The sequence below is a fragment of the Salmonella sp. NW177 genome (assembly GCF_051811585.1).
In the GTDB taxonomy this organism is placed as follows: domain Bacteria; phylum Pseudomonadota; class Gammaproteobacteria; order Enterobacterales; family Enterobacteriaceae; genus Salmonella; species Salmonella enterica.
Window position 1 is genome coordinate 57672 of sequence record NZ_JAMMZV010000008.1, and the last position, 57671, is coordinate 115342.

At 53.0% G+C, this 57671-nt stretch carries 52 protein-coding genes and 1 pseudogene (2 of these 53 cut by a window edge); 28 read left to right on the top strand and 25 right to left on the bottom strand.

Features of this window, described 5'->3' with window-relative positions; translation table 11 throughout:
• The 10 genes from NA986_RS20100 to hrpB form a co-directional block, all read right to left on the bottom strand.
• Positions 1-107, bottom strand: partial view of a fimbrial protein gene (locus NA986_RS20100; RefSeq protein ID WP_001250312.1) — the start only. 406 nt of this gene lie to the left of the window's left edge; 107 of the gene's 513 nt are visible here — the first part of the coding sequence; the start codon lies at positions 105-107; the stop codon falls past the left edge of the window.
• 18 nt (positions 108-125) lie between these two features.
• Positions 126-878 carry a fimbrial chaperone StfD gene (gene stfD / locus NA986_RS20105; RefSeq protein WP_000982726.1) on the bottom strand — a complete coding sequence of 251 codons (753 nt, stop codon included), beginning with the start codon at positions 876-878 and terminating at the stop codon, positions 126-128.
• A 17-nt stretch (positions 879-895) separates the two neighbouring features.
• Positions 896-3553, bottom strand: coding sequence for a fimbrial biogenesis outer membrane usher protein (locus tag NA986_RS20110; RefSeq protein ID WP_023215873.1), 2658 nt, complete (start codon positions 3551-3553; stop codon positions 896-898).
• A gap of 85 nt (positions 3554-3638) precedes the next feature.
• Positions 3639-4199 carry a fimbrial major subunit StfA gene (gene stfA, locus NA986_RS20115; protein ID WP_001090554.1) on the bottom strand — a complete coding sequence of 187 codons (561 nt, stop codon included), beginning with the start codon at positions 4197-4199 and terminating at the stop codon, positions 3639-3641.
• 940 nt (positions 4200-5139) lie between these two features.
• Positions 5140-7179: a Fe(3+)-hydroxamate ABC transporter permease FhuB gene (gene fhuB / locus NA986_RS20120; protein ID WP_198910094.1), complete on the bottom strand. Its 2040-nt coding sequence runs from the start codon at positions 7177-7179 to the stop codon at positions 5140-5142.
• A gap of 14 nt (positions 7180-7193) precedes the next feature.
• Positions 7194-8084 carry a Fe(3+)-hydroxamate ABC transporter substrate-binding protein FhuD gene (gene fhuD, locus NA986_RS20125; RefSeq protein WP_023215871.1) on the bottom strand — a complete coding sequence of 297 codons (891 nt, stop codon included), beginning with the start codon at positions 8082-8084 and terminating at the stop codon, positions 7194-7196.
• Complete coding sequence (gene fhuC, locus NA986_RS20130; RefSeq protein WP_001157203.1) at positions 8084-8881, bottom strand: Fe3+-hydroxamate ABC transporter ATP-binding protein FhuC; 798 nt, start codon at positions 8879-8881, stop codon at positions 8084-8086. Before fhuC ends, fhuD begins: the two co-directional genes overlap by 1 nt.
• 48 nt (positions 8882-8929) lie before the next feature.
• The gene (gene fhuA, locus NA986_RS20135; RefSeq protein WP_010835134.1) at positions 8930-11173 is read right to left on the bottom strand and encodes a ferrichrome porin FhuA; all 2244 of its coding nucleotides are present in this window, start codon (positions 11171-11173) and stop codon (positions 8930-8932) included.
• A 292-nt stretch (positions 11174-11465) separates the two neighbouring features.
• Positions 11466-13988, bottom strand: coding sequence for a bifunctional glycosyl transferase/transpeptidase (gene mrcB, locus NA986_RS20140; RefSeq protein WP_000918127.1), 2523 nt, complete (start codon positions 13986-13988; stop codon positions 11466-11468).
• 140 nt (positions 13989-14128) lie between these two features.
• Entirely contained in the window at positions 14129-16558 is a 2430-nt protein-coding gene (gene hrpB / locus NA986_RS20145) for an ATP-dependent helicase HrpB (RefSeq protein ID WP_024147145.1), read from the bottom strand.
• Positions 16559-16630: 72 nt separating this feature from the next.
• Here hrpB and thpR point away from each other — a divergent pair, with 72 nt between their 5' ends.
• The 16 genes from thpR (at position 16631) to NA986_RS20225 (ending at position 31150) form a co-directional block, all read left to right on the top strand.
• Positions 16631-17161: an RNA 2',3'-cyclic phosphodiesterase gene (thpR, locus tag NA986_RS20150; protein ID WP_023215869.1), complete on the top strand. Its 531-nt coding sequence runs from the start codon at positions 16631-16633 to the stop codon at positions 17159-17161.
• A 16-nt stretch (positions 17162-17177) separates the two neighbouring features.
• Positions 17178-17882, top strand: a complete 705-nt coding sequence (sfsA, locus tag NA986_RS20155) for a DNA/RNA nuclease SfsA (protein WP_023215868.1) — start codon at positions 17178-17180, stop codon at positions 17880-17882.
• 176 nt (positions 17883-18058) lie between these two features.
• Complete coding sequence (gene dksA, locus NA986_RS20160; RefSeq protein WP_001155232.1) at positions 18059-18514, top strand: RNA polymerase-binding protein DksA; 456 nt, start codon at positions 18059-18061, stop codon at positions 18512-18514.
• A 68-nt stretch (positions 18515-18582) separates the two neighbouring features.
• A complete protein-coding gene (gene gluQRS / locus NA986_RS20165; protein WP_023215867.1) occupies positions 18583-19479 on the top strand; it encodes a tRNA glutamyl-Q(34) synthetase GluQRS in 897 nt (298 codons plus the stop codon).
• Between the two features lie 161 nt (positions 19480-19640).
• On the top strand, positions 19641-21038 hold the full coding sequence (pcnB, locus tag NA986_RS20170; RefSeq protein WP_204367155.1) for a polynucleotide adenylyltransferase PcnB: 1398 nt from the start codon (positions 19641-19643) through the stop codon (positions 21036-21038).
• A complete protein-coding gene (folK, locus tag NA986_RS20175; protein ID WP_000150777.1) occupies positions 21035-21514 on the top strand; it encodes a 2-amino-4-hydroxy-6-hydroxymethyldihydropteridine diphosphokinase in 480 nt (159 codons plus the stop codon). Before pcnB ends, folK begins: the two co-directional genes overlap by 4 nt.
• Before the next feature lie 120 nt (positions 21515-21634).
• On the top strand, positions 21635-22426 hold the full coding sequence (gene panB, locus NA986_RS20180) for a 3-methyl-2-oxobutanoate hydroxymethyltransferase (RefSeq protein ID WP_000805488.1): 792 nt from the start codon (positions 21635-21637) through the stop codon (positions 22424-22426).
• A gap of 125 nt (positions 22427-22551) precedes the next feature.
• Positions 22552-23406, top strand: coding sequence for a pantoate--beta-alanine ligase (gene panC / locus NA986_RS20185; RefSeq protein WP_000905350.1), 855 nt, complete (start codon positions 22552-22554; stop codon positions 23404-23406).
• Between the two features lie 94 nt (positions 23407-23500).
• The gene (gene panD, locus NA986_RS20190) at positions 23501-23881 is read left to right on the top strand and encodes an aspartate 1-decarboxylase (protein ID WP_000621526.1); all 381 of its coding nucleotides are present in this window, start codon (positions 23501-23503) and stop codon (positions 23879-23881) included.
• 277 nt (positions 23882-24158) lie between these two features.
• Positions 24159-24764, top strand: coding sequence for a Stk fimbria major subunit StkA (gene stkA, locus NA986_RS20195; protein ID WP_000466114.1), 606 nt, complete (start codon positions 24159-24161; stop codon positions 24762-24764).
• An 86-nt stretch (positions 24765-24850) separates the two neighbouring features.
• Entirely contained in the window at positions 24851-25603 is a 753-nt protein-coding gene (locus tag NA986_RS20200) for a fimbrial chaperone (protein WP_000248430.1), read from the top strand.
• A gap of 67 nt (positions 25604-25670) precedes the next feature.
• Entirely contained in the window at positions 25671-28268 is a 2598-nt protein-coding gene (locus tag NA986_RS20205; protein ID WP_070794031.1) for an outer membrane usher protein, read from the top strand.
• 22 nt (positions 28269-28290) lie between these two features.
• A complete protein-coding gene (locus NA986_RS20210; protein WP_001267119.1) occupies positions 28291-28875 on the top strand; it encodes a fimbrial protein in 585 nt (194 codons plus the stop codon).
• 26 nt (positions 28876-28901) lie between these two features.
• On the top strand, positions 28902-29459 hold the full coding sequence (locus NA986_RS20215) for a fimbrial protein (protein WP_000673424.1): 558 nt from the start codon (positions 28902-28904) through the stop codon (positions 29457-29459).
• Positions 29460-29477: 18 nt separating this feature from the next.
• Complete coding sequence (locus NA986_RS20220; RefSeq protein WP_001186616.1) at positions 29478-30077, top strand: fimbrial-like protein; 600 nt, start codon at positions 29478-29480, stop codon at positions 30075-30077.
• Positions 30078-30088: 11 nt separating this feature from the next.
• A complete protein-coding gene (locus NA986_RS20225; RefSeq protein WP_000777846.1) occupies positions 30089-31150 on the top strand; it encodes a fimbrial protein StkG in 1062 nt (353 codons plus the stop codon).
• A gap of 1 nt (position 31151) precedes the next feature.
• On the opposite strand, the gene NA986_RS20230 is transcribed toward NA986_RS20225, so the two are convergent.
• On the bottom strand, positions 31152-32381 hold the full coding sequence (locus NA986_RS20230; RefSeq protein WP_000245316.1) for a polysaccharide deacetylase family protein: 1230 nt from the start codon (positions 32379-32381) through the stop codon (positions 31152-31154).
• 61 nt (positions 32382-32442) lie between these two features.
• Positions 32443-32883: a PTS sugar transporter subunit IIA gene (locus NA986_RS20235; RefSeq protein WP_000901958.1), complete on the bottom strand. Its 441-nt coding sequence runs from the start codon at positions 32881-32883 to the stop codon at positions 32443-32445.
• Positions 32884-33252: 369 nt separating this feature from the next.
• On the opposite strand from NA986_RS20235, the gene stiA reads away from it, so the two are divergent.
• The 4 genes from stiA to NA986_RS20255 are packed head-to-tail and all read left to right on the top strand — an operon-like array spanning position 33253 to position 38175.
• Positions 33253-33786: a Sti fimbria major subunit StiA gene (stiA, locus tag NA986_RS20240; RefSeq protein ID WP_000779122.1), complete on the top strand. Its 534-nt coding sequence runs from the start codon at positions 33253-33255 to the stop codon at positions 33784-33786.
• 47 nt (positions 33787-33833) lie between these two features.
• A complete protein-coding gene (stiB, locus tag NA986_RS20245; RefSeq protein ID WP_023216309.1) occupies positions 33834-34517 on the top strand; it encodes a fimbrial biogenesis chaperone StiB in 684 nt (227 codons plus the stop codon).
• Between the two features lie 26 nt (positions 34518-34543).
• Positions 34544-37090, top strand: a complete 2547-nt coding sequence (locus NA986_RS20250; protein ID WP_198910093.1) for a fimbrial outer membrane usher protein — start codon at positions 34544-34546, stop codon at positions 37088-37090.
• A gap of 8 nt (positions 37091-37098) precedes the next feature.
• On the top strand, positions 37099-38175 hold the full coding sequence (locus NA986_RS20255) for a fimbrial protein (protein ID WP_000794031.1): 1077 nt from the start codon (positions 37099-37101) through the stop codon (positions 38173-38175).
• 108 nt (positions 38176-38283) lie between these two features.
• On the opposite strand, the gene NA986_RS20260 is transcribed toward NA986_RS20255, so the two are convergent.
• Both NA986_RS20260 and NA986_RS20265 read right to left on the bottom strand, forming a co-directional pair.
• On the bottom strand, positions 38284-39054 hold the full coding sequence (locus NA986_RS20260; protein ID WP_000983418.1) for an ABC transporter permease: 771 nt from the start codon (positions 39052-39054) through the stop codon (positions 38284-38286).
• Positions 39051-39977 (bottom strand): ABC transporter ATP-binding protein, encoded by a 927-nt coding sequence (locus tag NA986_RS20265; RefSeq protein WP_000150628.1) that lies wholly within the window; start codon positions 39975-39977, stop codon positions 39051-39053. The genes NA986_RS20260 and NA986_RS20265 overlap by 4 nt, the downstream gene beginning before the upstream one ends.
• A 108-nt stretch (positions 39978-40085) precedes the next feature.
• On the opposite strand from NA986_RS20265, the gene can reads away from it, so the two are divergent.
• The gene (gene can, locus NA986_RS20270; protein ID WP_000651590.1) at positions 40086-40748 is read left to right on the top strand and encodes a carbonate dehydratase; all 663 of its coding nucleotides are present in this window, start codon (positions 40086-40088) and stop codon (positions 40746-40748) included.
• Positions 40749-40805: 57 nt separating this feature from the next.
• On the opposite strand, the gene hpt is transcribed toward can, so the two are convergent.
• Positions 40806-41342, bottom strand: a complete 537-nt coding sequence (gene hpt, locus NA986_RS20275) for a hypoxanthine phosphoribosyltransferase (protein ID WP_000683342.1) — start codon at positions 41340-41342, stop codon at positions 40806-40808.
• A gap of 205 nt (positions 41343-41547) precedes the next feature.
• Here hpt and NA986_RS20280 point away from each other — a divergent pair, with 205 nt between their 5' ends.
• Positions 41548-43938, top strand: coding sequence for a glucose/quinate/shikimate family membrane-bound PQQ-dependent dehydrogenase (locus NA986_RS20280; RefSeq protein WP_023216310.1), 2391 nt, complete (start codon positions 41548-41550; stop codon positions 43936-43938).
• Positions 43939-44015: 77 nt separating this feature from the next.
• Here the strand turns inward: NA986_RS20280 and cueO are convergent, their stop codons facing one another.
• On the bottom strand, positions 44016-45626 hold the full coding sequence (gene cueO / locus NA986_RS20285; protein ID WP_023216311.1) for a multicopper oxidase CueO: 1611 nt from the start codon (positions 45624-45626) through the stop codon (positions 44016-44018).
• Positions 45627-45827: 201 nt separating this feature from the next.
• Between cueO and NA986_RS20290 the strand changes: the two genes are divergently transcribed.
• The 3 genes from NA986_RS20290 to speD all read left to right on the top strand — a co-directional run bounded on the left by NA986_RS20290 (position 45828) and on the right by speD (position 47957).
• A complete protein-coding gene (locus NA986_RS20290; protein ID WP_000846613.1) occupies positions 45828-46175 on the top strand; it encodes a YacC family pilotin-like protein in 348 nt (115 codons plus the stop codon).
• A 106-nt stretch (positions 46176-46281) separates the two neighbouring features.
• Positions 46282-47142 (top strand): polyamine aminopropyltransferase, encoded by an 861-nt coding sequence (gene speE, locus NA986_RS20295; protein WP_000829973.1) that lies wholly within the window; start codon positions 46282-46284, stop codon positions 47140-47142.
• A gap of 20 nt (positions 47143-47162) precedes the next feature.
• Positions 47163-47957 (top strand): adenosylmethionine decarboxylase, encoded by a 795-nt coding sequence (speD, locus tag NA986_RS20300; RefSeq protein ID WP_000734276.1) that lies wholly within the window; start codon positions 47163-47165, stop codon positions 47955-47957.
• A 29-nt stretch (positions 47958-47986) separates the two neighbouring features.
• On the opposite strand, the gene NA986_RS20305 is transcribed toward speD, so the two are convergent.
• The 5 genes from NA986_RS20305 to yacL form a co-directional block, all read right to left on the bottom strand.
• Entirely contained in the window at positions 47987-48754 is a 768-nt protein-coding gene (locus tag NA986_RS20305; protein ID WP_000678254.1) for a DeoR/GlpR family DNA-binding transcription regulator, read from the bottom strand.
• Positions 48755-48763: 9 nt separating this feature from the next.
• Positions 48764-49747 (bottom strand): D-threonate 4-phosphate dehydrogenase, encoded by a 984-nt coding sequence (locus tag NA986_RS20310; protein WP_000448749.1) that lies wholly within the window; start codon positions 49745-49747, stop codon positions 48764-48766.
• A complete protein-coding gene (gene dtnK, locus NA986_RS20315; protein WP_000783300.1) occupies positions 49737-51008 on the bottom strand; it encodes a D-threonate kinase in 1272 nt (423 codons plus the stop codon). Before dtnK ends, NA986_RS20310 begins: the two co-directional genes overlap by 11 nt.
• Positions 51005-51958, bottom strand: a complete 954-nt coding sequence (locus NA986_RS20320; protein ID WP_001022089.1) for a 2-keto-3-deoxygluconate permease 1 — start codon at positions 51956-51958, stop codon at positions 51005-51007. Before NA986_RS20320 ends, dtnK begins: the two co-directional genes overlap by 4 nt.
• 234 nt (positions 51959-52192) lie before the next feature.
• A complete protein-coding gene (yacL, locus tag NA986_RS20325; protein ID WP_000384308.1) occupies positions 52193-52555 on the bottom strand; it encodes a protein YacL in 363 nt (120 codons plus the stop codon).
• Between the two features lie 270 nt (positions 52556-52825).
• Between yacL and NA986_RS20330 the strand changes: the two genes are divergently transcribed.
• Both NA986_RS20330 and NA986_RS20335 read left to right on the top strand, forming a co-directional pair.
• Positions 52826-53149, top strand: coding sequence for a low molecular weight protein tyrosine phosphatase family protein (locus NA986_RS20330; protein WP_001101536.1), 324 nt, complete (start codon positions 52826-52828; stop codon positions 53147-53149).
• Between the two features lie 409 nt (positions 53150-53558).
• Positions 53559-54023 (top strand): hypothetical protein, encoded by a 465-nt coding sequence (locus tag NA986_RS20335; RefSeq protein ID WP_023216314.1) that lies wholly within the window; start codon positions 53559-53561, stop codon positions 54021-54023.
• A gap of 39 nt (positions 54024-54062) precedes the next feature.
• Here NA986_RS20335 and NA986_RS20340 read toward each other — a convergent pair.
• Together NA986_RS20340 and NA986_RS20345 are read right to left on the bottom strand one after the other, a co-directional pair.
• Positions 54063-54155: pseudogene (locus tag NA986_RS20340) on the bottom strand (hypothetical protein); the annotation flags it as partial.
• An 88-nt stretch (positions 54156-54243) separates the two neighbouring features.
• Entirely contained in the window at positions 54244-55377 is a 1134-nt protein-coding gene (locus NA986_RS20345; protein WP_023216315.1) for a DUF4431 domain-containing protein, read from the bottom strand.
• Positions 55378-55451: 74 nt separating this feature from the next.
• Here NA986_RS20345 and NA986_RS20350 point away from each other — a divergent pair, with 74 nt between their 5' ends.
• A complete protein-coding gene (locus NA986_RS20350) occupies positions 55452-56384 on the top strand; it encodes a DUF4424 family protein (protein WP_023216316.1) in 933 nt (310 codons plus the stop codon).
• Positions 56385-56398: 14 nt separating this feature from the next.
• On the opposite strand, the gene NA986_RS20355 is transcribed toward NA986_RS20350, so the two are convergent.
• Both NA986_RS20355 and NA986_RS20360 read right to left on the bottom strand, forming a co-directional pair.
• The gene (locus NA986_RS20355) at positions 56399-56740 is read right to left on the bottom strand and encodes a hypothetical protein (protein WP_001230267.1); all 342 of its coding nucleotides are present in this window, start codon (positions 56738-56740) and stop codon (positions 56399-56401) included.
• On the bottom strand, positions 56741-57671 hold the 3' portion of the coding sequence (locus NA986_RS20360) for a DUF4431 domain-containing protein (RefSeq protein ID WP_240890606.1). 92 nt of this gene lie beyond the right edge of the window; the window shows 931 of its 1023 coding nt (coding positions 93-1023); its start codon lies beyond the right edge, outside the window; the stop codon is at positions 56741-56743.

Genomic DNA, 57671 nt, shown 5'->3' on the forward strand with positions numbered 1-57671 from the left:
GTCAGCGTCATGTTGACCGTCTTACTTCCTGCTGCCAGCGGCATACTGACCGCACTCAGCATGGCCGCACACGTTACCGTGCCCAGCCGTAACCGCCATTGCCTCATCTTGCGTCTCCTTGTCGGTTACGACTTTCTGCTTTTTGCTTCATCTACCGCACAACTGTTGTCAGTACAGTTAAAAATCAGCGGTAACCGCGCGCCATAATCGTTGACGTAAGTCAGCACAGGCGAGTGACCTAATTCACTGGCGTCCCCTCCCAGCGTCACGTTGCTTTTTGGTGCAATCACTAATGGGCTAAAGCCTCTGGCCGGTGTGCCGTCCATGCGGTTGCTGGCGTTGCTTAACACCACGTAGTAACCGGTCGGATTGCTCACCTGATAGCCATTGCCCTGACGCTGAAGGGTGATCTTGTATTGCCAGGGATGCTGCATATCGATTTTCGATAGCGCCTGCGGACGGTAAAAAACTTTGATGCGCGTTTGCAGGGCGATTTGCAGCGTATTGGGCTTGTCGCTTTGCGGCGGAATTTCGCGCACGTTGTAATAAAAAAGGGTTTCCCGATCCTGGGGGAGCGACGCCAGCGCCGGCATCCCCTGAATTTTGACCTGTCCGATTGCCGACGGCTCAATGCGCTGGACCGGTGGGACGACGATTAAAGGTGAGGTGATTTTGACGCCCTTCTCATCTTCCACCCAGGACTGCGCCAGATAGGGCAGTTTGCTGTTGGCGTTTTTCAGATCGACGCTTATCGATTTATCTTCGCCGCGAAACACCAGGCGGGTGCGATCGGGCGCGATGGCGGCCTGGGCGCTACCGTAGCCGCCCAGCAAAAGCAGCAAAACAGCGGCCAGGTTATAACGTTTTAATGGCATCATGAATGCGATTTCCTGAATCAATGTGTTGGATAACGAGAAGAGAGCGCTTCGGGTTGCGTTGAAGACGTCCGCCGCTGCGTATGAAGCTGGAGTAATGGTTTCTCTGCGGGCTGCGTTGCCTCAGGTGATGAAGCGTCGCCGATGCACGGCAGCAACAGGCCGCTAAACAGATCGCCCGGCAGCGGGTCGGGCAACGCCGCTTCACACTGCGTTTTACCTTCCCATGTCACCTGCAACCGCTCGCCGGGGTTAATGCCTATCAGATAAACGCTGCCGTCTTCACCTACGATCCCTAACTGTTGCTGGCGACTGTTGTAAACCTCCGCGCCGAAGGGCGGCGTGCCGCCATCGCGCAGGCGGATACTGGCCATGGCTTTTTTACCGCTGAGCACCTCCATGCGGCGATAACCGATCGCCCCTTCCGTCAGGGTCGCCTGAGCAATGGAGAGGGTTGCTTCCGCGTCTTCCGGCAACTGGGTAATGTCGATTTTCACCTGGTTGCGGTAGTAGTCGTTGACGTCGACAATGACGGCTTTACCAAACGCGTTGGTATATACCGGCGTGCTGTAGCCGGAGATGGGTACGTTCGCTTCATCGCCGACATCCACCATCAGCCGCGAGCCGCCGTTGACGCTGGTACGGTGCAGCGCCCCGCCTTTAGCAGTCAGCGTCGCGCCGCCCTGGATGTTCAGCCCGCCGGAGGTATAGTCGCCTTCCTGATAGTTCGCACTGACGTCAATGTCGGCATAGCTCGCTTGATGACGGTAATAGCCGTCGAGAGTCGCGCCGTTATCCGCGCGGCCAGCGTTGATCTGGTAGTTATTGCGATCGTCAATGCGCTCGTAATAGCCGACCTGATTGCTGTTGTTGTCATCGCTAAAGGAGCCGTTGTAGCTCAGCGTGCGGTTGTTGCCCCACGGAATACTCAGCGAGACGTACACGCCGTCATCACGTTCATTGTCATATTCGTTGCGAAAACCGTTCACCGACAGACTGATCCCGCGCACCTCGCCGACATCGAAATAGTGCGACAGCGTCAGGTTATAGCTGTCCTGGTTAGGTTGATTCCAGTAGGTGCGACGGGTGTAGTTGATATAGGCGTTGACGTTTATTGCCGAAAAGTTCTGGCTGTACGTCAGGGTATACATCTCTTTATCGTGGCCGGTACGCTGACGATCGTTATCGTCATTATGCGTATCGATAAACTCGTCCATCGTCATGTAGTTTTCTTCGGAAAAGCGATAACCAGCAAACGTCAGACGGCTGTCTATATCATCAAAATCTTTAGCGTAGCTGGCACGGAACGAGTTACCCTGAATGGTACCATCGCCGTAGGCGCTCCCCTCTGGCAGCGTCGCACGGGAATGGGTGACATCGACGGAAAACGCGCCCAGCAGCGCCAGATCGCGCCCCAGTCCTAACGCCAGCGCCTGATAATCCTGCTCGCCGATGGCGCCGCCGTACAGCGACCAGCCGTTAGCGATCCCCCAGGAGGCTTCGGCTGAGGTGAAAAAGCCGCCTTCCATATTGTGATCCCAGTCCTGCGGTCGCCCGGCTGCTAACTTGTAGCGCACCTGGCCGGGACGGGTCAGAAACGGAATGGAGGCGGTGCTGACGTCATATTCCTGCACCTGACCGCTTTGTTCTTCAATTTTGACGTGTAGATCGCCGGATACCGTTTCATTAATATCCTGAATGCGAAACGGCCCTGCCGGGACCTGCGACTCATAAATCACCCGCCCGCGCTGGGTCACGGTGACTTTGGCGTTGGTGCGCGCCACGCCTGATATATCCGGGGCGTAGCCGCGCAGATTAGGCGGTAACATCTGATCGTCGGTGATAAGGCTGCCGCCAACATAGTTAAAGCCATCGAAAATATCGGATTCCAGCGATCCTTCGCCCAGCGTTAGCTGCGCCCGGAGCTGCGGGATCGCCCGCCAGGCGTAATAGCGGTTCCAGTCCCAGTTCTGTTCGGAACTGGAGCCAAAGTTGTCTTTATCTTCGCTGTCATTTTCGTGACGATAGTTAGCCTGCCAGTCCGCGCGCAAACGCCACGCGCCGAGGTTGGCACCCACCGTGCCGTTGCCGCTGATGTCATATTCATCGCCATCATCATGTTCAGCATGTCGCCACTGGCTGTTAACGTTGTAGTCAAATAACACGCCGGGAATCCCTTCATCCCAGCGGGAAGGTGGATCCCACTCTTCATCGCTGTATTCCAGATAGGCCTGCGGAATAATCACCGTCAGCGTTGACTGGCTTAAATCCGTTTGGGTTTCCATCCCTTCCAGTTGATCTGGTTGCAGACACTGACCGGCATTTATCCAGATCATTTTATCTGCTATTTCAGGTTTTAACCCCAGCAGCGATACCAGTTCAGGCGATAAACAGGGATAGGTGTTATCAGGATCGTTATTATCAACGGAATACGTAATAACATTATCCTGGGCAATTTGACTCTGATTGACCAGCACCTGGAGATGATAGCTCCCCGGCATAATGTAGCCTTTACGGGAAAAACGGGAGAGATCCAGGCTGGCATCATCTTTAACATCAAGAAATCGGGTATTAAATTGAATGGGCGCTTCCGCGTAGCTATTTTCCGGACCGACAGCCAGAACAATACCCACCACGGCCGCAAGCGTGCTCAGACGAAATTTTTTATAGTGAGCCATCAGACAATCTATCCCTGAAATATATAATCTATTTTTTTACTTTGAGCATTATCCTGCGGCAGACTGCCGCAGGATGATATTTCACTTACAGATAGCTGATCGTGAAGTTTACGGTGCTGCTGAATTCGCCGGTATCGATAGTGGTGGCAGCGGAATCGCCTTTCACCCAGGCTTTGAAGTTAAGAGTCTGTTTCGCCGCCGCAACGCTGCCATTCATCGTCAGGTTTTCGCTGTAAGCGTCGCCCAATTTGATCGCGGAACCCAGGTGGTTGCCGATGACAATGCTGGAACCCGCCATTTCGCCGCCGCCGATGCGCATCAGCGCAACGCTACCCGGATTAGCGCTGGATTCGTTACCGATGGCAGAGAAAACGGTAGACGCTTCTTTCTCAGTGGTGAATGCGCAGTTTTCCAGACCGATATGGAAATCGACTTTTGAAGATTCTTTACCGCCCATCAGAGAACCGGTACCGATATGGCCCAGGTTAACGGTCTGGTGTTCGTCGCCAACCACGATTGAACACGGTGAATCTTCAATAGTACCGGTAAAAGTCACCGTACCAGTATTACTGCCCGCAGCATTGGCAAAGCTGGAAACACCCATAACCAGTGCGGCAGCAACCGCAGCTTTTACTGCTGTATTCATTTTTCATCCTTATTAAAAGTTGGTGAGTATTTTTACGCTATTCACACGGAGCTATACTCAACACCCCATGTTTATATGGGTAGATATATATTATATGACGAGTTATGAAATTCCTGATGCAACATTCAAAAGAAGCAAGCAACACGTTAATAAATAACATCCCTTAGGCGCGGCAAAGTATTTTCCATTAAAAACCCAAAGACAAGTGTTTTTTATTTAAAGGATCATCAGCATTAAATAATAAATATTTTTTACCGTTCAAAAAACAAACAAAACAAGCAAGACGGGAGAGCCAAAAAAACAATAAACATGTCAAAATGAATAAAAAAAGATCAGAATTACAGTACTGAATGTATAGCAATGACGCATAAGATTTATTTTTGGTATAAATTCCATTAAAAAAATCAAAAAATGCTAAGTTACATTTTTTTTGTTTACTCGTGGCAATTAATTTATTTTAATAGAGTTGTTTTTTATTACTTCGATAAAAAAACAATATTTTATTATCGAAGTTTTATAATGAAAACTTATTATTATATTAAAATTGATTTACGAGATGCATTAAAGATGCGGCATCCACATCTTAATATTTAAAAAGGCTTAATACCGAAACCGGTAATTCTTATTATTGGATAGATCATGCCGCAATTTATCATCAACGTTTCGGGCCTGAATATGTTGAAATTAGTCACCCTGTTCAGGAGACAGCGGCGCGCCACTGAAATAGCACATGACTTATCGATACAGAAATAACCCCTGCTTCTTGCTGAACATAAAAGCAGAGTTCCCTCGATAAAACGTGACAGGACAGCTTTCGCACGCTGATAGCGTTCAGCTATTTTTAGGTCTACAAAATATTGCCACAACATATTGATATTGTGTAATTTGTAGGTCGGGTTGAGCATGGCCGCCACCCGACATAAATGTGGCACAGCTTTTTTTACCGGCTCTGTTTACGTAGCAAATAGATAAAGTACGGCGCGCCAATAAAGCTTGAAAGCAGTCCCGCCGGGATCTGATACGGAAATAGCGCCATCCTGCCGCACCAGTCGGCAAAGACCAGTAGAACGCCCCCTGCCAGCGCCGAGATGACCATATGCGGCATCGTCCGGCGAAAACCGAGCATCCGCGCAATATGCGGCGCCATCAGTCCAACGAAACTCAGCGGCCCAATGGTCATCGTCGCAGTTGCCGTCAAACAAGCCGCCAGCGCCAGCAGCGCGATACGCGATGGCGTAAGCGCCATGCCCACCGCGCGCGCGGCATCGCCGCCCAGGGGCAAAATCGTTAACCAGCGGCGACACAACGGCACAATGGCCAGCAAAATCACCATCACGATCGCGGTTCGCGTAACCTGCCCGCCAGTGGCGTTATAGGTAGATCCTGCGATCCAGGTCAACACTTCCGCCATCCGCGGGTCGCCGCTCGCCTGGAGCATCATTAGCAGCATGGTAAACGCGGTGCTGAGCGCCATCCCCGCCAGCAACATCCGTTGCGGCGAGAAACCGCCGCGCCCGGCGGCTATCATAATAATCAGCAGTGTCGCCGCCGCGCCCAGGCTTCCGGCGGGCAGTAGCCAACCGAAGGCATTCCCCGGCACCAAAAACAGCATCAACACCACGCCAAACGCGGCTCCGGAACTGATCCCCAGCACTTCCGGACTGGCCATTGGATTACCGGTCAGACGCTGAATAATGCAGCCCGCCACCGCCAGCATGACGCCCGCCATTAACGCCGCCAGTATCCGCGGCCAGCGCCACGGCATCAGTTCTTCAAGCAGCGTTCCGCTCGCCCACGTCCAGCCGTGCGCGTCGCGACCAAAAGAGAGCGCGCCCCATGTTGCCAGCAGCAAGAGCGCGCCACCGGCAACGGCAAAAGCGAGGACATGCCGACGCTCCGCCGCCACACGATCGCTGGCGTTCATATCCGGCGCGCTCATGCTTTTAAGCCGCGGCAGCAGCCACAGGAGCAGCGGCGCGCCGATTAACGCCGTCACTGACCCGGTGGAGACTTCCATCCATACGCGGGTGAGCCAAAGGATAATCTGATCGGATAGCCACAAAATAAGCGCCCCAATGAGCGGCGCCAGCATCAGGCGCGCCAGCAGACGTCTTGCGCCAAGCATTTTCGCCAGCAGCGGCGCAAACAGGCCGATAAAACCGATAATGCCCACCGCGTTGACCAGCAGCGCGCTCAACACCATCGCCAGCGACAGCGCCGCCAGACGCGCTAACGACAGCGCCAGACCCAGATTACGCGCAACGCCGTCATCCAGCCCCATCAGCGTCATCGGGCGTAACAACAATAACGTGAGCATCACGCCGCCCAGCAACTGCGGCCACAGACGCTGCACGCCGCTCCAGTCGGTTTGCGTCAGCGTTCCGGTGCTCCATAAAAACATGCTTTGCAACTGATCGTGATGGAAAATCACCAGTAACTGGTTGATTGCGCCACAATAGAGGCTAACCACCAACCCGGCGAGGATTAGGGTTACCGGCGACAGGCGTTTGCCCCACGCCACGCCGAACACCAGCGCGCCGACGATACAGGCTCCCGTCAGGGCGGCAAACTGAGTGGTCAGCGCGCCGGGAATCGCCCATAGCGTAGTCACCGTGATCCCCAATTGCGCGCCGGTCGCCACGCCCAGCGTGGTCGGTTCCGCCAGCGGGTTACGCAATACTTGCTGGAACAGGACGCCTACCAGCCCAAGCCCCGCGCCCACCAGTAGCGAAATCGCCAGTCTTGGCAGCAGGCTGTAATGAAAAATCATCTGCTCAATGATGTCGATATCCGGTGACCAGATAGCCTGTTGCCACTGACTGCGCGGTAGCGCAACAGAGAAGTTAACCCATGTCAGCCAGCAGGCGGCAACAAACAGCGCCAATAACAGCAACGCCGGATGGCGGCTTCGCCTTATCCGGCCTACAAAGCACCCGAACCGTAGGTCGGATAAGGCGTTTTTCGCGCCACCATCCGGCATTTCACGTTTTCTGCTCACGCTTTGCCTCCCAACACGTTATTCAGGATGCGGACAAAGTGCATCGTGGAGAGGGTCGCGCCATAGAACCAAACGGCGGGCACCCGATGAAAACGCCCGGCGCGGACAAACGGCATGGCCTGCCACAGCGGCGTTGCCATCAGCGCGTTCATATCGGTGCTATTCCCGTGATCGAAGCAGATCACATCCGCTTCTTTATACATCGCCAGCCGATCGATGCTAACCGCCGTACTGCCCCAAAAGTTGGTTTCCCCCTGCCAGGCATTGACAATGCCATACTCGTCCAGCACCTCCTGGAACAAGCAATTCGGGCCGAGCACCAGCATATGCCGCGGATCGATAAGCGTCGTCATCAGTAACGGACGCCCCCCGCGGCGGATAAAATGCGGCTTCTGGCTGGCGATGAAGCGATCGTATTGCGCCAGATGTTTTTCTGCCGCAGCTTCCAGATTCAGCGTCTGCGCCAGTTCAACCAGCGATCGTCGGGCTATCGCCAGCGGCTTTTTGCCGTCGCTAAAATCGAACCCGCGCCCCGGCGCGATCCGTGCCAGTTTCTCCGGCGAGGGTCCGTAGCCTGCCGACCAGACCATAAACGACGGCTTCATCTCCGTCAGTAGTTCGAGATTGGGTTCAGTGCGAAGACCCACATCAATCACCGAATCCGGCAACGGCGGTTCGCTAACCCACAGCTTATAATTTGGCACATCCGCCACGCCATACGGCGTAATACCGAGCGCCAGCAGCAGCTCAACCGGCAGCCACTCCAGCGCCACAATCCGGCAGGGATCGATAGCGGCAGCCTGCGCCGTATTCATTTGCCACAGCAGCGGCGAGAGCGCCATCGCCGTTAATAAACGGCGGCGAGTAAGAGGATATAAATCACGCATTAATACACAAAACTCACAGGTGCCGCGCCCGCCGGATGCGGAAGGATACCCATCGGGATACCGTAAATCTTCTCCAGCGTGTCACTGCGCATCAGTTCCGCAGGCGTTCCTTGCGCAATCATTTCACCGCCGCGTAGCGCGACTAAATAATCACAGTAGCGGGCCGCCATGTTGATATCGTGCAGCACCGCAACCACCGTCAGCCCACGCTGCTGGCTTAAGCGATGCACCAGCGCCAGCACGTCAACCTGATGGGCGATATCCAGCGCTGACGTCGGCTCATCCAGCAGCAGACAACGGCTGTCCTGCGCGACCAGCATGGCAATCCACGCGCGCTGGCGCTCGCCGCCGGAAAGACTGTCTACCAGACGATGCGCCAGCGGTTTTAAGCCGACCAGCGTAATCGCCTCGTCTACTTTTTCCCGGTCCGCGACGCCAAAGCGTCCCAACGCGCCGTGCCATGGATAGCGGCCAATCGCCACCAGTTCGCGCACCGTCATTCCTTCCGCCTGCGGCAATTGTTGAGGCAGATAGGCAACTTTTCGGGCAAACGCCTTGCTGCTCCAGCTCGCCAGCGGCTGATTGTCGAGCAGAATATCCCCTTCGGAAGGCGGCTGATGGCGGCCCAGCATTTTTAACAGCGTGGATTTACCGGAACCATTATGACCGATAAGTCCGGTGACGCGACCTGCGGGAAACGTTAACGAGAGGGGGTGTAAAAGCGTGCGGCCCGGCACACGAAAAGCGACGCTTCGCAGCGCAAAGGTGGTATCGGAATGAATGTGGTTTTCCTGCATCGCAGCCAACTTGTAAAACGGGCACGGCAAGCCGTGCCCAAAAAGAAATTAGAAACGGAAGGTTGCCGTTGCAACGACCTGACGTTCTGCGCCCCAGAAACAGCCGTAGGTCTGGAAGCAGCTGGCGACGTATTCGCGGTCGAGCAGATTATTGACATGAAGGGCAACGTTGGAGCCTGCCATGCCTACGCGCGCAAGGTCATAACGTACCAATGCATCGACAACCGTATAACTCCCTACTTTAAAGGAGTTTGCCGGATCGCCATAGCTTGACCCCGTGAAACGCCCGCCAGTCCCCAGCGTTAAACCGGACAATGGACCATCAAAGAAAGTGTAATCGCCCCACAACGACGCCATATGCTTTGGTACCTGTGCAGGAGTATTACCTTTATAAGTCGTATCCGTCGTGTATTCGGCGTCAGTATAGGTGTAAGAACCCACGACGTTGATGCTTGCAGAAAGCGCCGCTTTCGCTTCTAGTTCCACGCCGCGGGCGCGAATTTCACCGCCTTCAACCGAGAAGAAAGACCCCGCCGGATCAGCCATCAGGTTGTTGGTTTTGGTCAACTGATAGACCGCACCGGTAATGACTATCGGCCGATCATTCGGTACATATTTAACCCCCGCTTCATACTGCTTACCTTTCGAAGGTGCAAATATTTTCCCGTTCTCTCCCGTCTGTGAAGCCGGCTCAAACGACTCACTATAACTGAAGTAAGGCGTTATTCCATTATCAAACAGATAGTTAACACCACCACGCCAGGTAAACTGCTTATCATCACGTTTAGATGTGATGCCAGTAGTGCGGTTAAGAGACTCTTGATCGGCCCAGTCATAACGTCCACCCAATGTTACCAGGACTTTATCCCACTGTGCCTGGTCCTGGACGTACAGACCCGTTTGCTTTTGCTTATTCAAAATCTGGTACGGGCCGGATGTTGCTGGATCTCGCGAAGCAAAGTCGAAATCAGTGTACACCGGGTTATAGAGGTCAAGCAGAGGTACGGAGTCGTCGTAGCCAAACCAGGCATTAATATCGTTACGCATACGCATAAAGTCGACGCCGGTCAGCAGCGTGTGATCCACCTCACCGGTGGCAAATTTACTTTGCAACTGAGTATCAACGGAGAAGTTTTGCAGTTTCTCGTCGTCAACAACATATTTACGAGCCAGATAATGACCTTTGTCCGCTGGCGCTAATGCCGCGCACTGCTTGCTGTCACGGTTTGCCGGATCGGAACAAACGCCGTAACCATAGACGCTATTTTGCGAGACTTTATTCTCGGCATAGCGCAAATTCTGGCGCACGGTAAAGGTGTCGTTGAATTCATGATCGAAGCTGTACCCTACCATCTTCTCATTACGAGAATAGGTATTGTTTTTCGCCCCTTCGTTGAAATCTGTTGGCAGACGTTTACCGTTTGGCAGCGGCTCAACCGTTCCCTCTTTCGGCAGCCAGCCGTAGTAACCCGTCTCTGGTTCATTCTGGAAGTAAGAGAGAAACGTAAAGTTCGTCTTGTCATCCGGACGCCAGGTGAACGCTGGCGCAATCGCATAGCGCTGCTCTTCCGCGCGATCCTGCTGCGCATTGGCGGAACGCGCCAGACCGGTCAAACGATACGAATATACGCCCTCTTCATCCAGCGCGTCGCTGAAGTCAAAACCAGTCTGGAACAGACTGTCAGTACCCATCTTGAACTGAATTTCTTTCAGCGGCTCCGTCGTCGGGCGCTTGCTAACCATATTCAGCAAACCGCCAGGGCTACTTTTCCCATACAGAACGGAAACCGGACCACGCATCACTTCCGCGCGTTCCAGCATATAAGGGTCTATCACCGCATCATTATAGAAGTTGCCCTGCATTTTCAAGCCATTCAGATAGTTATTCTGGCTTTGGCCATCAGCGGCGAAACCGCGAATGATCAGGTAGTCGTAAGTATTGGACGCGCCACGAGTGCCCACGGCAACGCCAGGGGTATAACTCAACGCTTCTTTAACCGACTTTGGCTGATGCAACGCCATCTCTTCGGCGGTAACAACGGAAATAGACTGCGGCACCTTTTGAATCGGCGTGTCCGTTTTGGTTGCCGTGGCGGATTGTCTTGCAGCGATGGTTGCCGCCGGTCCCCAGGCACTTTCCTGCGCGGCAGGCGCTGCGGTTACGGTAATGGTTTCTTCTTTCGGTTGAACCGCCGCCTGTGCATAGACAGACATGCCGCTAACCGCTGTGGCTACTACAACTGCGATTTTACGCAGTGAGGAGTTTGGCTGAGCAGTTTTAAGACGCGCCATTGGTATATCTCTGATGAAAGTGAATGATAACGTAAACGATAATTATTATTATAACCGCAGCATAATAGGCGAAATATCGTCGCAATGGCAAGCGATACGCGGCCCTACGAAAACTAAGGGGTTAAGAAATAACCAGATGAAAAGGAAGGGTTAATAAATTAGACTGAAATGTTATTTATAGGGGATTTGCCGGATGGCGACGTAAGCGTCTTATTCGGCCTACGTCGCACATAATGGGGTCGTAACGGTGTAGACCGGGTAAGCACAGCGCCACCCGGCACTATTACCGTGATTAATTGCCGCCGAACATCTCCTTAATCCAGCCGGCAACGCCGTCGCTCTTCTCTTCTTTCGGCGGCTGTTGCTGCGCAGGCTGCTGCGGCTGAGACGACTGATCGAACGGATTGCCTGACGGCTGCTGTTGCTGCTGCATCATCTCGCCCTGCTGGCACAGCGTATTTGGATCGTCCGTCCAGACCGGCAGAGTGCGCATACCGCCGCTACAGACAAAATTACCGTCGTAATCAACGCCCATATCCACCACATCTTCCGGCGGCGTCAGAACTAAAGGCGTCGGCGTCTGGTTCGCCAGATAGCGCTGGTAAATCGCCATCGCGCCGCTGGCGCCGTACAATTTCGTCGGCTGGTTGTTATCACGGCCTACCCAGGTGATAGTCACCTGGCTGCCGTCGATACCGGCAAACCAGGTATCGACATTGTTGTTTGTCGTCCCGGTTTTACCCGCCAGATGTAGACCCGGATATTTCGCGCCAAGCTGACGCCCCGTACCACGCTGGACGACCTGCTGCATTGTCCAGAGCGTCAGGTAAGCCGCCTGTGCCGGTACGGCGCGTTCAGCTTGCGGATAACTTTGGTACAGCACCTTACCATCTTCCGCAATAACCGAACGCAGCGCTGATAACGGCGCGCGATTTCCGCCGCTGGCGATAGTCTGGAACGCCTGCGCCACTTCGATCGGCGTCAGGTTCAGCGCCCCTAACAGCATCGCCGGAACCGGATTGAGCTGATCTTTCGGCACGCCGAGCTTCGTCCAGGTATCGGTTACCGCCGGTAAACCTAACGCCATCCCCAGATTGACCGTCGGTACGTTCATTGAGCGAGTTAACGCATCCACCAGCATCACTTTCCCGCTTTCGCTGTAGCGACGATCGTCGTTCTGCGGCGACCAGACCTGACCATTCGGCTGGCGCAGAGAAATCGGCGCATCGGCAATCCAGGTGTTCAGACGGTATAAGTTCGGCTGACTTAACGCGGTCAGATAGGTCGCCGGTTTCGCCAGCGACCCGATGGAACGGCGCGCCTGCATGGCACGGTTATAGCCGGCATACTGCGGCTCCGCCCCGCCAACCATCGCGCGCACCTCGCCGCTAAAGCGATCCACCACCACCATCGCAGTTTCCAGATCGCTCAATTTACGCTGCTTCTTCAACGCCGGAATGCCTTCGACAACGGCTTTTTCTGCGGCATCCTGCGCCACGGAGTCAAAGGTGGTGAAGATCTTCACGCCGGAGAGATCTTTAATTTTATCCCCCAGCTTCGCCTGCAGTTCCTGACGAACCATCTGCATAAACGCTGGCTGCGGTGAAATAACGCCGCCGCGCGGCTGTACGCCAAGCGGACGCGCGCTCAGCATGTCATAGAGTTCCTGATCGATGATTTTCTGCTGCTGTAACAGGCGTAACACCAGGTTACGACGCTCCAGCGCCAGTTTCGGGTTGCGCCACGGGTTATAAATCGACGCCCCTTTTACCATCCCCACCAGTAACGCCTGCTGATCGAGGCTCAGTTCCTCTACCGGACGACCAAAGTAATACAGGCTCGCCAGCGGAAAACCGCGAATTTCATTGTCCCCGCTTTGACCGAGGTAGACCTCGTTCATGTACAGCTCAAGAATACGATCTTTACTGTAACGGGCATCCATGATCAGCGCCATGTAGGCTTCATTCGCTTTACGCCAGTATGATCTTTCGCTGGAGAGGAACAGGTTCTTCACCAGCTGCTGGGTCAGCGTACTGGCCCCCTGCACCGTGCGTCCCGCCGTCAGGTTGGCCAGCACCGCACGCCCGATAGAGTAAAGACTAATGCCATCATGCTCATAGAAATGACGGTCTTCCGTCGCCAACAGCGTATCGACCAGCAGATCCGGGAAACCGCTGCGCGGGACGAATAAACGCTGCTCGCCATTTGGCGAAGAAAGCATGGTGATAAGCCGCGGATCGAGACGGAAGAAGCCAAACTGGCGGTTGTTATCCAGATTGACGATGGTTTCCAGACGCCCGTCACTGAATGTCAGCCGCGCGCGCACCTGCCCTTCTTTGCTGTCCGGGAAGTCAAACGGACGACGGATCATCTCAATGCTATTGGCCTGCACGGTAAATTCGCCGGGACGGGTCATCTTCGTCACCAGACGATACTGCGTCGCTTCCAGCAATTTCACCATCTCGTTTTTGCTGACAGGCATGTCTGGCTCAAGGTTCACCATCCGACCATATACCGCCGCCGGAAGCTGCCAGACCTTGCCATCGATACGGCTGCGGATTTTTTGATCCAGATAGACGCCGTAAATGGCGAATAGCACCACAAAAACGATAAACAGTTTTAGCAATAGCCACAGCCAGCCGCGCTTGCCACGAGGCTTACGCCCTTTGCCCTTACCTTTACGCGGCATCGGTTCTTCATCCTCATAGTCATCATCATAATCGTCGTCATGCTGCCGACGACGGCTCACCTTTTGTTTCACAGGACGTGACGGTTTCCCCTTACGTCCAATCGGCTCGCGGTCATTCCCCGCCATGCTTTTTCTCCGCAACATACAGGCGCAAAGGCCCGATTCTCTATTCTTCCGCCAGACGACAGAAGAAGAAATCTCTCAATTTACCCTTTTGCCGGATGGCGATTAACGCCTTATCCGGCCTGGAGGCAACGTATAACACGTCACGAATACTTCTTCGTGCGCCGCGTTGGGGCCGTATTCGCCGGATCGTCCGGCCAGACATGTTTGGGGTAACGGCCCTTCATCTCTTTTTGCACTTCGCGATACGCCCCCTGCCAGAAAGCGCTTAAATCGCGCGTAATCTGTAGCGGTCGCTGCGCAGGCGAAAGCAGTTCCAGCACCAGCGGCACGCGGCCCTGAGCGATGGTTGGGGTCTTCGCTTCGCCGAACATTTCCTGCATTCTGACCGCCAGTGCGGGCGGGTTATCTTCATGATAACGAATCGTTATTCGGCTTCCCGTCGGCACAGTGTAATGCCCAGGCAGTTCACTATCCAGACGTTGCAGCATGGCATAGTCAAGCAGTCCCCGTAACGCCTGAGTCACATTCAGAGATTTCAGACTCCGTAACGACTGTACGCCTGTCATGTGCGGCAGCAACCAGTTTTCCAGAGTCGCCAGCAGCGACGCCTCATCCACGGCAGGCCAGTCATATTCCGGCAGCCATTTCGCCGCACAGTGCAGACGCAGACGGAACTGCTCCGCTTCCGGCGTCCAGTTAAGGACGGCCAGACCTTTATCGCGGATGCCGTTCAGCATCGCCTGATGAAGCTCCTCTTCAGACGGTTTCGCCAGTGGCTGAACGCTAACCGTCAACTGTCCAATACGCATTCTGCGCCACGCTTTCAACGTTCCCTGCGCTTCGTCCCATTCAACCGTGTCGGACTGGCGCAGTAAATCAGGACACGCCTGAATCAGCGAGGCGATATCCAGCGGCTGCGCCAACAATATTCGGGCGTCCGGCGAGGCGCTACCTTGCAGTAACAGCGGCGCGATCAGCCATTCATGACGTCCCAACGCGTCATCCGCATCTAACATCGCGCCCATACCATTGGCTAACTGATAGCGCCCTTCCTGACCACGACGCCGCGCGATGCGGTCGCTAAACGCTCTGGCCAACAGCGGCATAATAAGCGCGCTATCCGGCTCGCCATTACGCACCTGCAGCCGTTTTAAAAGCTGCTGGCTACGCTGCTGCCAGCCCGGCTGTCGCCGCGAAAATAGCCCGCTTAAATCCGTACCGCCGCCGCGCGGCGGGTCCTCAAGGATGGCCGCGAGCATGGCGGCAGTGGCGGCGCTATCGCCCTCGCCAGCGTTGACTAACATCGCCGCCAGGCGCGGATCGTTACCTGTTGCCGCCATTTTCCGGCCCCGCGCGCTTAACCGCTCGCCCTCCAGCGCGCCTAACATCAATAATAAACGGCGGGCGGCCTGAAGATTCACCTCCGGCAGCCTGTCCAGCCAGAAAAGCGATGCCGGATCGTGACATCCCCACTGCAACACCTCCATCAATAAACCGGAAAGGTCGCTGTGTAAGATTTCCGGATCGCTTTGCGCCGCCGCCCGCTCCGCCTGTTCTTTGGCCAGCAGATGTAAACAGATACCCGGCGCCAGTCGTCCGGCGCGCCCCGCGCGCTGCGTCATTGATGCCTGACTGATACGCTGCGTAACCAGCCGCGTCAGTCCCGTTCGCGCGTCAAATCGCGCCACGCGCTCCTGAGCGCTATCGACGACCAGACGAATCCCTTCAATCGTCAAACTGGTTTCGGCAATGTTAGTCGCCAACACCACTTTACGCATCCCGGCGGGGGCGGGAACAATCGCTTTGCGTTGCGCTTCCAGAGACAATGCGCCATACAGCGGACAAAGCAGGACATCGCTCCCTACCCGCGACGCCAGATGTTCATGAACGCGCTGTATTTCGCCTACGCCGGGTAAGAATAGCAGCAGCGAACCGTTTTCATTGCGCAGCAGTTCCGCTGTCGCCATCGCGACGGCTTCATCAAAACGCAAATGCGCCGCGAGCGGCTGATAACGTCGCTCCACCGGGAACGCGCGCCCCTCCGAGACGATCGTCGGCGCATCAGGCAGTCGCTGACAAAGCCTGTCGTTATCCAGCGTCGCAGACATGATTAACAGCCTGAGATCGTCACGGAGCCCTTGCTGGATATCCAGCAACAGCGCCAACGCTAAATCCGCCTGTAAACTGCGCTCATGAAATTCATCCAGTATCACCAGCCCCACGCCGCGTAATTCGGGATCGCGCTGAATCATTCTGGTCAATACGCCTTCGGTCACCACTTCCAGCCGGGTACGCGGCCCCACGCAGCTTTGCGCGCGCATCCGGTAACCTACCGTTTCGCCAGGCTTTTCATTCAACGCTTCCGCCAGACGCTGCGCGACATTACGCGCCGCCAGACGACGCGGTTCAAGCAGAAGGATTTTTCCAGCAACCGGACCTTGTTGCAGGAGTTGCAACGGCAGCCAGGTGGATTTCCCCGCCCCGGTAGGCGCGGACAACAAAACCTGCGGCGCGGTTTTTAGGGCTGTCAACAATTCAGGCAATACGGCGGCAACGGGCAATGACGTCACAAACGGCTCCACGGGGTTAACTTTCTTTGCGCCGCATTGTAGCATCGTGTTAATCCATAACCGAGTATCCCTATGTCTGAGCCAAAACGGCTGTTTTTTGCGATTGACTTACCCGACGACGCGCGCACGCAAATTATCGCCTGGCGCGCCGCTCATTTTGCGTCTGAAGACGGACGCCCCGTCGCAGCGGCGAACCTGCACCTGACGCTGGCCTTTTTAGGCGACGTCAGTAACGATAAGCAGCGCGCGCTTGCGCAACTGGCCGGACGAATTCGCCAGCCGAGCTTTACGCTACATCTGGATGACGCCGGTCAGTGGCTGCGCTCGCGCGTGGTGTGGCTGGGGATGCGCCAGCCGCCGCGCGGGTTGTTGCAGTTGGCTAATATGCTGCGCGCGCAGGCCGCCCGCAGCGGTTGTTACCAAAGCCCGCAGCCTTTTCACCCGCATATTACGCTGCTGCGCGACGCCAGCCATACGGTGGCTATCCCGCCGCCGGGCTTTTGCTGGTCATTTCCGGTCACGTCGTTTGCGCTTTACGCCTCTTCGTATGGGCAAGGCCGTACCCGCTATGCCGAGCTGCAGCGCTGGACGCTGGGCGAATAATAATGAAGGAATGTCGATGCTATTCTCACCCCCTTTACAACGCGCTACGCTGATTCAGCGCTATAAACGTTTTTTAGCCGATGTGATCACCCCTGACGGTACAACGCTTACGCTGCACTGTCCTAATACCGGCGCGATGACCGGCTGCGCCACGCCTGGCGATACCGTCTGGTATTCGACATCAGAAAATACTAAACGCAAATATCCGCATACCTGGGAATTGACTGAAACGCAATTCGGCGCATTCATTTGCGTGAATACGCTGCGGGCGAACCAGCTAACGAAAGAAGCGATTCAGGAGAATCGCCTGCCGGCGCTGGCGGGGTACAATATTCTGAAAAGTGAAGTCAAATATGGCGCCGAGCGCAGCCGTATAGATTTTATGTTACAGGCAGATTTCCGCCCGGACTGCTATATTGAAGTGAAATCGGTCACGTTAGCGGAAAAAGAAAACGGTTATTTTCCCGACGCCATCACCGAACGAGGGCAAAAACATCTTCGGGAGTTGATGGGCGTTGCGGCGGCAGGTCATCGCGCGGTGGTGGTGTTCGCGGTGCTGCACTCCACCATTACACGTTTTTCACCCGCACGTCATATCGATATAAAATACGCGCAGCTATTGAGCGAGGCTCAGAATAAAGGCGTGGAAGTTTTAGCTTATAAAGCAGAACTTTCAGCCCAAAAAATGGAACTGAACGAACCAGTACCCATAACGTTGTAGTGGAATAACAGCCTGATTATTAAGTATTCTGGCCGCGTGCATAAATACGCTTTTCCTCACAGGGTTGTCAAGTGTTACGTTTAGATAATTGCTATCCGGAAAAGCATCTGCTATTTATAGCGACCTGATTTTCCCCCGAACATGGGGATCGATAGTGCGTGTTAAGGAGAAGCAACATGCAAGAAGGGCAAAACCGTAAAACATCGTCCCTGAGTATTCTCGCCATCGCTGGGGTGGAGCCGTACCAGGAGAAACCGGGCGAAGAGTATATGAACGAAGCCCAGCTATCGCACTTCAAGCGTATTCTTGAAGCATGGCGTAATCAACTCCGGGATGAAGTCGATCGCACTGTGACGCACATGCAGGACGAAGCCGCCAACTTCCCCGATCCGGTCGATCGCGCCGCGCAGGAAGAGGAGTTTAGCCTGGAGTTACGTAATCGTGACCGTGAGCGCAAACTGATCAAAAAGATCGAGAAGACGCTGAAGAAAGTGGAAGATGAAGACTTCGGTTATTGCGAGTCCTGCGGGGTGGAGATTGGTATCCGCCGCCTGGAAGCGCGTCCAACAGCCGATCTGTGCATCGACTGCAAAACGCTGGCTGAAATTCGCGAAAAACAGATGGCGGGTTAATCCCGTTCGTTTCTACCCTATTTATGACAGGCGGGAGTTTTCCCGCCTTATTCTTTATTGCCCGCAGCATGACTGACTCACACTATATTGGCCGTTTCGCGCCGTCGCCATCCGGCGAACTGCATTTCGGCTCGTTAATCGCCGCCCTCGGCAGCTATCTACAAGCCCGTGCGCAACGCGGAATTTGGCGCGTTCGCATAGAGGATATCGACCCCCCACGTGAAGTTCCCGGTGCCGCAGCGACCATTCTGCGCCAGCTGGAACATTACGGCCTGCACTGGGATGGCGAGGTCTTATGGCAATCACAGCGTCATGAGGCTTATCGCGAGGCGCTGGCCTGGCTTCACGAGCAGGGACTGAGCTACTACTGCACTTGCCCCCGCTCGCGTATTCAACGTCTGGGCGGTATTTACGACGGCCATTGCCGGACGTTATGCCACGGGCCGGAGAATGCCGCCGTCAGAATTAAACAGCAGCATCCGGTGATGCGTTTCCATGATGCCTTGCGCGGCGACATCCAGGCTGACCCACAGCTGGCGAGCGAAGATTTTATTATCCACCGCCGCGACGGACTGTTTGCTTATAATCTGGCCGTGGTGGTCGACGATCATTTTCAGGGGGTGACGGAGATCGTCCGCGGCGCAGATTTAATCGAACCCACTGTCCGACAACTTTCGCTGTATAAACAGTTTGGCTGGCGTGCGCCTGGTTACGTGCACCTTCCGCTGGCGCTCAACGAACAAGGCGCTAAACTTTCCAAGCAAAATCATGCCCCTGCGCTTGCGACAGGCGATCCGCGCCCGGTACTGGTCCAGGCATTGCGCTTTTTAGGCCAACGCACCGTCGTAGCGTGGCAGGAGATGTCTGTTGAGGAGTTGCTGCGCTTTGCAGTGGCGCACTGGAGGCTTACAGCCGTACCCACATCGGCTAATGTAAATCCGGCATTCTCAAATGCGTCTCGCTGAGCTATGATTAGCCGCTATTTTTGCTCATCGTCTTTCGCATTGCTGCGGCGTTAATGATGCTTACAGCCCAGGTCGCGTTGCTCTCTTACGCCCGTCTGCCGTAATGCGAAAGACATAGAGTAAGTTGATCTTATTAATGTATGACACTACCGAGGTGCGCTATTTTTACCCGAGTCGCTAATTTTTGCCGTAAGGTGTTAAGCCGCGAGGAGAGCGAGGCAGAACAAGCCGTCGCCCGTCCACATATGACGATTATCCCGCGTGAACAGCACGCTATCTCCCGCAAAGATATCAGTGAAAATGCCCTCAAGGTACTGTACAGGCTGAACAAAGCGGGCTATGAAGCCTACCTGGTCGGCGGCGGCGTCCGCGATCTCCTGCTCGGCAAAAAGCCGAAGGATTTCGACGTGACCACCAACGCAACACCGGATCAGGTACGGAAATTATTCCGCAATTGCCGTCTGGTGGGGCGTCGTTTCCGCCTGGCTCACGTGATGTTTGGCCCGGAAATTATCGAAGTGGCAACGTTTCGTGGTCATCATGAAGGCAGTGAAAGCGACCGTACGACCTCCCAGCGTGGGCAAAACGGTATGCTGCTGCGCGATAATATCTTCGGCTCTATCGAAGAAGATGCCCAGCGCCGCGATTTCACCATCAACAGCCTTTACTACAGCGTAGCGGATTTTACCGTGCGCGATTACGTCGGCGGAATGCAGGATCTGCAAGAAGGCGTGATTCGCCTGATCGGCAATCCGGAAACGCGCTACCGCGAAGATCCGGTTCGAATGCTGCGCGCCGTGCGTTTCGCTGCGAAGCTCAATATGCGTATCAGCCCTGAAACGGCTGAGCCAATCCCGCGTCTGGCAACCTTGCTAAACGACATTCCTCCCGCGCGCCTGTTCGAAGAGTCGCTGAAGCTGCTGCAGGCGGGGAACGGTTTTGAAACCTATCAACAACTGCGGGAATACCACCTCTTCCAGCCGTTGTTTCCTACCATTACGCGTTATTTCACCGAAAACGGCGACAGCGCAATGGAACGCATCATTGCGCAGGTGTTGAAGAATACGGATAACCGCATCCGTAACGAGATGCGCGTTAATCCGGCATTTTTGTTTGCCGCCATGTTCTGGTATCCGCTGCTGGAGATGGCGCAAAAAATCGCTCAGGAGAGCGGTCTGGCCTATTACGACGCTTTCGCGCTGGCCATGAATGACGTGCTGGATGAAGCCTGCCGTTCACTGGCGATCCCGAAACGCCTGACCACGCTTACCCGTGATATTTGGCAGCTTCAGTTACGGATGTCGCGACGTCAGGGCAAACGCGCCTGGAAACTGATGGAACATCCCAAATTCCGCGCCGCGTTTGATTTACTGGAGCTGCGCGCTCAGGTGGAAAATAATACTGAACTGCAACGTCTGGCGCAGTGGTGGGCCGAGTTTCAGGCTTCCGCGCCGCCGGAACAAAAAGGGATGCTCAACGAGCTGGACGACGATCCTGCTCCACGCCGCCGCCGTTCACGTCCGCGCAAACGCGCGCCGCGCCGCGAGGGCACCGTATGACGATCGCGTATATCGCGCTTGGCAGTAATCTGGCCTCTCCGCTGGAGCAGGTCAATGCCGCCCTGAAGGCTATCGCCGACATTCCCGATAGCCGTATCGTCACGGTGTCTTCGTTTTACCGCACGCCGCCGCTTGGTCCACAGGATCAGCCGGACTACCTGAACGCCGCGGTGGCGCTGGATACCGCCCTCGCCCCCGAAGAATTGCTTAACCATACCCAGCGCATTGAGCTGCAACAGGGCCGGGTGCGCAAAGCCGAACGCTGGGGGCCGCGCACGCTGGATCTCGACATTATGCTGTTTGGCGATGAAGTCATTAACACCGACCGTCTGACCGTACCGCACTACGACATGAAAAACCGCGGTTTTATGCTGTGGCCGTTATTCGAAATCGCTCCTGATCTGATCTTTCCGGATGGTATCAGCCTGCATCAGCATCTCACCCATCTTGGTGCTGCAAAACCCGCCCACTGGTAAAACATCGCCTCCCCTTTAGCGTTTACTGCTTTAGCGCCAAACGATTGCTTAAATCAATTGCCCCCCTGAATATGACTGTTAGAATGCCGGGAAATATAACTTTTACCATCAGGAAACGTTATGAAACCCACCACCATTTCACTGCTGCAGAAATGCAAGCAAGAGAAAAAACGCTTCGCGACAATTACCGCCTACGACTACAGCTTCGCTAAGTTATTTGCCGACGAAGGTATCAATGTGATGCTGGTTGGCGACTCGCTGGGCATGACGATTCAGGGGCATGACTCCACTCTGCCTGTCACCGTGGAAGATATCGCTTACCACACTCGTGCCGTGCGACGTGGCGCGCCCAACTGTCTATTGCTCTCCGACCTGCCGTTTATGGCTTACGCCACCCCGGAACAGGCATGTGAAAACGCGGCTATCGTGATGCGTGCGGGGGCCAATATGGTCAAAATTGAAGGCGGTGCCTGGCTGGTTGATACGGTGAAAATGCTCACCGAACGCGCCGTGCCGGTTTGTGGTCATCTGGGACTAACGCCACAGTCGGTGAATATCTTCGGCGGCTATAAAATTCAGGGCCGCGGCGATGCCGGACAAGTGCTGCTGGATGACGCTTTGGCTTTAGAAGCGGCTGGCGCTCAACTGCTGGTGCTGGAGTGCGTGCCGGTTGAGCTGGCGAAGCGCGTCACGGAAGCGCTGTCGATTCCGGTGATCGGCATCGGCGCGGGCAACGTCACCGACGGTCAGATCCTGGTGATGCACGATGCGTTTGGCATCACCGGCGGCCATATTCCCAAATTCGCGAAAAATTTCCTTGCCGAGGCGGGCGACATGCGCGCCGCCGTACGGCAGTATATGGCTGAAGTGGAGTCCGGCGCTTATCCGGGCGAAGAACACAGCTTTCACTAATTTTTCTGACCGTGCCGGATGGCGACGCGACGCGTCTTATCCGGCCTACCGATCCTCAACGGATGTAGGCCTGATAAGCGCAGCGCCATCGGGCAGGATCATCAAGCAACTCAAGGAGTTTTGTTGTGCTAATCATTGAAACCCTGCCGCTGCTGCGCCAGCATATTCGTCGTCTGCGTCAGGAAGGTAAACGCGTCGCACTGGTTCCCACCATGGGCAACCTGCACGACGGCCATATGAAGCTGGTCGATGAGGCAAAAGCCCGGGCTGATGTGGTGATCGTCAGCATTTTCGTCAATCCGATGCAGTTTGACCGGCCGGACGATCTGGTGCGTTATCCGCGCACGCTGCAGGAAGATTGTGAAAAGCTGAACAAACGCAAAGTCGATTATGTCTTTGCGCCAGCCGTTGAGGAAATCTACCCGCAGGGGCTGGAAGGCCAGACGTACGTTGATGTTCCCGGCCTCTCTACCATGCTGGAAGGCGCCAGCCGTCCGGGCCACTTCCGCGGCGTCTCGACTATCGTCAGCAAGCTGTTCAACCTGATCCAGCCGGATATCGCCTGCTTTGGCGAGAAGGATTTCCAGCAACTGGCGCTGATCCGCAAAATGGTGGCGGATATGAGTTATGACATTGAGATCGTCGGCGTGCCGATTATTCGCGCCAAAGACGGTCTGGCGCTCAGCTCACGTAACAGTTATCTGACCGCAGAGCAGCGCAAAATTGCGCCGGGTCTACACAACGTGATGAATAGCATCGCTGAAAAACTGATTGCGGGTAACCGTGAGCTGCAAGAGATTATTGCCATTGCCGAACAGGAACTGAATGAAAAAGGCTTCCGTGCCGACGACATTCAAATCCGTGATGCCGACACGCTGCAGGAGCTGACGGAAACCAGCAAACGCGCAGTGATTCTGGCCGCCGCCTGGCTGGGTCAGGCGCGTCTGATCGATAATCAAAGCGTTACATTAGCCCAGTAGACAGGGGTTAAAAATCGGGCAATACTGCCTGAGAATTTCCAAAGCAGGCCACAAGCGCCTGCTTAGCCAAGGTAAACGACAGGGTAAAGAAGTTATGATTCGCACCATGCTGCAAGGCAAGCTCCACCGCGTAAAAGTCACGCAGGCGGACCTGCACTACGAAGGTTCCTGTGCCATTGACCAGGATTTCCTTGATGCCTCCGGTATTCTGGAAAACGAAGCGATTGATATCTGGAACGTGACCAATGGGAAACGTTTCTCAACCTATGCGATTGCGGCTGAACGCGGCTCCAGAATCATCTCGGTGAACGGTGCGGCGGCGCACTGCGCTGAAGTTGGCGACATTGTGATTATCGCCAGCTTCGTCACCATGTCTGATGAAGAAGCGCGTACATGGCGTCCGAAAGTGGCCTATTTTGAAGGCGACAACGAAATGAAGCGCACCGCGAAAGCTATTCCGGTACAGGTTGCCTGATTTTCAATAATAGGACAACCCTTCCAGAAAAACATATTTTGGGACGGGTTGTCTTTTTTTTAAATCACCAATAAATAATATTATTTATTATTTATCTTATTGCTTAAATAATAAAACATTAGTTTTACTTAAAAGAACATAAAGTATTTCTAATGGATAAATTTATTCCTTTTCATCGCAACTCTCTATAAAATCCGCCTCGAAATATAATATTTCAACAAATAAGATATATAAATATATTTTATTTATCTTTATCACTAAAATATGGATATTCTAAATGTTTTTCAGAAAATATGGCGTAGCCGCTTTTATTGCAATGACTTTGGGTGCCGGGTCTGCAATGGCAGCAGATCCAGATACGGGTACTATTACTTTCCACGGTCTGGTTTCTAACAATACCTGTAAAATCTCTCTTGATAATAAAATAGATCAAGACGGTAATGATTTTGACATTACTCTGGATACCGTTTTTGTTAAAAACTTCGCTACCGCACTGGGTGCTAACAGTACTCTGGGCGAAAAACAGTTCACTCTGAATCTGAGCGAATGTGATAACGCAACGGTAAAAGATGCCTCCGCTCAGTTTAATTCCTGGGGCGGTTCCAGTTCAACGTCAGGTGGTCTGTTAGTACCACCGGCTAATCTGCAAGGAGCAGCAGAAAACGTTAACCTGGTGCTGGCTAACAACGGTAACGGCGCTACCGATCTGATCAAAATTGACCAGACTAACAACACGCAGAAAGCCACTATTTCCGCTGATGGCACCGGTGACCTGTTCTACCGCGTAGCCTACACCCAGGGCCAGAAGTGGAATGCAGACACCAGCCCGGTAACGGCAGGAACCGTACAGGCACAAGTTGCCTTCACCGTTATTTATAACTAATCCTTTGTATTTAAAAAGATTAGCCAATCCCTCAGCGGCTGTGCTGGGGGATTTTAATTTTAAAGTATACCTACAGGGAGGGTAAAATGGTCAATACGGTTATTACAAAGGGATTTAAAACCACCTGCTTCGCTGCCGCGGCCTTCACGGCATTTGCCACATTCCAGGCAAACGCGGATATCGTCATTTCCGGAACACGTATTGTGTACCCAGCGTCATCAAAAGACGTGATTGTGAACCTGGATAACCGGGGCAATAAACCTCTACTGGTGCAAACCTGGCTGGATGACGGGCGTGACGGTGTTGATCCGCAGGAGCTAAAACTGCCGTTTGTCATTACACCTCCGGTATCTCGTATCGATCCACAAAAAGGGCAATCCTTGCGTATTACGTATATGGGTAGCGCATTACCTCAGGATCGGGAATCGCTGTTTTGGTTTAACGTGCTGGAAATTCCGCCAAAATCAAAAGCGAAAGAAGGCGAGAGTTTAAATCAACTTCAACTCGCCTTTCGCACGCGGATCAAATTATTTTTCCGCCCGGACGGCCTGAAAGGCACGCCTGGCGATGCGGCGGCAAACCTGAAATGGTCGCAGAAAAAAGAAGGCAATACGCTTTCACTATTTGCCCAAAATGACAGCGCGTACAACGTTTCTATTTCCAACGTAAAATTTAAAGTGGGCGGTAAAGAATATACCGTCGACAGCAAATCCGTTTTACCCTTTAGCGGGGTCAGCATGCCCGTAAAAGGCCTTTCGAATAATATTAACGGTACCGTTATCTATAACACCATTAATGATAATGGCGGCACAAATAAACGAGAAGCCAAAATAGACTAATCAATTATAACAATTACGTACCAATGTAGTGGGCCATTCTGGCCCACGTTAATTATTCGGAAAAACAATGCTATTTCAACGCTCATTATTATGTCTTACTATTGGCGCTGCACTCCCTTTTTCCGTTTCTGCTGCAAATTCAGCAGCAGAAAAAACCGTTGCTGAGTCGGACGAAGCCGTAGAATTTAACGAACAATTTTTACTTAATAGCAGCGCTAATATCGATATTAGTCGCTATGCATATGGCAACCCGGTGCTTGCCGGAACCTATCGTGTGAAAGTGAATCTTAACAATGCGTTGAAATCTACCTCTGAAATTACCTTTAATGAAAACGGTACGCCACGCGCCAGTGCATGTCTGACGCCGCTTTTACTCACCCAGGCAGGTGTTGATCCCGCCGCAATGCGCGATGACGTTGAGGTCGACGACAACACCACGTGTCTGGATATAAAAAAATACTACCCCGGTGCGACGGCGAATTACGATTCCGGCAAACAGGCCATGGATCTCAACTTCCCGCAGATTTATATCCTGAAGCGTCCTGCCGGGTATGTTGACCCCTCACTGTGGGAAGATGGCGTTCCGGCGGCCATCGTCTCTTACGATATGAACGCCTGGCACAGTGAAGGCAATGGCACAACGTCCGATACCGCTTACGTGGGGCTACGTTACGGTTTAAATATGGGACCATGGCGTTTGCGTTCCCGAGGTAGCCTTAACTGGAACAAAGATACCGGTAGCGAATACAACAATCAGGACGTTTATTTACAGCGAGATATCACCGCGCTGAAAGCGCAAATGGTGATAGGCGACTCCTATACCCGTGGCGATGCGTTTGACTCCTTCAGCCTGAGCGGGATACGGATGTATAACGATGACCGCATGTTACCGATGGGCTCCAGCAACTACGCGCCTGTTATCCGCGGCGTCGCCAACAGCAATGCCAAAGTCACGGTGATGCAAAGCGGCAATAAAATCTACGAAACCACCGTACCGCCGGGGGCGTTCGAGATTAACGACCTTAGCACCACAGGTTATGGTAACGATCTGCTGGTCACCGTAGAAGAAGCGGACGGCAGCAAACGCAGCTTTACCGTTCCCTTTTCGTCAGTCACCCAAATGTTACGCCCCGGCGCGACACGCTGGGATATCGGCGTCGGCGAGCTGAACGATGATTCTTTACATGATAAACCGCAGGTGGGTTACGCGCAGTTTTACTATGGCCTGAACAACACCTTTACCGGCTATATCGGCGCGCAATATACCGATATGAATTTCTATGCTGGGTTATTAGGTCTGGCAATGAACACCGGTATTGGCGCATTCGCCTTTGATGTGACGCAATCTCACGCCAGTATTGATGATTTAGGCACGCTCAGCGGGCAAAGCTACCGGCTGACCTACAGCAAAATGATCGAGGCGACCAATACCTCATTTAACGTCGCCGCTTATCGTTTTTCTACTGAAGACTACCTCAGCCTGAATGACGCCGCGTCTTTGCAAGACAGCGTTAAACATCAGCAATATGCGCAGCAAAGTTATCGCTCAGGCGATGAGTTATATGACGATTACCAGCGTACCAAAAATCAGGTGCAAATCAGCATCAACCAGCCCTTAAACCAGGGAGAAACAACCTGGGGTTCTGTGTATGTCAGCGGAACATGGCAGGACTACTGGAATGATGCGGGCTCCACGGCCAACTATAGCGTGGGTTACAACAACAGTTTTGCCTACGGCAGCTATAGCGTGTCATTACAACGCGCCTATGACCAGAACGGCAGTAAAGACGACAGCGTCTATTTAAGTTTCAGTATTCCGTTGAGTATGTTCTCCCACAACGGGGAACGCTCTGGCGGTTTCTCCAATATCAACATGGGCCTGCGTTCTGACATGAAGGGCGGTACTAACGTCAACTCCACCGCCAGCGGTAATACCAAAGATAGCGACATCAGCTACTCCGTGAGCGCCACCTCCAGCAGCGGTAATTACGGCAACCTGAATCAGGTAAGTGGCTTTGGCTCCCTTAACAGCAGCTATGGCCCATTAGGGATTTCCGCCTCGTTTGGCGACGACAATAGCCAGCAATATTCCGCCAGTTACAGCGGTGGCATGGTGCTGCATTCTGGCGGCGTGGCGTTCGCGCCGGGCAGCATTGGCGAAACCGACGCCGTCGCCCTGGTGAAAGCCAGCGGCGCACAAGGCGCAGGACTGGGCTACAGCAGCAGCGAAATCGGCAGTTCGGGCTATGGCATTTTACCGTATATGTCAGCCTACCGCGAAAACCGGGTGTCGCTGGATATCAGCACACTGGAGAAGGATGTTGAAATCAAAAGCACCAGCACGGTTACCGTACCGCGTAGCGGCGCCGTCGTGCTGGTGAATTTTGAAACCGATGAAGGTCGCTCACTGATTCTGGAATTACTGCGTAGCGATAAAGGCTTTATTCCTTTAGGCGCAGATGTCCTTAACGAGAAAAATGAAACTGTCGGTACCGTAGGCCAGGCCGGACAGGCGTACGTGCGCGGCGTAGAACCGCAAGGCGAACTTCGCGTGGTGTGGGGCAGTGGTAAAGAAAGCACCTGTACAGTGCGTTACCAATTAGCTGAAACCACGGCAAAAGCGGGACTCACCCCCGTACTGAGCAATCAACTTTGTCACATGTAATGACCTGTTTAGGGAAAAACTAATGAGAGTTTATATGAAAAGAAACCGCCTCAGTCTTCCCATCGCGGCACTTGCCGTAATGGCAGCTTCTGGAAGCGCGCTTGCCGCTAACTCCACTAACCTGGATGTTAACTTCACGGCCACAATTTTAGAGACGACGTGTAACATGAAACTGGTCGGTGGTACAGGCTCCGACACGGTACAGGAATTAATCATTGGTAATAGTAGTGGTGAAGTTCGTATTGATGATGTAAGAGCGGGAACAGCAACGGCAGATTTTAAATTAGTGATTGTTGAATGCCCGGCATCGCTTCAATCATTAAAGACATCAATCAACGGAACGCCATCCGGGTATTCAACAAAAATATTAACGAATGGAACAAAAGGCTCAGCCGACTATATGGGGGTGTCAGTAGCGCGCGCATCCAAACCAGATGAACCTTTTGTTATTAACTCCACCGCCGATTCAGAACGTCTGGTCTGGAGTGAGGTAGAAATTAACAATAAAGAGGTTCCGCTGATCGCCATCATGAAAGAGACCAAGGCAAATTCGGCTACCACCGGGGCTTTCTCAGCCGTTGCGACTTTCGTATTTAGCTACGAGTAATTAACGCAGATCTACGGAGCATCACTATGAAATTTACATCAGCTTTAATCACATTATCCGTTTCTGCCGTCTTATTCTCTGGAGTGGTCAGAGCCGCTATTACCGGTACCGACAGTGTACAAATGACCTTTAAGACCACAGTGACAACCGGTACCTGTAAAGCTATCGTCGTTAATGGTGACGGAAAAAATGTCAGCACCATTGGCTATGGTGAGACATATAAATCGGATCTTAACAAGAAAGCGATGCCGCTGAGCATTGTCTTGAGCAATTGTTCCGGCGTAACCATCGCAGAAGTAGAAGCAAAAGCGGGCACCGGCGGCACCTGCTCCGGTGATAATTTAGACGGCGATTCTTACGCGGCGGGCCTGAATACCGCCTTCGAAATTTGGGGCGGCGATGCAGACACGGGGGTGAAACTGTCTTGTAAAACGCCACCAGCCGCACAGAAGGTGACCATTACCAACGGCGCGGGTACCTACCCAATGACGTCACGCATTGTGGTGGCAAACGGTAAAAGCCTGAGCGACGTCACCGCCGGCGATGTCACGGCTCCGGTCACCTTTGTTGTGACATACCCTTAATTTTCAGGTGCTTTGTTCATGCAACAATTACTGTTTCTTTTACGCCAGCCCGGTCTTGTGTTGCTTATGGGTCTGACGGGCGGGTTTTGGTCTGGCATCAGCCAGGCGGGTTCCAATTTGGATATCAATCTGACCGCCAGTATTGTTAACAGCACCTGCAAACTCAGTCTGGAAAACGGGGGGGAAGTCTACCTTCCCAACGTCACGCGGGCATGGTTTTACAATAACGACGGCAGCAGTAAATATGCGCCTACCGACGAAGCGGGCGGCACGCCTTTTAACGTGCGTCTCGAAAACTGTGCAGATAACAGTAGCATCAAGCAGTTGATGTTCAGTTTTACGCCGCAATCCGGTTTTTGGAGCAACCAAAACCAGGTTTTCAAAAATGATGCCACAACAGGCGCGGCGCAAAACGTGGGTATCGTCATTTTCTCGGCAGACTATAAAACTAACGTCTTAAACAGCGATGGCAGTTCTAACGTGGTTTACGACGTCAGCGGAAAAAGCAGTTCGCTGTATTTAACGGATTATCAGTTTTACGCGCGCTATCAGAATACGGGCGCAGTTGTCAGCGGCGTTGTCACCAGCAACGTGTTGGTTGACGTCAGCTACGAATAAAAGGATTTATGATGAAGCTATCCCCTTATCTGGCCGCACTGTTATTGTTGAGCGCATCCGGCGCAGCCTATGGTGCTATGGAATGTAAATTTTACAATGGCGATACACGACAGATAATGTCGCCAGGCGTTCAGCCAATCATTACCTTTCACCCCTCGGTGCAAACCGCCACGCTGCTGGCTAGCGGTATTACGATGGAATTAACGCCGGAAATGCATAGCCACTGTGCAGTGGGGGATGATGGAGAGAACATCTACCAGATGACGGACAACACCTTACTTGAAGGGTATGTCGACGGTAAGGCCTTGTTTCGCACCAATATACCCGGCATTACGTATGCCATTGGGTTATACCCCGCAGGGAAAGGCATTACCGGATGGTTTCCCGTCAATTCCGGTCAATATTATATGACCGCTTATGCTGACGACAACGAAGGCTATTTCGACCATGAAAAAAAATGGTACGCCGTGATGGAAATCTACCAGATGCCCGGCTTTAATGGCGTGCCTTCAGGAGTCGGTTTTATTAGCTCAATCGGCGGCCCATTGGGGCGCATTGTTCTCGGAGACCCCGTAGGTTCTGAGTCTGACCATCCTCGCCCGCTAATCACCATTTCTGATATGATGTTTAACATTCCATTCTCCGAACCGACCTGTATTCTTACCGCGCCCACCACCGTGAATTTAGGTGATTGGTACCGAAGCGACCTGGAGAAAGATCAGACCACCGAAGTGCCTTTTCAGATTACCGGAACCTGTACCGGGACGATTGAAGTCTCGTTCGTGGCGAAATCCTCATATACCAATGCGGATAAGAACCTGTTCACCAACTCGATTACCAGCAACTCAAGCGTTACCGCGGCTGGCGGCGTCGGTGTAAAAATAAGCTCACCGGCCTATCCGCAAATTCATGCCGACAGTACGCCAGAAGTCATTGCCGTGGGCGAGATAATCGGGAGGCCGGTGACCTCAGTAAACGCCAACTTTAAGGCAAAGCTGGTCAAAACAGGGACGGAGGCCGTGACACCCGGTATTTTCGGATCGTCTGTCACCTTCCAGGTAACCTACGAGTAAACTACCCTTGCGGCTGGTTGCTGATCAGCCGCGACATGGTTTCCAGCGAATCCGTGCGCAGAATATACAGCCTTTTGAGCAGCATCGGATTATCTCCCGGCTTCACCTTCCCTCTCACCGTGGTGACCGCCAGATGGAAACCGGCGTCTTTTGCTGCTTTGATCGCGGTCGCGTTATAGCCGCCAAAGGGATAAGAAAGATAAAATACGTGCGGAGTAAACTGTGCGAGCGCCCGCCGCGAGCGTTCAAAATCAAACAGAATATTATGGTAGCTGCGGCTATATAAAATCGGGCGACGATGCCCGTCTACCCGGTGTAAAAAATGGGTATGCGACTGAAAATCAAAAACGTCGCTTATCTTGCGCAATTCGGACACGCTCATAAATTGCAGCGACCTGGGATTCCATGTTTGCGGATGGCGCTTAATACGCGATGAGATAATAAATGCCGTCGCTTTCATACCGTACTGCTTTAATACCGGATACGCATAGCGACTCACCGATTTAAGGCCATCGTCAAAGGTGATAACCACCGCGCGCGCCGGGAAATTGGCGCGGTTATGGATGTAATCCTCCAGTTGGTACATCGTCAACGTGGCATAGCCGCGATCGCGAAGCCAGGTCATTTGGTTGCTGAATGCCCGAACCGAAGTCGTGGTGGACGTATGGCGAAAACGAGTATTCTCTTCATCACGTAAGATGTGATGATAGGTCAAAATCGGAATGCCGTTGTCTTCCTGCGCATCCATGGCGCTGACATAAGCCAGCCTGTCGCCAATACGGATCTGATACCAGGTTTGATGCAGCCGGCCTTGCAGCTTGCTAATAATGGGGTAACGCAAATTATCCACCAATACGCCAAACGGGGCGCTACTGATGTCCGGCGCGTTATACACCGGCGTGTCCTTCCAGGTCACCAGATTCTGATTGCTGAGCGGCTTGTTAAGATCGCCCAGGCCATCTTCCACTTTTTGTTTTCCCTGCACGGATTCCAGATGGCCTTTATCGATAAACCCCACACCGAAGCCGAATTTAAAGGCATAATAATCAGCCGCAACAGGCGTTACGGAAAGAATTTGTCCGGCGCGGATATTCCCTACGGTCACCATTTTGTCGCCAATCTGCGACCAGATGGCGGCATCTTTCGTCGTTTGCATATAACGAGCGGGCAAGGCAGCCAACACATTACCGGCGAAAAAGAACAGCAAGATAAGAACAACGCGCATAACCATATATCATAACCGAGGCGAAAAAACGCCGTCATTGTAGCAAAAGCGTCGTCAATGGTATTGATCAAAACTCATACGAATCATGCAGCAATACAAAAGGCGGATTTTTCTGCTGCTGATGCCAGAGACTGGTGACATCCGGCGCGCCAAGCGCGACAATCTGGTCGCGAAATGCTGAACTGCTCATTGACTCTCGCCATGGAATCATTTCCTCCATCAATGAATAGCTGACACCGGAAATAACTTCACATTGAGAATGTTTATGGCTCATCAGCGACGCGACACGATAAGGCGCCGCGCCGGAAATGTCGGTTAAAAATATCACGCCTTCACCGGAGTCGGTGGCATGGAGGGCGTCACACATCATGCGGCTGAGCATATTTACGCTTAACCCACGCCAGAAATTGACCGCCCGACACTGCGCCAACGGCCCATATTTCTTTTCAAGACCTTCGAGCATTTCCTGCGCCCGATCGTCATGACAGGAAATGACCCATCCCAGCATAACTTCTCCTCCATTGAGCTCCAATCCTGCATGATGTCAGCATGTTTTTTTGGCCGACAACACACTATGACCACGATCATTTTTTATTCAAAAAAATTTACATTATTTTTAAAATTGTTAACAGCCTTCATAGAATCTGGCCCATTAAAGGGTAATCACGGCGATTCAATTAAACAAACACTCACCAAAATAATTGATTAAATATATATTATAAATATTTCATATTTATGTATTCTGAATTTTTCTTCGCGCCGCAAAAATCATCGGACATTATATTTACTCATTCGGCAATAAAAAGAACAATAACTTCCCACACTATAGATATTGTTACTATGTCAATATTTATAATATCTTAAAGGATCAAAGATAATGAAACTCACCTTAAAAACACTCACTGTGGCACTGGCTGCCATCACCCTCTCCCCCGCCGCGCTGGCAGACACCGCCAAAGACGGCACCGTACATATCACCGGCCTCATTAAGCAAAACGCCTGTACGGTAAAAACGGATTCAGTAGAGGTGACATTACAGGACGAATTTGCCTCTCTTTTTACTGCCGCAGGGCAGACGGCAGGGGATAAAGACTTCACCATCGAACTCGAAAACTGCGACGCAAACGTCTACAGCAGTGTACAGGCGCGCTTTGAAGGCACACTCGACGGAACCGATGCGACCATCCTGAAAAATGAGGATGATGCTGAGAATATTGGCGTGCAAATTCTTGATAAATCTAGCACCCCTATGACCTTTAACGATCTTCAGGCATGGTCTGCCGCAGTCGCGCTCACAGAGGGGGTGACGGAACTCTCAATGCCTTTCACCGCCCGCTATATCTCCACCGCGGTTCCCGTTAAGTCGGGAACGGTCGATGCAACCGCAACATTCTATCTGCAATATAACTGATCCTGGCGGCCAGTGTCGGCTGGCCCCTTTGTTTATTGAGGTCATCAATGAATTCATTGGCTAAAGCAGGGTTGCTTTGTTGCCTGTTGTGCGGTTCGCTGGCGCATGCCGCAGGGATAAACATCGGCACAACGCGGGTTATTTTTCACGGCGATGCCAAAGATGCGTCCATATCGATAAGCAATAGCGACAACGTTCCCTATTTAATTCAGTCCTGGGCGCAATCGATCAGCGAAACCGGGGCGAGCGGCGATGCGCCGTTTATGGTCACCCCGCCGCTTTTTCGCCTTAATGGCGGGCAAAAGAACGTACTACGAATTATCCGTACCGGCGGCAATTTGCCGGAAGATCGCGAGTCGCTGTACTGGCTGGATATTAAATCGATTCCCAGCAGCAATCCGGACAATAAACACAACACGCTCATGCTGGCCGTTAAAGCGGAATTTAAGCTGATTTACCGGCCAAAAGCGTTAACCCAAAAACCAGAAGAGGTTGCCGATCGGTTAACGTGGTCGCGTCAGGGTCGCACGCTCACCGTGAAGAACCCCACGCCCTATTATATGAACTTCGCCACCCTTTCCGTTGGCAGTCAAAAAGTGAAAGCCCCGCGCTATGTGGCGCCTTTCGGCAACGCGCAGTACACGCTGTCTGCCGCCGCCAGCGGCCCGATTGTCTGGTCTATCATCAACGATTTTGGCGGTACTGGCCCCGAACATAAACAAACGCCTTGAGAAGAGTGACAGGGATGAGAGTGCCGATGCGCAAAAGGCAACACCGGGTATTTTATTTATCGCGCTGCGCTGTGTGTATCGCGCTGGGCAGCACGTTCGCACACGTTGCATGGGCGCGCGACTATTTCAATCCGGCATTTATTGAAAACCATGGGCAGGCGAGTCGCACAAGCGTCGATCTGTCGACATTTGATAACGACAAAAGCCAGCTGCCAGGCACCTATTACGTCACTATCAATATCAATAAAACAGAAATCGGCGCGCGAAACGTTGATTTTCAACTCACGACGCTCAGTGACGGTCAACAGGCATTACAGGGCTGTTTACGGCTCCAGGAACTAAAAGATAACAGCGTCAAAACCGACCTTTTTCCAACCCTGGAGAGTGAAAAAGGCTGCGTCGATCTCAGCGTTATCCCCGGCGCCAGTCAGCGGTTTGATTTTCAGCAACAGACATTATCAGTAAGCATCCCGCAACTCTACATCGCCAACAACGCGCGCGGCTACGTGCCGCCGGAAAAGTGGCAGGAGGGGATTACCGCGCTAATGTTGAACTACAGTTTCAGCGGCTATAAAGAGTACGGTTCCAGTGAGGATTCCGACGATGCGGAATCGAAGTATCTCGCTCTCCAGCCGGGTTTTAACCTCGGGCCGTGGCGTTTTCGCAACTACAGTAACTGGAGTTCAAATAACGGCGAGAGCGGTAGCTGGAACAGCGTTTATAACTATTTACAGCGCGACATTATCGCGCTGAAAAGCCAGTTCACCGCCGGAGACAGCAATACGCCATCCGACGTGTTCGACAGCGTACCTTTTCGCGGCCTCCAGCTCACCTCTGACGATCAAATGCAGCCCAACAGCCAGCGTGGTTACGCCCCGACGATTCGCGGCATCGCCCGCTCAAACGCGCAGGTTATCGTGCGGCAAAACGGCTATATCGCCTATCAGACCGCCGTTTCGCCGGGCGAATTTGAAATCAACGATATGTTTCCCACCGGCAGCAACGGCGACTATGACGTAACGGTAAAAGAAGCCGACGGCAGCGAACAGCATTTTATCGTGCCCTACTCTTCGCTGCCGATTCTGCAGCGCACCGGACGGGCAAAATACAGCGTGACCGTGGGTAAATACCGCGATTATAACAACCACACGCTGGACGACTTCGGCCAGGCAACCCTGCTGTACGGCCTGCCGTGGGGCATCACCCTGTACGGCGGCAGCCAGATTGCCGGCGATAAATACCAGTCCGTCGCCTTCGGCGTCGGGCAAAATATGCAGATGCTGGGGGCCATTTCCCTGGACGGCATCTGGTCGCACGCCAAATTTGACGATGGCCGCAAAGAAATCGGGCAATCCTGGCGCGTCCGCTACAGCAAGGGCGTCGTCAGTACGGGCACCACGTTTTCGCTGGCCGGCTATCGTTACGCCAGCGAAAACTACAATTCGCTGAGCGAGGTGATCAACCCGGACGACGATTTTTATGATAACTACGGCAAGCGCCATAATCGTTTCGAAGCCTCGGTCAACCAGCAAATTAGCGATACGCTCGGTTCCTTAACGCTAAGTTGGGTAAAAGAAGATTACTGGCACAGCGCTCAGCAGATGGAGTCTCTGAGCGCCAGTTACAACAATAGCTGGGGTCCGGTGAGCTATTCGCTGAGCTACAGCTATAACAAAAACACCTACCAGTACCGATCGGACAATGACGATGATGATAACGACGACGATCGTTATAACCAGAACGATCGGCTGTTCACGTTGTCGCTGCATGTTCCGTTTACGGTGTTCGATTCCAGGCTATACGCCAGCTATATGCTGAACACGCGTAAGCACGATGCCACGGTGCACAGCACCACCCTTAGCGGCACCGCGCTGCGTGACAGAAACCTGAACTGGTCGTTACAGCAGAGCCACAGCACACAAGACGGTGATTCCGGCGGGGTAAACGCCAGCTACAAAGGCACTTATGCCAATCTCAACGCCGGTTACAATCAGTCGCCAGATAGCCAACAGGTCAGCTACGGCATCAGCGGCGGCATTCTGGCGCACGAAAACGGTATTACCCTGAGCCAGCCGATTACCGGCGCGGCGATTTTAATTAAAGCGCCCGGCGCCAGCGGCGTTTCGGTTGAAAACCAGACCGGCGTCGCCACCGACTTCCGGGGTTATACGGTGATCCCCAACGTCACGCCGTATTATCGCTACGATATCTCGCTCGACAGCAGCACGTTTGCCGACAACGTGGATATTCCGCTCAACAACCAGACCGTCTACCCGACGCGTAATGCGGTGGTGCGCGCGGCGTATGACACGCATAAGGGCTATCGCGTGCTGTTAACGCTGACGCGCAGCAATGGCGAGCCCGTGCCCTTTGGCGCGACGGCAAGCGTCGATGGGCAGGATGCGAACCTGGCCAGTATCGTCGGCGATAAAGGCCAGGTCTTCCTCAGCGGCCTGCCGGAAGAGGGCCTGCTGCTGGTGAACTGGGGAAGCGCCTCTTGCCGCGCGGATTACCGCCTTGATATCAGCAAAAATATGAACGGCATCGTGATGGCGAACGCCGTCTGCCAGTGAGGAACACAATGAAGAATTTATGGATGCTGCTGGCGCTGGCGCTATTTTCAGGCCATGCGCTGGCAGAAGGAACGATGGGCAACGGAAGCGGCTGGTGTCAACCCACCAACGGCACGCATAATTTTCCTTTTAGTTTTAATCAAACCATTACCGATACGGATGGGAACCAGACGGGAACCATCGTTGAAGAGCACTGGTCAGCTGGCGGAGAATATTCGGCTAAATGCGACTGCGATAACAGTGATTATCGCGGGTACAACTATTTCACCGCGACCACCGGCGATCTGACGCAGAAAGGCACGCACAGCGAGACGCGATACTACGGACATATGGATTACTATGTCCTCGTGGCAGGCAAACTGGAAATTGGCACCGAAGCGTATGTAGCCGGGAAGTTGAACCAGAATATTCCTGTCCCGTTTTCCTCAATCAGCAATGAGGATAGTTCCGCAGGCGGCTGTGGCGATGCAGAAATGAAATCAATGACGGCGGGCAATAAAGGCACGGTAAGGATTTATATTACTCATCCTTTGGTCGGTGAAATCTCGATCCCGCAAACAACGATCATGAATCTCTATTTATCAAAAATGCCGGGCAGCAGCGGAGATAATATTCCCCCCGCCGTTCCCCCTGTCGCGCACGTCACCATGTCCGGAACTATTACCGTGCCGCAGTCCTGTTCCATCAACGCCGGGCAGGTTATCGAGGTCAGGCTGCCGGATATTGAGGGCAAAGATATTCGTAATCTCGGCGACAGTCCGCAGAACTCGCACGTCACCACTCAGGTAAACTTTACCTGTAGCAACGTGGCGGACGGCACCAACCTGTCAATGTCATTGAACGGAGAAACCGATCCGCACAACCCGGAATACCTGAAAACCGACAATGAGAATTTAGGGATACGGATTTCCGATAAATACGATAAGACCATCGTTCCCGGCGGTAGCGCCGAATTGCCGATTGAAGATTACACAGACGGTAAAGGCAGCACCGAGTTCACCGCCGCGCCGGTCAATACCACCGGACATGTTCCCCACACCGGAGAATACCAGGCTACCGCCACGCTGGAGATTCAGATTCGCTGAGAGAAGCGTTGGGTTTCGACAAGCCTCACCTACAGCCCCGTAACCCATTGATATTACGGCCCCGTAGATGGGGTGAAGCGAAGCGCAACCCAACGCCCCTGTCAACGCTTAACTGCGCAACCCGCGCCCACGCTGGATCAGCGACCAGCACAGCAGGTAGAAAGCGGCGATAAAGATCACCAGTACGCCAAACGTCGTCACCAGCGGTACATCATGGATACCCAGGAAGCCGTAGCGGAAGCCGCTGATCATGTAGACGATCGGGTTCAGGTGCGACAGCCCTTGCCAGAACGGCGGCAACAGCGTCAGCGAGTAAAATACCCCGCCGAGGTAGGTCAGCGGCGTCAGCACGAAGGTGGGAATCAGGCTGATATCGTCAAAGGTTTTCGCAAACACGGCGTTCAGCAGTCCGGCCAGCGAGAACAGAATCGCGGTCAGAATCAGCGTTAGCGCGACAAATACCCAGGAATGCACCTGGAAAGGCACGAAAAAGAGCGAAATCGCCGTCACCAGAATCCCCACGCACAGCCCGCGCGCTACGCCGCCGCCGACAAATCCGGCGATGATCACGTGCGTTGGTACCGGCGCGACCAGCAGCTCCTCAATATTGCGCTGAAACTTGGCGCTAAAAAATGACGACGCGACATTCGCGTAGGAGTTAGTAATAACCGCCATCATAATCAGGCCCGGCACAATAAATTGCATATAGCTAAAACCATGCATTTCGCCGATGCGCGAACCAATCAGGTTGCCGAAAATAATAAAATAGAGCGTCATGGTGATGACGGGCGGCACCAGCGTTTGCACCCAGATCCGCATAAAGCGGTGAATCTCTTTCGCCCAGATGCTTTTAAGGGCAACCCAGTAAAGCTGCATCATGCGCGATCTCCTTGTTTTTCATGCACCAGCGACACAAACAGTTCTTCCAGACGGTTGGCTTTATTACGCATACTTAATACCTGTACCCCCTGCTCGCTCAGTTGGCTAAAGACGCTGTTAACCCCCTGCTCGCGTAACACTTCCACCTCCAGAGTCGAGGTATCCACCAGACGATATTGATAACCCGTAAGCTTAGGTAGCGGGCTTTTTGGCGCTAAATCCAGAATAAACGTCTCCGATTTCAGCTTTGAAAGCAGATTTTTCATGGAAGTATTTTCCACCAGCTCGCCGTGCTGAATAATACCGATATTGCGGCACAGCATTTCCGCCTCTTCCAGATAGTGGGTGGTGAGAATAATGGTGGTGCCTTTGGCGTTTAAGTCTTTCAGGAATCCCCACATCGAGCGACGCAATTCGATATCGACGCCCGCCGTCGGCTCGTCGAGAATCAATAGTTTAGGCTCATGCATCAATGCGCGGGCGATCATCAGGCGGCGTTTCATCCCACCGGACAGCATCCGCGCGCGTTCACTACGTTTTTCCCACAGATCGAGCTGTTTTAAATACTTTTCGCTACGTAAAACCGCCTCTTTATGTTCCACGCCGTAGTAACCGGCCTGATTCACTACGATCTGCTGCACCGTTTCAAACGGGTTAAAGTTAAACTCCTGTGGCACCAATCCTAGCTGTCGCTTGGCGTTAACCACGTCTTTTTCCAGGTCGTAACCAAAAACGTTAACGCGCCCGGACGTTTTATTAACCAATGAGCTGATAATACCGATGGTGGTCGATTTCCCTGCTCCATTTGGCCCCAGAAGCGCGTAAAAATCCCCCGCTTCGACCTGCAAATCTATGCCGCGCAGCGCCTGAACGCCGCCGGGATAGGTTTTTTTAAGTTGTTGAAGTTCCAGCGCAATGGTCATAAATTCTCACTTACTTTACGTTCTTACACTTTATATATGGTTTAAATAACTACGGAGTTGCCCTATATTAGCCCAACGCACTTATTTGGTTACAGGTCGTTAACTTCCATGAAAGACATAGATACACTCATCAGCAACAATGCACTATGGTCAAAAATGCTGGTGGAAGAGGACCCCGGATTTTTTGAGAAACTGGCGCAAGCGCAAAAACCGCGCTTTCTATGGATTGGATGTTCCGACAGCCGCGTTCCCGCAGAGCGTTTAACCGGGCTTGAACCGGGCGAATTGTTTGTTCACCGTAATGTGGCTAACCTGGTTATTCACACCGATCTGAACTGTCTCTCCGTGGTTCAGTATGCGGTTGATGTTCTGGAAGTTGAGCATATTATCATTTGCGGCCACTCCGGTTGCGGCGGTATCAAGGCTGCGGTAGAAAACCCTGAGCTGGGCTTGATTAATAACTGGCTGCTGCATATCCGCGACATCTGGCTTAAACATAGCTCGCTGTTGGGAAAAATGCCCGAAGAGCAACGTCTGGACGCGCTCTATGAATTGAACGTCATGGAGCAGGTTTATAACCTGGGACATTCCACCATTATGCAGTCAGCGTGGAAACGCGGGCAGAATGTGACCATTCACGGCTGGGCGTACAGTATCAATGATGGCCTGCTGCGCGATCTTGACGTCACCGCCACCAACAAAAAAACGCTGGAGAACGGCTATCATAAGGGTATCTCCGCCCTAAGTCTGAAATACATTCCCCACCAATAAGCCATTAGCTATAGGCCGGATAAGTCGCTTTAGCGACGCCATCCGGCATTTCTGCGCTTACTCGTCCAGCAGCACCACTTTACCAACATACGGTAGATGGCGATAACGCTGGGCGTAGTCGATACCGTAACCGACTACAAATTCGTCCGGAATCGAAAAGCCAACGAACTCAACCGGCACGTCCACTTCGCGGCGAGACGGTTTATCCAGCAGCGTACAAATCGCCAGCGATTTCGGCTCGCGCAGGCCCAGGATTTCACGGACCTTCGACAGCGTATTACCGGAATCAATAATGTCTTCAACAATCAGCACGTCTTTACCGCGAATATCCTCATCCAGATCTTTGAGGATTTTCACGTCGCGGGTGGTGGACATGCCGCTACCATAGCTGGAGGCGGTCATAAAATCGACTTCATGAGGAACCTGAACTTCACGGCACAGGTCCGCCATAAACATAAATGAGCCACGCAACAGACCTACCAGCACCATTTCACTGCCGCTGTCTTTATAACGTTCGGTAATCTGACGACCCAGCTCGGCAATACGTGCTTTGATCTCCGCTTCGGGGATCATGACTTCAACAGTATGTTTCATATTTATAACCATATGATTTAAAAACAAATCACTCAATGCCGGTGACTAATAACGCCGCATTGACGCGCAAGGCACGCAGTATAACAGCAAACGTATTCATTCGCGGCATTTGATAAGAAAGCTCATTTTGTGATGACGATCACACATGTTAATTCCTATACTTAATTGCTACTAAAAAATTAACAATTTGGGATGGTGTCTTTTTATGGCAGAAAATAACGCACGATCGCCACGATTACTCGTGACGCTGACGGCCCTCTTTGCAGCACTTTGTGGGCTATATCTTCTTATCGGAGGTGTCTGGCTGGTTGCTATTGGCGGTTCCTGGTACTACCCCATCGCGGGCCTCGTGATGCTGGTTGTGGCCGGATTGCTATGGCGCAGTAAACGTGCCGCGCTGTGGCTGTATGCCGCCCTGCTGCTGGCGACAATGATTTGGGGCGTGTGGGAAGTCGGGTTCGACTTCTGGGCGCTCACGCCGCGTAGCGATATCCTGGTGTTTTTCGGCATCTGGCTAATATTGCCGTTTGTCTGGCATCGGCTGGTAGTTCCTTCCAGCGGCGCAGTAGCGGCACTGGTCGTGGCGCTGCTGATTAGCGGCGGCATTCTGACCTGGGCTGGCTTCAACGACCCGCAGGAGATCAACGGTACGCTTCGCGCCGACGCCACACCCGCCGCAACAAGCTCGTCGATCGCCGACGAAGACTGGCCGGCCTATGGACGTAATCAGGAAGGCCAACGCTATTCGCCGCTGAAACAGATCACTGCGGATAACGTTCACCAACTGAAAGAAGCGTGGGTCTTCCGCACCGGCGATCTGAAACAACCCAACGATCCGGGCGAAATCACCAACGAAGTGACCCCGATTAAAGTCGGCGATACGCTTTATCTGTGTACGGCTCACCAGCGTCTGTTCGCGCTGGACGCCGCCAGCGGTAAAGAGAAGTGGCATTTTGATCCTCAGTTGAAGACCGATTCGTCTTTCCAGCATGTGACCTGCCGCGGCGTCTCTTATCATGAGGCCAAAGCGGATACCGCCTCGTCGGAGGTCATCGCCGACTGTCCGCGCCGCATTATCCTTCCGGTCAATGACGGTCGCCTTTTCGCGGTGAATGCCGAAACCGGCAAGCTGTGTGAAACCTTCGCCAACAAAGGCGTCCTGAATCTGCAAACCAATATGCCGGACACCACGCCGGGACTGTATGAACCGACGTCGCCGCCGATTATCACCGATAAAACAATTGTCATTGCCGGTTCGGTCACGGATAACTTCTCTACCCGCGAAACGTCCGGCGTTATCCGTGGTTTTGATGTTAATAGCGGTAAACTCATGTGGGCCTTCGATCCGGGGGCGAAAGATCCGAACGCGATTCCAGCCGATGAGCACGCTTTTACCTTTAACTCGCCGAACTCCTGGGCGCCTGCCGCCTATGATGCGAAACTGGATCTGGTCTATCTGCCGATGGGCGTGACCACGCCGGATATCTGGGGCGGTAACCGCACGCCGGAGCAGGAACGTTATGCCAGCTCCATCCTGGCGCTGAATGCCACCACCGGGAAACTGGCCTGGAGTTATCAGACCGTCCATCACGATCTGTGGGATATGGACCTGCCGGCACAGCCGACGCTGGCAGATATTACCGTTGACGGTACTACCGTTCCGGTTATCTATGCGCCAGCGAAAACCGGTAATATCTTTGTGCTCGACAGACGTAATGGCGAGCTGGTCGTGCCCGCTCCGGAAAAACCGGTCCCACAGGGCGCGGCAAAAGGCGATTACGTCGCCAAAACTCAGCCGTTCTCTGATTTAACCTTCCGCCCGAAAAAAGATCTCTCCGGCGCGGATATGTGGGGCGCGACCATGTTCGACCAACTGGTGTGCCGCGTTATGTTCCACCAGTTGCGCTATGAAGGTATCTTCACCCCGCCGTCCGAGCAGGGGACATTGGTATTCCCTGGCAACCTGGGGATGTTTGAATGGGGCGGTATTTCCGTCGATCCAGACCGTCAGGTCGCTATCGCTAACCCGATGGCGCTGCCGTTTGTCTCGAAACTGATCCCACGCGGCCCTGGCAATCCAATGGAACCGCCGAAAGACGCGAAAGGTACCGGAACAGAAGCGGGTATTCAGCCACAGTACGGCGTACCGTTCGGCGTCACGCTGAATCCGTTCCTTTCGCCGTTTGGCCTGCCGTGTAAACAACCGGCCTGGGGCTATATTTCCGCGTTGGATCTGAAGACCAATGAAATCGTATGGAAGAAACGTATAGGGACGCCGCGCGACAGTATGCCGTTCCCGATGCCGGTTCCGGTGCCGTTCAACATGGGGATGCCCATGCTCGGCGGGCCAATCTCAACCGCCGGTAACGTACTGTTCATTGCCGCGACCGCCGACAACTACCTGCGCGCTTATAACATGAGCAACGGGGAAAAACTGTGGCAGGGACGTTTACCCGCCGGAGGCCAGGCAACACCGATGACCTATGAGGTAAACGGTAAGCAGTACGTGGTCGTTTCTGCCGGAGGCCACGGTTCGTTTGGTACGAAGATGGGCGACTATATCGTGGCCTATGCTTTGCCTGACGACGCGAAATAACCATTAATGCCCGGCGTATGCCGGGCATTGTGCCGGGTGGCGGCTTCGCCTTACCCGGCCTGCGTCACAGACATCGATTAGACCGTAAATCCTAACATCATTCCCGTATCTTCATGTTCTAACAGATGACAGTGCGCCATATAGGCATGTTCCTTCGGCGCGTCGTGATCGAACTTGACCAGCACTTCGCTGATACCACCCTCAACGCGTACCGTATCCTTCCAGCCCGTTCTGTGCGCCGCTGGCGCTTTGCCGTTCTCTGACAGAATACGGAACTGCGTGCCGTGAATATGGAAAGGATGCAGCATCATGTCGCCCACGCCGGAAATGACCCAACGTTCATGTCGGCCTTTTTGCGCCGCGAACATCGGTTTGTTCATATCGAAGACCTGGCCGTTGATAAAGTTAGCGTTATGGAAGTCGAATTTTCCGCTGTGATTCATATTGCCCATCGCGCCATGATTCATCCCGCTGTGATCCATGTTGCCATGATCCATTTCGCCATGCCCCATATTGCCGCCCTGCATATGCGCGCTCATGCTGTCATGATCCATGCCGCTCATCGCCTGAGCGCCATATTTCTTCATCAGCATTTGCATCCCCATCATATCAAGGCGTGGGTCCATCGACAGTTTCAGGTTGCGCACCGTCAGCCCTTCCAGCGACGGCAGCGCCGGCATCGTCGTCAACGTATCCGGCAGCGTACCGGAGGCGGTAATCCGCAGCGGCTGGATACGCATCACCGGATGCGGTTTATCAAACGGAGCGATCGCCATTCCCATCTGGCTGACCGGCAGGGTCACCAGATCAAAGGCTTTCCCGTCGCTGATATCCACCAGCACTTCAAAACGCTCGCCCATTAATAACGGCAGTTCGGTGACTTTCACCGGCTCCGCCAGCAGGCCGCCGTCGCTGGCGATCACATAAAGCGGGCGATTATCGCTGGCGGCGATATTCAGCGAACGCGCATTACAGCCATTTAGCAAGCGCAGACGTAGCCAGCCTTTCGGCGCGGAATGCTGCGGATAGATAGCGCCATTGGTCAGCAGCGTATCGCCAAACCAGCCGACGGCGGCGGTCATAATATCCAGTTGATAATCAATCTGGCCATCGGCGGAGAAGCGTTTGTCCTGAATGATCACCGGCACATCGTCGATGCCCCACTGTTTCGGCAGGCGCAATTTGCGAATCTCGTCATCTTCAATCAGCACCAGCCCGGCAAGGCCCATCGCCACCTGGCGCCCGGTTTTGCCGTGTTTGTGCGGATGAATCCAGCAGGTCGCGGCGCGTTGCTGCGGCGTAAACGTCACCGTGCGGGTTCCGCCTGCGGGAATAATCCCCTGCGGGCCGCCGTCGACGATGCCCGGAATCTCCAGACCATGCCAGTGAAGCGTCGTGTCTTCGGCCAGTTGGTTATGGATATCAACGGTCACGCTTTTTCCTTTGTGAAGCTGTACCGCTGGCCCCAGCAAATTACCGTTGTAGCCCCAGGTTGTCGCGTTCTTACCGGCGAATGTGGACTGTCCGGCTTTAACAATTAACTGCATACGGTTGCTCGCATCTGCCGTTAACAGGTCAGGAATAGGCAACGCGGGACGTTCGGCGGCAAAAGCGGCGCGGCTCCACAGCGGCAGCGCTGATGCAACCCCCAGCGCCACTGAATATTTTAAGAAATCACGGCGTAACATAATCATTTCCTTATAATGAACAGGCGGGTGTCTAAGCTTAGACCCTGCCCTAACGGGAAGGTCAAGCCAGCAACACGTCTTTACCATTCCTGACAGCAATACAATAAGAATGAAAACGCCGCGACCAATCCTGATAATAAAAGTCGTCGCTACGTTCTCAGTATGCTAACGTTGACTTTCCCTGATGCCGTGGTAGAAGCAATGAAGACGTTTTTCAGACCCGTGTTGTTTGGCAGCCTGATGGCCTTATGCGCAAATAGCTATGCGCTTACTGAATCCGAAGCTGAAGATATGGCCGATTTAACGGCGGTTTTCGTTTTTCTGAAAAATGACTGTGGTTACCAAAATTTACCCAACAGTCAGATTCGCCGTGCGCTGGTCTTTTTTGCCCAGCAAAATCAGTGGGACCTGAGTAACTACGACACCTTCGATATGAAATCGTTGGGCGAAGACAGCTACCGCGATCTTAGCGGCATCGGTATTCCGGTCGCTAAAAAATGCAAAGCTCTGGCCCGCGATTCTCTGAGCCTGTTAGCCTACGTTAAATAATCCTCCGCGATCCTATTGCTGAAATAATGACCGTGCATCCACGGTCATTGTTAGCTATGATGTTGCGCCCTTTTTTTACGGGTGTTAACAATGGAGGTATCAGCCAATGGCCGAAAATACGATGTGGCATGAAACGCTACACGACCAGTTTGGTCAGTACTTTGCCGTAGACAACGTTCTGTATCATGAAAAAACCGATCACCAGGATTTAATCATCTTTGAAAACGCCGCTTTTGGCCGCGTGATGGCGCTGGACGGCGTGGTACAGACCACCGAACGCGACGAGTTTATTTATCATGAAATGATGACCCACGTCCCGCTGCTGGCGCACGGTCATGCGAAACACGTTCTGATTATCGGCGGCGGCGACGGCGCAATGCTACGTGAAGTTACCCGGCATAAAAATGTCGAAACCATCACCATGGTGGAGATCGACGCTGGCGTAGTCTCGTTTTGCCGCCAGTATTTACCCAACCACAATGCCGGCAGCTACGACGATCCGCGCTTTACGCTGGTGATCGACGACGGCGTGAATTTCGTCAATCAGACCCATCAGACCTTTGATGTGATCATTTCCGACTGTACCGATCCGATAGGCCCCGGCGAAAGCCTGTTTACCTCCGCCTTTTATGAAGGCTGTAAGCGTTGCCTGAATCCGGGCGGCATTTTTGTCGCCCAGAACGGCGTGTGCTTCCTGCAACAGGATGAAGCGCTCGACAGCCACCGCAAGCTGAGTCATTACTTCAGCGATGTCGGCTTCTACCAGGCGGCGATTCCGACCTATTACGGCGGCATTATGACCTTCGCCTGGGCGACGGACAACGGCGCTCTTCGTCACCTGTCGAGCGAAATTATTCAGGCGCGTTTTCATGCCGCCGGCCTTAAATGTCGCTATTACAACCCGGCTATTCATGCCGCTGCATTTGCGCTACCGCAATATCTACATGACGCACTGTCCGCACAGTGACGTTAAGGAGGTGATAAAAATTGAAAAAGCTGAAACTGCATGGCTTTAACAATCTGACGAAAAGCCTGAGTTTTTGTATTTACGATATCTGCTACGCCAAAACCGCAGAAGAGCGCGATGGCTATATCGCCTATATCGATGAACTCTATAACGCCAACCGACTGACCGAGATCCTGTCGGAGACCTGCTCCATTATCGGCGCGAACATCCTGAACATCGCCCGTCAGGATTATGAACCCCAGGGTGCCAGCGTCACGATTCTGGTGAGCGAAGAGCCGATCGACCCGAAACTTATCGATCAAACCGAACATCCCGGCCCGCTGCCGGAAACCGTGGTGGCGCACCTCGATAAGAGCCATATCTGTGTGCATACCTATCCGGAAAGCCATCCGGAAGGCGGGCTATGCACCTTTCGCGCCGACATCGAAGTGTCAACCTGCGGGGTGATTTCACCGCTAAAAGCGCTCAATTACCTGATCCACCAGCTAGAGTCCGATATTGTCACCATCGATTACCGCGTGCGCGGCTTTACGCGCGACGTCAACGGTATGAAGCACTTTATCGATCATGAGATTAATTCTATTCAGAATTTTATGTCGGAAGATATGAAGTCGCTGTATGACATGGTGGATGTAAACGTGTATCAGGAAAATATTTTCCATACCAAGATGCTGCTTAAAGAGTTCGATCTTAAGCACTACATGTTTCACACCAAACCGGAAGATCTCACTGAAACCGAACGCCAGGAGATCACCGCCGCGCTGTGGAAAGAGATGCGCGAGATTTACTACGGCCGCAATATTTCGGCGGTCTGATTCACCACTGGCAGCGCCTGACGGCGCTGTCACTCCGGCTGCACCAGCGTTAGCGCAAAAGCGCGCCCTTTCAGTTCAACCTGTGCTGACGGCGGCAGATTGACGTCGGTAATCACGTCATTAAAGCGCTCAAGCGGCACCACATTAAAGAGCGAATGCGCGCCATACTTACTGCTGTCCGCCAGCAACACTTTGCGCTGCGCATTAGCAATAATCTCCTGTTTAAGCCCGGCCTTATCTTCCGTTGGGGTCGTCACGCCCGTTTTTACCCCCCATGAATTACAGCTCATAAACGCGATGTTCGGATAAACGCTGCGCAACAGCTTACGCCCATGCTCACCGATACAGGACTGACTGCTGTCATCGATACGACCGCCGACAATCGTCACTTCAATTTGCCGGAACTCAGCTAAAAACAGCGCAATATGCAGATCGACGGTGATGACCCGCAGCGGAAGATGGGTTAAGCATTTCGCCAGCTCCATCATTGTCGTACCGGCATCCAGCACGACGGCATCGCCAGCATTGACCAGCGATGCGGCAACGCGTGCGATCGCCCGTTTTTCAGCGGGCGATCGCAGTTGTTTTTCATTGGTGGTGGGCTGGGCGGGTTCAAAACGCCGCAGCGCCACGCCGCCATGACTACGGCTGATCACGCCCTGCTCATCCAGCTTGATCAAATCGCGACGGATAGTGGCTGGCGATGCGTCAACCGCCTCAACCAGCTGTTCTACCGTAACCAGCGTATGGTTTTTCAGATACGCCACAATGAGATCCAGACGGTGTTGTCCTTTCATAACAGGGAATTATGCCAGTTGCATTGCCAGTTTGATCGATACGGCCATGCTCTCAGATTTTGCTTTTCCCGTCCAGGCGATATCAAATGCGGTGCCATGATCGGCAGAGGTCCGAATAAACGGCAGCCCCGCGGTGATATTCACGCCATCATAAAAGCCAAGCAATTTCAACGGGATATGTCCCTGGTCATGATACATCGCCACCACCATATCATACTGCCCCTCATAAGCCTGGAGAAATACAGTATCCGGCGGACACGGCCCATAAACGTCCATACCTTTTGCGCGGGCATCGGTAATGGCTGGTGTCAGGATACGCGTCTCTTCATCGCCAAACAGGCCATTCTCGCCCGCATGAGGATTCACGCCTGCCACGGCGATACGCGGTTTAACGTAACCCACACGCTTGAGGAAAGTATCAGCAATACCAATCACCGTTTCGACACGCGTGGTACTTAACGTATCAAGGAATTTACGCAGCGCGATATGCGTTGAAACGTGAATCACTTTTAGTTTATCGGTGTAAAGTACCATCGCGTAATCGCGGCTATGGGTCAGGGTCGCGAGCAGCTCGGTATGGCCCGGATAGTTGTGCCCTGCCAGGTGCAGCGCCTCTTTATTCAGCGGCGCGGTAGCGATAGCCTGTACGTCGCCCCGTAGCGCTAACTCGGTGGCGCGCTTCACGCAGCGATACGCTAAATCCCCCGCCTGCGCCTGAACTTTCCCGGCCTCCAGCGCCTCCGGCTGCGCCAGCGGCTCATCAATCACATGAATGATGCCGGGCGCAAAACGCGCTTCGGCGACCCGTTCAATGGCCCGTAGCTCAACGTTCGGCGTGATGCCCTTCGCCTGTAAACGTTTCAACGTTGCGAGGCATCCAATAACCACCAGCGGCGCGCCGTTGAGACCGTCTTCGCTTAGCGCTTTAACAATAATTTCCGGCCCAATGCCCGCTGGATCGCCCATGGTAATGGCAACGGTTTTAGTCTCCACAATACATCTCCTCAATATAATAAAGCGCGTCACACAACGTACTGTCTGAACCGAATCCGCCCGCTTTGGTAATGACCGGCAGATCGTCAATTTCGCTGTTTACAAACGTTCCACAGGGAATACAGGGCGCCACCTCACTTTGAATGCGATAACCTTCAGCGCCAAGCGCGCCGGCGACGGCGGTAGCGATATCGCCGCCGGTCAGAAACAGCCCGCCAATCCGCGCCTGCTCGATAATGTTTAACGTGACGACGCCAAGCCGCTGGCTCAGTCGCTCGCCCAATTGCTGACGGCTCATCGCGAATTTTTCGCACAGAGCGTCGATTAACTGTCGATCTTCTGCGCGACGGCTGGTGCGTAATATCGTATGTCGATGCTGACTTAACAGCGCGCAGGCCTGCTCTACGACAGACGCGATTTCCTGTTCCGCGCTATCCGACACCATGCGCGCGGCATCAATATCCACGACCTCCGCACGTCCCCGGCACAGCGCATTATCCACCTGACGTCGCGTGGCTTCGCTCATCGAACCGGCCACCACCAGCACCGGCAGCCGCTGCCGGTCTTGCATAAAAAGTTCAACCGGCAACGCATTCGCCAGACCAGCTGCGCCGACGAGCAGCGGCATCGACGGTTGTTCGCACGCCGCTTGCGCAATCAACGTCAGGTCCCGCTCTTCTACCGCATCCACGACGATAATCCCTTCGCCCTCAGCCGCATAAGCCGTAAGTAAGGCGCTTAACCCGCCGCGTCGGACATCCTGCAAAAAGACTTCATACACAGGGATCTCACTTTGCAACGCCACTATCTCGGCAATACGGGAAGAGACAATGGGCGTTTTCGGATCGCTGGCAAATTCGGTTTCCAGTAGCGGGACGCCATTAACCAGACATTTTCCTTCAAGCGTCGTGCGTCCGGCCGCAGGGATCGCGGCGGCGATAACGGCCAGTTTTCGCTGACTGGCGCGCATGGCCGCCGTCACTTCGGCGCCGATATTGCCGCGAAATGTAGAGTCGATTTTTTTGTACACCAGCGGCGCTGGCGATGTCTCACACCACGGGGAAAGCGCGGCATAAACGGCAGATGCCGCCTGATCTGCGGGCATCGCCCGGCTTTCGGTGTTAATGACTAACACATCGGCGCGGCGGGACGGTTTTTGCGACGCGCTCAACATGACTTCCGTTCTCGCCCCCTTCTTCGCCAACTGGACGCCGGTATCATTCGATCCGGTAAAATCATCGGCGATAACCATCATTTTCATGCGTTTTTCTCCAAAGAAGCCTGACGCGCCTGTTTTTTCGCAACCCAGGAGGTCAACACTGGCGTCAGGATTGCCGTGGTGATCACCGAGGCGGCAATCAGCGGAGCGGCAGCAGCGGCCACCTCGGCGAGCGAAGGGTCGGCCTGCGCAATAGCCAGCGGCGTCGCAACGGCATTACCCGCGGTACTGGAGGCCGCCGCCCCGGCAATGCCAGTTCCGCCAACCAGACGATCTGCGCGAATATTAAAGAAACCGCCAACGAACGTTGTCAGCACGCCGAGCAGAATTCCGGCAAGTCCGCCTTGCAGTAACATTTCCAGGTTGATGCCCGCCCCCAGCGCAAAAGCAAAGAAAGGAATGAGCAGCGGGCCGCCTTTGGTCAAAAAATCGCGCATATGAGGATCAAGATTGCCGAGGATCATGCCGACAACTAGCGGAACCAGCACCGCCACCAGCGCCATAATGGGAATGTTCGCCATCCCTGCCGCGCCCAGCGCAATCATCGTAAAGAAAGGGCCATCATTAAGAGACAAAATAGAGATAGCGCCGACGTCGCGCTCATTGCCGAATTCGCCTACCAGCGCAGCATAAAGTCCGCCATTCGAATTGCTCATCGCCGCGATAATCGCCACGCCGCTCAGGCCAAAAATACCCTCCGCGCCGAAAAGATGCTCCACGCCCAGGCCAATGCCGATGGCGACAAGCAACTTAGTGAGCGTAATCGTCCCGCCCTGCAATAACGCCTGGGGCGCGGCTTTCACACTGATACCGGCTCCCATACACAGCAGAAAAGCGCCAATCAGCGGCGCCGCGCCATTTTTAAATAAGGCGGTGGTAAAACCGCCGATCTCAAGCGCCTGTGGAGCGAAGGTGTTAATGACTGCGCCAATAACGAGCGGTACGACCATCATGCCGCCGGGTACGCGCTCTATTGCTTTTTTGATGTTCATGGTCTTACCGCCTGTTGCTTGTTGTGATTGAATAAAATCATAACGATTATATTCAATCAAATTAAGATCACAAACGCGTCAGATCACAGTTTTAAAATGATTAATAAAAATCAAAAAATCATTCTGCAATAAAAAAGCCGGGATACTCCCGGCTGGAATGTGTGGTGATTTCGTTTCCACTACCGCCCCCAACTGTCCGTCGACTGGCGTTGCGGGACAATAACGAAGAGAGGGTCAGGCTTTACTGACGAATTCCCGATACGCGGCGACGACCCGCAGAAAATCCTCCATGCCGCACAGGGATAAACTCTCTTCATCGTAATAACTCATCCCCTCTTCCATCTCATCGCCGGAAAAATCCAGCTGATTGGCGCGAATCATCACCTCTTCGCCGTCCATCCAGATCGTGTATTCATGCCCTGCTCGTTGCCAGGAGCGTTCGCTGCCTTTGACCGTACGCGCGGCTTGTTCTACTTCATCCAGTAGCGAGAGATTGTCTTTAACCTCTTCATTAAACCAGTGACCGACCACCTCGTGGCCCATCGACATTCGTACTTTTACCCCTCCGGTAACGTCGCGCAGAAATTCGTAATCCATAATTGTTTTCCTCTGCCCTGGCAATGCGCCAATACCGCATTGCGCCTTGAGGTAATTATCGCAGCACGGTGAAAGAAAAACAGCGGGGCGCACAAAAGATAAAATAAAAATGCCAAAACGGTTTATTATTCATACAGAAAGTCACTCTAGCGCTTCAATATATCTACACGCGCTCCGACAAAGTGCTACGTGCCGCACCGTGGGGTATTGAGTCTCCACGACTGACAAACTCGCCGTTAGCGAAGCGCGATCTGGAAGAGTATTTATTTAATGAATGTGCTTTTCATATGCAGCCGTAATCAATGGCGCAGCCCCACGGCGGAGCAGGTGTTCCGCCGCTATCCCGGCCTTAGCGTCCGTTCCGCCGGCACCAGCCGCAACGCCAAAAAAAGCGTGTCGTGCGGGTTACTTCAGTGGGCTGACGTTATCTGCGTTATGGAGCAGAAACATAAAGATCGGTTGATGGCTGAATATCGTCGTATTATTGAAAATAAGCCCCTGCACGTACTCGATATCCCCGATGACTACCGCTATATGGACCCTGAACTGGTCAGGCAACTGGAAGAGCTGGTGCCGGAAGTGCTGGGGATATAGGCGTTGCCGCAAGGAAATGTCCATCATCCATCACGCTTACATTCACTTAATCTTCGTTAAGCGAAAACTCGACGACAAATTTCACATCAGGCAGCGCGCCGTTTAGATGAACTTTTATTATGTGCCGGAAGAGCGCAGGCATTAAAAATGGCTGCCCCTCATCCAGTTATAGCATTACCAGCCCGGTGTCCCTCTGGCGTTTTTTCAGAAATCATCAATACCCTGCCCACGCCGACGCCTGCTAGTCTTTCAGACGCTTCCTTATCATCCGGGTCCTTGTCATGAAATTGTTGGCTACTTGATAAGCGCTTTTCAACTGAGCTCCAGCAATGGGCGATATCAGCAGAGAAGCCGTAGTGAGTTGTATTTTTTGTCAGACGGTTGAAGGAAAATTCAGGAAGGATACATTATGTCTGTATTTCGACGAATAATTTATCATAGCGGTTGGTTTATTCTGCTTGGGCCGTTAATAGGCGCAGCCATCGCGATAGGTATCATAAACTTTTTACCCGCCATTATTGGCGGACCAGACTCATTTTTGTTCTATTTCTGCAGAACAATACCAGAATTAGTGATTATTACCGGCTGGATATACAGTCTCCTCCCCGCATGGTTAACCGGTGTCGCCTGCGCGCTGATACCCCTGAAATTATATCAAAAAATAATTAACAGGATGATCCTTTGCGCCATTGCAGGTGGTCTGATCACGACGCTGTTTAATTTTGCGCGATATGGTTTTGACATAAGCATACTACCATTAATATATGGTGAAGTATTGATTATGCTTATTCCAGCGATTGTAGCCGGGGCAATAATGGGCGGGGTAATTACGTATTTGCCGGGGCTACGGGAAGTGAAGCGTAATAATAAATAAGAAGCGCCATTCGGGCCCGGAAATCCGGGCCCGTCTCTGTTACACCGCAGTCTGGAAAATCACGCCGTCCGCTTTCTCAGTGTACTGAGAGAGCTGGTCGAAGTTCAGATAACGGTAAGTATCCACCGCCGCCAGCTCCGCAGAAGCCGGAAAACGATCTGTCGATGACCTTTTATTATGTGCCGGAAGAGCGCAGGCATTAAAAATGGGGAGTCTCACATCACCAGCCCGGCCCCTCCATCACGGGCATGAGTTTCACAATATTCTCCAGTACCAGTGGCGTGTGGTGATCTGAACTTAATGCCAGTAAAACATCACCTGTGACAACAATTTCTTGGTTTAACAAATCGTCGCCGTACTGTACTTTAACTCTTTCTATGATCTCATCGCTCAACAAGAGTTGCACTTGCCCATTCCAGTCGGCTGTCCGCATGTCGGCATCCTGGACGCAGGTTAACGGTTCTTCGAGTTTAACCACCCAATAACGCTGCGCGCCGCTTTTTTGCTCTGCCAGTATTCCGCGCAATGACACGGTATCGCCTTCCCGCACGCAGCGCTGTTGCCGTTTTTTCGCCATTTCTTCAACCGTTTTGACTGGCAAAATGTCGGTGCTGTGGTTACACCAGGCCAGTGAGCTTTGGCGACTAATGCCCTGAAATTGAGGAACGGGCAACCACCATGTATTATTAGCGTCTTTCTGCAATACCACATCCAGCTTTTTACTATCCTGACTATACCAGTCAGCATCGGCATTGGCAGGTTCGCCACAAAAATAGGCATATTTTTGCGCCGCGCATAGCTGCGTCACCACAAAGGATGGCACAGGCGTATTATTCAGCATTGTTTTACGATTAAGATCGCCAACGTAGTTTTCACGTACCGCGTCAAGCAGTTGCGTGCGCAACGGATCGCCTTTTTCTACCGGCAGGCAAGCTGCGATGCGCCCGTACTGTTTCACCAGCGCGCGTAATTCCTGTGACTTCAGGTCAACATTCCCGGCAAAGTGGCACTTCGCTTGCTCCGGCGCGCTAAACTCTTCATCCAGGTAAACCGTACTCACCCACCCTTCGGTACCGCTGTCCAGCAGAATACGATCGAAGAGATAATATTTATCATCTTCATCTTTAATATACTGACCGTCAGTATCTTTTAGCAGGCCGCAAAAATAGGCCAGTTCGCGCGTCTCGTTGATTTCAATCCGCTTGATATCGAAGCGGGCGTTTAATAGCCCAACCTCCTCGCGTAGCGTTAATGCAATAGCGCCGCGTGGATTTTCATCAGGCTTCAGCGGGAACATATCTGATGCATATAAATTGCAACAAATCATCATCAACACCAATAAAAAATAACGCATGAACGTGACCGTCGAAAAATTGCATTGAGGGTGCCATAATAGTGCTTTGCGTTATTATCAGTAATCATTTGCTCATGAAAAAGATCGCGTTCGGTTTCCCGTTATTGCTGGCAGTATTGCCTCATCCGGCGCAAGCCAATGAGGCCGTGGCGAATAGTTCATTGCATTTACTGGCACAGAGCGATATTCAACTGGCGAAAGAGCGTCTGTTAATTGAACGAGATCGGATTAATGCCGATTATTTGTTTGTGAATCCGACCGCGCAGGATATTATCGTTCCTGTCGTTTTCCCCATGCCGCCGCTGTCATTTAGCGACGTTAACGAAGTTGGCGAAGATTACATCCCCGGCATCCGCAACATTAAAATCCGCGTCGATGGTCAGATCGTGACCCCGCAACCACGCTGGACCGTAGTACTGAATGCTCCGCAGGAAGAGATCACCGATAAACTTCAGCAGGCTGGCTGGACGGTGGAGCAACTGATCGCCGCGCTAAGCGACGGTGAATTTTCGCCTCCGGTGGATCTCCCGGCGCTGCCGCCGGAATGGTTTAAGGATAATCAGCCGCAATTTACTATCCAGCGCAACTTCGTCTGGCAGCAGACCTTTCCGGCGGGGAAAGCGGTGACGATCCACCAGGTTTATACCCCGAGCGTGTCACTCAGCGCGCTAATGTCAACGGATGAACTGGACGATGACAACACCTGCCCGACGGCGGAAAACCGCCAGCAAATACAGCAGGCGCTGGATCAGTTAATGGCGACGCAAGGCCCGGCAGGCGCTTTGGGGCAAAACCGGATGGATGTGGTGCTAACCGGTGATCCCGCGTGGAAAGAGGGAGACATCGGCGAGTTTACGCTGCGCCTTCACGGCGATGCGATAACCACCTGCTTTCAGCCGCCGCTGACGCGGATTAACGCCACTACGCTGGAATTTAAGCAGAAAAATTTCCGGCCTGCGGAAAATTTGGCAGTGACGTTTTATTCTTTATCGTCTATGTACGAATGATGGCATAAAACGCTTTACTCACTCAAATCCACGAGCGCATGAAGCGTCTTATAATTAAAAATCCACCAGGTAGAAAGAATTTCACCCTGCTGGTAAAATTCATAATCACTCTCGCCATTTGGCGACTTCAGTTTTATGACATCCCCCATCTGTTTCCAACGGGCATAAGGCGCCTTGTTATTCATTGATTTGAGATTCTGCACCATCGGTTCGCAGCGCGCGCACATTTTTGCGTTACCGTCATCGTAAAATGCCATCATCCCACCGTTAGTAACGTGTAAATACTGTAATTTAGCCGCCGCATCAGCGTTGCCGCATAGCATCAATAGCATTCCTATAACCCATAACTTTCTCATTCACTTTATTTCCGTTAAGCGAAAAATATTATCCAGTAACAGCGGCGTATGATGCGAGGCGCTCAGCGCCAGAAAAATATCGCCGCCGACGCTGACTTTTTTACCGACCAAATTGTTGAGCGATTCCCGCTCTTGTGGGGTTAGCACCAGTTGCATCGTCTGGTTCCAGCCAGGCTGCTGCTTATTGGCATCGCGCACGCAGGCAAGGGGGTTATCCGGGGTCAGGGTCCAGTAAGCGGACTCGCCGTCACCCTGCTGGCGAAGCGTGCCGGTGAGGTTAACGGTATCCCCCTCCACCCTGCACGCCTGCGCCAGTTGCGCTAAATCGGTTTCTCGCAGCGTGCCATCGCTATAGTACCCGCCGCTCACTTTAGATTGTTGTGTCAGCAGGTTGTTTTCCGGCTGCGGGCGCCACACGCCATCCGGGGATTTTTTCAGCACGACGCGAAGCCGATTATTGGCGTCATCATGGATAAAAAAACTCGTTTTATCTCCCGTCGCCTTACCCAAAAAGTAAGCATAATTTTCCGTGGCGCAAAGGTCTTCGACGATAAATTTTACCGTCGGCAGCGGGCCGTTAAGGGTTAAGCTATTGCTGTCGCCAATATAACTGGCGCGCAGGCCGTTCAGAATATCGCTTCGCAGCGGGTCGCTGGCTTTTACCGGCTGGCAAATATTTTTGCGCCCTTGCGCGGCGACCTGCTCACGTAAGAGTGCAGACGTTAACGGTACGTTTTTACCATAATGGCAGTGAACATCCTGCGGCGAAGCAATGGTTTTATCAAAGCGCACAACGCTGCCCCAACTCCAGCGATAACCTATCGCCATCACGCGGTCATAAAGATGATATTGATTTTGCCCATCCGTCAGAAAATTATCGTTTTTGTCTTTTATTAAGCCACAAACGTAAGCAATGCTACTGTTTGCTTCA

What these genes read in the sequence shown, in the direction of transcription:
- stfD (WP_000982726.1), bottom strand. Translation starts at nt 878, where the DNA reads ATGATGCCATTAAAACGTTATAACCTGGCCGCTGTTTTGCTGCTTTTG.
- folK (WP_000150777.1), top strand. Translation starts at nt 21,035, where the DNA reads ATGACGATCGCGTATATCGCGCTTGGCAGTAATCTGGCCTCTCCGCTG.
- NA986_RS20290 (WP_000846613.1), top strand. Translation starts at nt 45,828, where the DNA reads ATGAAGACGTTTTTCAGACCCGTGTTGTTTGGCAGCCTGATGGCCTTA.
- stkA (WP_000466114.1), top strand. Translation starts at nt 24,159, where the DNA reads ATGTTTTTCAGAAAATATGGCGTAGCCGCTTTTATTGCAATGACTTTG.
- yacL (WP_000384308.1), bottom strand. Translation starts at nt 52,555, where the DNA reads ATGGATTACGAATTTCTGCGCGACGTTACCGGAGGGGTAAAAGTACGA.
- NA986_RS20320 (WP_001022089.1), bottom strand. Translation starts at nt 51,958, where the DNA reads ATGAACATCAAAAAAGCAATAGAGCGCGTACCCGGCGGCATGATGGTC.
- stiB (WP_023216309.1), top strand. Translation starts at nt 33,834, where the DNA reads ATGAATTCATTGGCTAAAGCAGGGTTGCTTTGTTGCCTGTTGTGCGGT.
- NA986_RS20335 (WP_023216314.1), top strand. Translation starts at nt 53,559, where the DNA reads ATGTCTGTATTTCGACGAATAATTTATCATAGCGGTTGGTTTATTCTG.
- hpt (WP_000683342.1), bottom strand. Translation starts at nt 41,342, where the DNA reads ATGAAACATACTGTTGAAGTCATGATCCCCGAAGCGGAGATCAAAGCA.
- NA986_RS20205 (WP_070794031.1), top strand. Translation starts at nt 25,671, where the DNA reads ATGCTATTTCAACGCTCATTATTATGTCTTACTATTGGCGCTGCACTC.
- NA986_RS20235 (WP_000901958.1), bottom strand. Translation starts at nt 32,883, where the DNA reads ATGCTGGGATGGGTCATTTCCTGTCATGACGATCGGGCGCAGGAAATG.
- sfsA (WP_023215868.1), top strand. Translation starts at nt 17,178, where the DNA reads ATGCTATTCTCACCCCCTTTACAACGCGCTACGCTGATTCAGCGCTAT.
- NA986_RS20305 (WP_000678254.1), bottom strand. Translation starts at nt 48,754, where the DNA reads ATGAAAGGACAACACCGTCTGGATCTCATTGTGGCGTATCTGAAAAAC.
- fhuA (WP_010835134.1), bottom strand. Translation starts at nt 11,173, where the DNA reads ATGGCGCGTCTTAAAACTGCTCAGCCAAACTCCTCACTGCGTAAAATC.
- stiA (WP_000779122.1), top strand. Translation starts at nt 33,253, where the DNA reads ATGAAACTCACCTTAAAAACACTCACTGTGGCACTGGCTGCCATCACC.
- dksA (WP_001155232.1), top strand. Translation starts at nt 18,059, where the DNA reads ATGCAAGAAGGGCAAAACCGTAAAACATCGTCCCTGAGTATTCTCGCC.
- can (WP_000651590.1), top strand. Translation starts at nt 40,086, where the DNA reads ATGAAAGACATAGATACACTCATCAGCAACAATGCACTATGGTCAAAA.
- NA986_RS20210 (WP_001267119.1), top strand. Translation starts at nt 28,291, where the DNA reads ATGAGAGTTTATATGAAAAGAAACCGCCTCAGTCTTCCCATCGCGGCA.
- NA986_RS20350 (WP_023216316.1), top strand. Translation starts at nt 55,452, where the DNA reads ATGAAAAAGATCGCGTTCGGTTTCCCGTTATTGCTGGCAGTATTGCCT.
- NA986_RS20280 (WP_023216310.1), top strand. Translation starts at nt 41,548, where the DNA reads ATGGCAGAAAATAACGCACGATCGCCACGATTACTCGTGACGCTGACG.
- thpR (WP_023215869.1), top strand. Translation starts at nt 16,631, where the DNA reads ATGTCTGAGCCAAAACGGCTGTTTTTTGCGATTGACTTACCCGACGAC.
- dtnK (WP_000783300.1), bottom strand. Translation starts at nt 51,008, where the DNA reads ATGAAAATGATGGTTATCGCCGATGATTTTACCGGATCGAATGATACC.
- NA986_RS20250 (WP_198910093.1), top strand. Translation starts at nt 34,544, where the DNA reads ATGCGCAAAAGGCAACACCGGGTATTTTATTTATCGCGCTGCGCTGTG.
- NA986_RS20220 (WP_001186616.1), top strand. Translation starts at nt 29,478, where the DNA reads ATGCAACAATTACTGTTTCTTTTACGCCAGCCCGGTCTTGTGTTGCTT.
- fhuB (WP_198910094.1), bottom strand. Translation starts at nt 7,179, where the DNA reads ATGCCGGATGGTGGCGCGAAAAACGCCTTATCCGACCTACGGTTCGGG.
- speE (WP_000829973.1), top strand. Translation starts at nt 46,282, where the DNA reads ATGGCCGAAAATACGATGTGGCATGAAACGCTACACGACCAGTTTGGT.
- fhuD (WP_023215871.1), bottom strand. Translation starts at nt 8,084, where the DNA reads ATGCGTGATTTATATCCTCTTACTCGCCGCCGTTTATTAACGGCGATG.
- NA986_RS20345 (WP_023216315.1), bottom strand. Translation starts at nt 55,377, where the DNA reads ATGCGTTATTTTTTATTGGTGTTGATGATGATTTGTTGCAATTTATAT.
- stfA (WP_001090554.1), bottom strand. Translation starts at nt 4,199, where the DNA reads ATGAATACAGCAGTAAAAGCTGCGGTTGCTGCCGCACTGGTTATGGGT.
- fhuC (WP_001157203.1), bottom strand. Translation starts at nt 8,881, where the DNA reads ATGCAGGAAAACCACATTCATTCCGATACCACCTTTGCGCTGCGAAGC.
- NA986_RS20225 (WP_000777846.1), top strand. Translation starts at nt 30,089, where the DNA reads ATGAAGCTATCCCCTTATCTGGCCGCACTGTTATTGTTGAGCGCATCC.
- NA986_RS20265 (WP_000150628.1), bottom strand. Translation starts at nt 39,977, where the DNA reads ATGACCATTGCGCTGGAACTTCAACAACTTAAAAAAACCTATCCCGGC.
- panB (WP_000805488.1), top strand. Translation starts at nt 21,635, where the DNA reads ATGAAACCCACCACCATTTCACTGCTGCAGAAATGCAAGCAAGAGAAA.
- NA986_RS20260 (WP_000983418.1), bottom strand. Translation starts at nt 39,054, where the DNA reads ATGATGCAGCTTTACTGGGTTGCCCTTAAAAGCATCTGGGCGAAAGAG.
- NA986_RS20255 (WP_000794031.1), top strand. Translation starts at nt 37,099, where the DNA reads ATGAAGAATTTATGGATGCTGCTGGCGCTGGCGCTATTTTCAGGCCAT.
- NA986_RS20110 (WP_023215873.1), bottom strand. Translation starts at nt 3,553, where the DNA reads ATGGCTCACTATAAAAAATTTCGTCTGAGCACGCTTGCGGCCGTGGTG.
- panD (WP_000621526.1), top strand. Translation starts at nt 23,501, where the DNA reads ATGATTCGCACCATGCTGCAAGGCAAGCTCCACCGCGTAAAAGTCACG.
- gluQRS (WP_023215867.1), top strand. Translation starts at nt 18,583, where the DNA reads ATGACTGACTCACACTATATTGGCCGTTTCGCGCCGTCGCCATCCGGC.
- NA986_RS20330 (WP_001101536.1), top strand. Translation starts at nt 52,826, where the DNA reads ATGAATGTGCTTTTCATATGCAGCCGTAATCAATGGCGCAGCCCCACG.
- NA986_RS20355 (WP_001230267.1), bottom strand. Translation starts at nt 56,740, where the DNA reads ATGAGAAAGTTATGGGTTATAGGAATGCTATTGATGCTATGCGGCAAC.
- cueO (WP_023216311.1), bottom strand. Translation starts at nt 45,626, where the DNA reads ATGTTACGCCGTGATTTCTTAAAATATTCAGTGGCGCTGGGGGTTGCA.
- NA986_RS20215 (WP_000673424.1), top strand. Translation starts at nt 28,902, where the DNA reads ATGAAATTTACATCAGCTTTAATCACATTATCCGTTTCTGCCGTCTTA.
- NA986_RS20200 (WP_000248430.1), top strand. Translation starts at nt 24,851, where the DNA reads ATGGTCAATACGGTTATTACAAAGGGATTTAAAACCACCTGCTTCGCT.
- NA986_RS20230 (WP_000245316.1), bottom strand. Translation starts at nt 32,381, where the DNA reads ATGGTTATGCGCGTTGTTCTTATCTTGCTGTTCTTTTTCGCCGGTAAT.
- mrcB (WP_000918127.1), bottom strand. Translation starts at nt 13,988, where the DNA reads ATGGCGGGGAATGACCGCGAGCCGATTGGACGTAAGGGGAAACCGTCA.